The sequence below is a fragment of the Tabrizicola oligotrophica genome (assembly GCF_011008935.1).
Classification (GTDB): domain Bacteria; phylum Pseudomonadota; class Alphaproteobacteria; order Rhodobacterales; family Rhodobacteraceae; genus Tabrizicola_A; species Tabrizicola_A oligotrophica.
This window is the reverse complement of sequence record NZ_JAAIVJ010000013.1, coordinates 1-55465: the sequence shown is the minus strand read 5'-3', so window position 1 is coordinate 55465 and position 55465 is coordinate 1. Positions and strand designations below refer to the sequence as shown.

Sequence of the window (55465 nt, the reverse complement as noted above, 5' to 3'; positions counted from 1 at the left end):
GAACGGCATCTGTCCCGAGGCGACCGAACTGCTGAAGGCTCGACATTGCCCGATCAACAGCTTTCGTGCTTTGCGCAAGATGAAGCCCTTGAGACAGATTCAGGCGGCGGAACTGATGATCGCCGCGAACAATTACACGGTGCCCTATGTCGAGGCGATCCTCGCAGCATCTGACGCCGCTGACCTGGTTGACCCGGCTGCAAAGAAGACACCTGCAGGCGTGACACGCGAACAAGCCGAGCGGATGAAGGCCGAAATGGCCAACCTTCAGAAGAACATCAAGCTGATCGAAGGCACCCTTGGACCCGATCACCTCCGTCTCGTGGTGGCAGGCCGATTTATCGAGCGGCTCCTGCAGAATGACCGCCTCGCCCGCTACCTCTACAAGAACCACGGCGAAATCCTCGGCGAGTTTCGGCAGATCGTCGCGGGCCTGGCGCCGCCTGCACCCACGACGGAAGCGCGAAGCAGCGAGGCCGAATAATTCGCCGACTGCTTTTCTGGCGATGATGGGGACCCGGACCCGAAAGCGCGGGGACCGCGGGAGACGCCGGACGGTGGGTCGGATCAAGCGCGGGGTGGGGATGGCGGCGAACCCGCTCGGAGCCCGCCACGGTCGGCCGACATATTGCCGACCCCACAGGTGTTCGGCGAGGCGGGATACCTGTGATGTTTGGCGGGCGCGCTGACGTTCGGCTGGATGCAGGATGCCAGCCGAAGGGAGCGGCGCGTCCGCGTGTCAGGCCAGGGGCGAATCGCAAATGGGTAACGCGCCGTGCATGGCTGCAAAAGGCTAGGCGGCTGATTGCTTTCACCCACATGACTGCGACCCAAGCCTTCTAACGAGTTGTGGGTGATGGCGATGCGATGCGGCCAGTGGTCGGATGCTATGCTCAGGTCGCCTGGGGTATGAAGTGGCCGGATGTCTCGATCACGGGGTATCTTGAGAATGCGCTGCGCCGTGGGCATTTCCCTGATCCCCCAACCACTTGGCCAGGCGCACGACAGCGCTCCGCGAGAGCGTCCCATCGACGAAAGTTGCAAAATATCCGCGTTGTGAGTGGACTTCCTCTTTGCTGACCCGCACCAGCGCGCCGGTTTGCAAGAAGGCATCGAGAAGGCCGGACCAACACAGCGCAATGCCTTGACCGGCCAGCGCCGCGCTGACCAGCAAGCTGTAATCATCGAAATCAATGGCGTTCAACTTGCGCGGCGCGTCGACCCCCAAGGCGTGAAACCAGGACTGCCAGTCGTATCGCTGCTCCGGCGTGGCTGACAACTGCAAGAGCCGGGACTTGGCCAACTGGTTCAAAGCCAGCGGTCTTTCCTGAGCCTCAAGAAAGAAGGGGCTGCAGACAGCGTAAACCTGCTCGTCGAGAATACGGATCGCTTCGACCCCGGACCATTTGCCATCACCGAACCGCACATGAACGTCCGCCTCGGGCATGGCTCCGGCCTGATCCCCGGTGACGAGCCTCAGATCATAGTCGGGAAAGGTTGCCGCGAGTTCCGACAGGCGCGGGACGAGCCAATAGCTCAGAAAGCCGGGAGCGGCGGCAATGGTCAGGCGCCGTTCGCTGCGCTGCCTGCGGATGTCGATGACCGTGGCTTCGAGACGGCTCAGGCCCGAGCGCAGCACATCGAAAAGACCTTGCCCTTCGACCGTCAGGCGCAGGGGTTTGCTCTCTCGGCTGAAGAGGAGGACGCCAAGATCGGCCTCCAGTGCCGCGACGCGACGGCTGATGGCGGGCTGCGAGACGTTCAGGTCGCGTGCCGCACGGGTGAAGGAGCCATGACGCGCCGCCGCGTCGAAGGCCAACAAATCGCCAAAGGGCGGAAGGATCGCAGTCATCATAACTCCAGCGTATGATTGTATTCCATTTTCGGAGCTGTCGCATGGCAGTATGGCGCTGCTAATCCCTTGCAGCAAGAGACGAATTTCTGGGAGGAACAGATGCTCATGCAGCAGATCAATCGGGAGCCGCAGGATACGTTGCCGCACCGGCTTCAACCGCTTTTGGCCCCGCGCTCGGTGGCGCTTGTCGGGGCCTCGCGCAAGCGCAACAGCGTTGGCAACGACATGATGCGCAACCTGATCCCTTCGGGCTATCCCGGCGCGATCTATCCTGTGAACCCGTCCTACGACCAGCTCTATGGTCACGCCTGCTATCCCAGCCTGTCGGCTCTGCCCGAAGCTGTCGATCTGGCGGTGCTGTCGGTGCCGAACCGCGTGCTGGAGCGGGTGGTGGATGAGGCTCTCGCGGTGGGGGTCAAGGCGCTGGTGATCTTCGCCAGTGCCGAGTTGGAGGGTGATACGGACAGCTTGCTGCGGGATCGCATCGCGGCCAAGGCGCGGGCGGCGGGAATTCCGGTCTGCGGGGCGAACTGCATGGGGTTTTTCAACCCCGAACATCCGTTGCGCGCCTTTTCGGCGTTTCACCCCGACCCTATCGAGCTGGGTGGGCTGACCTATATCGCGCAATCAGGTTCCCTCCTGCAGGCGCTGCTGTTCAACGACGAGCGGTTGAAGTTCAACCTCGCCGTTTCGACCGGGCAGGAACTGGTGACCAGCGCCGCAGATTTCATGGATTACGCGCTGGATCAGCCTTCGACCCGGGTGATTGCGCTGGTGCTGGAGACGATCCGCGATCCGCAAGCCTTTATCGCGGCGCTGGAAAAGGCGCGGGCGCGGGCGGTTCCGGTGATCGTGCTGAAACTTGGTCGCACCGAGGCCGGGGCGCATTTTGCGCTCAGCCATACCGGGGCAATCGCGGGCAATGCCGAGGTCTATGAGGCGCTGTTCCGCCGCCATGGCGTGATTTCTGTCCGCGATCTGAACGAGCTTGCGGCGACGGCGATCCTGCTTGGCACGGCACGGCGGGCGGCCCCCGGCGGGCTGGCCGCGATCCTCGATTCCGGGGGGGAACGTGAGCTTATCGTCGACTGCGCCTCCGATCTTGGTGTGCCCTTTGCCTCGATCAGTGCCGAGACGACCGAGGTGCTGCAAAAGACGCTCGATTCTGGGCTGACGCCGGTGAACCCGGTCGATGCCTGGGGCACGGGGAAGGATTTCGAGATGGTGTTTGAAACCTGCCTCACCGCGCTGATGCAGGATGCCGACACCGCGATCGGCATGTTCGTGGCCGATCTGTCGGAAGAACTGGACCTGCATGCAGGCTATGTCGATGTCTGTCAGGCCGTGGCGCGGGCGACGGACAAGCCCTTGGTCGTGATGACCAACTACAGCGCCTGGAGCCACCGCAAACATGCGGTGCGCCTGGCGCGCTCGGGTGTGGCCGTGCTGGATGGCACGGCGGCCTCGCTGCGCGCGGTGCGTCACGCGCTGGAGTATCGTGATTTCCTCGCCCGCCCGGCGGCCAAAGCGCAACTGGCGGAAAACCCGCGGGCCAGCCATTGGCGCGCTGTGCTGGCCAACCGCATCACCCCGCTGACCGAGGATGAGGGCTATGCGCTTTTGTCCGACTATGGCATCGCCGTGCCGCAACACCGCATCGTCGAGAGCCGCGTGGCGGCGCGAGAGGCGGGGCTGGAACTGGGCTTCCCGCTGGTGGCCAAGACCGCCGCACCGGGCATCCTGCACAAGAGCGATATCGGTGGCGTAAAGCTGGGGCTGAAGGACGAAGCGGCGCTTCTTGCGGCATACGACGATCTGGCCACCCGGCTTGGCCCCCGCGTGCTGCTCAGTGCCATGGCCTCGGGGCAGGTCGAGATGGCCTTCGGGCTGGTGCGTGATCCGCAATTCGGCAGTTTCGTCATGGTGGCCTTTGGCGGCATCTGGATCGAGGTGCTGAAAGACAGCCAATTGGCCATGGTTCCCGTCGACAGCGACGTGGCCGCACGCCGCATCGCCGACTTGAAGATGGCGCGCGTGTTGGACGGTCTGCGCGGCGCAGCGCCCTGCGACCGCGCGGCGCTGATCGACACCTATGTCCGGCTTGGCGCGCTGGCCGCCGATCTGGGCGATCTCATTGCTGAACTCGACATGAATCCGGTTCTGGTCGGTCCGGGTGGCGTTGTCGCCGTTGACAGTTTGATCGTCCCGGTCGCCGCCCATGAAAGGAGCGCCACCCATGACTGATATCCTTTACCGCCGCACCGGGCCCATCGGCGAGATCACGCTGAACCGGCCGGGCAAGCTGAATGCAATCACCGCCGACATGGTGGTCTCCCTGCATGGCGCGCTGGATTTGGCCGAGGCCGATCCCGAGGTTCGGGTGATCCTGCTGCGGGGCGAGGGCAAGGCGTTTTCGTCCGGCTTCGATCTGGGCGAGATGGAGCCGAACCCCGCGCCAGACGTGATGCGCGCCGTGCTTCAGGCCGATTTCGACATCATCATGCGCTTCTGGAACAGCCCCAAGCCGACGATTTCGGCGGTGCAGGGCTATGTTCTGGGCGGTGGTTTCGAACTGGCAATGGCCTGCGACGTGACCCTGGCAGCGGAAACCGCGATCTTTGGCGAACCCGAGCCGAAATTCGGCTCTGGCATCGTGGCGCTGCTTCTGCCGTGGATCACCGGGCCGAAACAGGCCAAGGAGATGCTGCTGTTCGGCAATGACCGCATTCCCGCCGCGCGCGCCCTGGCCATGGGGCTGGTCAACGCGGTGGTGCCCGCGGAGGAGCTTCGGACCGAAGCCCATGATATGGCCCGCCGTGCGGCCCTTCTGGACGGCAACGCCGTGCGCCTGACCAAGCTTGCCATCAACCGCAGCTATGGTGCCATGGGTCTGGAAGGTGCCCTGCGGCAAGCGCTGGATCTGGATGTCGAGATCGAGACGACCGACACCGAGGAATCCCGCACGTTCAAGCGCATCCTGACCGAAGAGGGCGTCAAGCCCGCCATTGCTTGGCGCGAAGCGCGCTTCGCCGCCGAAACCGTCTGAAAAACCGGAGATATCATGAGTTTTCAAGCCCTCGTCGTCCGCAAGGCGGACGACCGCATTACGCAGTCATTCGAGACGCTGGATGACAACCTGCTGCCCCCCGGCGAAGTGACGGTGGATGTCGAATATTCGACCGTGAACTACAAGGACGGGCTTTGCCTGACCGGACAAGGCGGGCTGGTTCGCCAATATCCGCATGTCCCCGGCATTGATCTGGCGGGGCGGGTGGTGGCATCGGAAAGTGCCGCGTTCCAGCCGGGCGACCGGGTGATCCTGACGGGCTGGCGGGTCGGCGAGGTGCGTTGGGGCGGCTATGCCACCCGCACCCGTGCCGATGCAGCCCAACTGGTGCATCTGCCAGCCGCCATGACCACTCGGCAGGCCATGGCGATCGGAACGGCCGGGTTGACGGCGATGCTTGCCATCATGGCGCTGGAGGCGCAGGGTCTTGCGCCGGGGCAGGGCGAGGTTCTGGTGACGGGGGCTTCGGGCGGCGTGGGGTCAGTCGCCGTCGCCCTGCTGGATGCCTTGGGCTATCCGGTGGCCGCCGTTACCGGGCGCCCGGAACATGGCGACTATCTGCGCCGCTTGGGCGCCAAAACCCTGATCGACCGCAGCGAACTGGCCGAAACCGTCAAGCGGCCTTTGGAGGGCGAGCGGTGGGCAGGCTGTGTCGATGCGGTGGGCGGCGCGATGCTTGCGCGTGTGCTGGGGCAGATGAAATACGGTGCCTCGGTCGCTGCCGTTGGTCTGGCTGGTGGGGCGACGCTGCCTGCGACGGTCATTCCCTTCCTCTTGCGGGGGGTCAACCTGCTGGGCATCGACTCGGTTCTGCAACCGCTTGATCGCCGCCGTGCAGCCTGGTCGCGGCTTGCGGAAACCCTACCCATGGCCCTGTTGGAAAGCATGATCGAAGAGGTCGCGCTGGCCGATGTCGTCCCGGTGGGCGAGGCGATCCTGAAGGGCGGCGTCAAGGGCCGGACCGTGGTTCGCGTTGCGGAATGAAAAAAGCCGGGCCCTGAGGCCCGGCAGCCCAATGGGCCCAGGGAGGTTCAGTCCCGCCAGCTCGGATCAGTCAGATCCAGCTGGCGCTTGAGGTATTCAAAATGCTCGAAAGCCATGCCGCGATAGGCCTTCCAGCCCTCGGCGGTCTTTTCGGCAACCTCAGGCGACAGGATGTTCAGGGGCTGGCCACTGGCATAGGCCAGCATCATGGTCTGGGCGGCCTTCTCGAGGAAATAGAGCTTCTCGAAGGCCTCTGGCACGGTTTCGGCACTGACCGAGACGCCATGATTGCCCATCATCAGGCAGGAGTGGTTGCCCAACGCTGCGGCGAGCCTTTCACCTTCCTCGGCCTCATCAGCGATCCCGCCGAAGCCTGCGTCAATGGCAAGGTCGCCATAGAAGCGCGCCGTGTTGTTGTCCAACGGCTTCAGCGACGGATCCTTCAGGGTCGAAAGAGCTGTGGCATAGGGCGTATGGGCATGGATCAGCACCCGCACCTGTGGGCAGCGGCGGTGGATGGTACCATGCACCGTCCATGCCGAGGCGTCAGGAGCGTTGGCGCGGTCCATCACGTCGGGGTCGTCGGCGTCCAGCAAAAGCAGGTCGCTGGCCCGGATTGACCCGAAATGCTTCCATTTCGGGTTCATCAGGAAACGCTTGCCGTCGGAGGAAACCGCCGCGCTGAAGTGATTGCCGACCGATTCATGCCAGTTCATCGCCGCGCAGATCCGGAAGGCAGCGGCGAGGTCAAGGCGCAGGTTCCAAAGCCCCACACCTTCCAGAGTCCTCCCGAGGGGACGTTCCATCATTTGAACCTGCCTTCGCTGACCAAGGCGCGATAGGTCGAGCGCATCTCGGCCCGGTCAGCATAGCAACCGCGCAGATAGCGGCTGCCGCTGGTGGCGGAATAGGCGGCGCGGCCATGCACGATGCGGTGGTTGTCGAAGACGATGCACTCGCTAGCCTGAAGGGTGAAACGCATGATGTATTTGTCGCTTTGCAGCAGTTTACCGAAGCGGCAGAAGGCGGGGTAGTAATCGTCCAGCACCTCTTGGGGCAGGTCGATCAGGTCCAGCATGTGCTGGCTGATCGTCAGGCCCGACACTTCGCCGTGCTGATCCAGCTCGATCACCCGCTGATAGCTGCGCATGTCATAGGTCTCATGCTCGCAGAAGAACGGCACGTCGATGGTGGACAGCAGGCGGAAGCCTTCCGGGTAGATCTGGCGGAAGTCATTGGCCGCCGCCACGCCATCGCCGAACAGGTTGCGCCCACCCTCGACCGTATTGGCGCGCATGTGAAGGAACTGGACGCCGGGGGCATGCTCTTCCGCCGGGGTGTCGGTATGCAGTTCCAGAGCGGCCGAGGTGTAGGCGGTGTTGGTCGGGTTGATATGGGTGCGGACGTCGAAATAATCGCCGAAGAAGGTCGGACGAACCTGACCCATCACATTGACCAGATCGGTGAGCGCCTCGTTCGTGTCCGGCATTCCGGTAACGATGGACACGCCCTCGACGATTATCGCTTCAATCCAGGCCTGTGCCTTGGCCTTGTCCGACAGCAGATCGGCATGCGTGAAGCGCGCCACGCTGTCGTAATGGTCGCCGTACCAGGCCCGGCGGGGCAGGTCGGCGGGATCGGCGCGCCGCTTGCCTTCGGCATAGCTCTCGAGCCAGGCCAGCGGCATGCGGGTGCTGTGCGCTTCATGCGCCCAGTCGATCACCAGCGCATCGCCATCAAGGCGCGCAGATCTGGCAACGGGGGCTTCGGCCAGATGGAAGATGTCGAAGCTGCGCTCGCGTGTTGTGGCGCTGAAAGAACTGGGGCAATTGTCCCGCAGCCAGTAGTAGTTGAAATAACCTGCTTTGCCTGAGGGAAGCTGCAGGCGCAGTCCCTTGTCTTGCAGGATAACTGCTGTATCAACTGCGATGTTCATGGCTCATTTTTCCTTGTTTTGGCGGAATCGCTCACTGTTTCCCCTCCCCCTGAAGCCAGAATAGAAGCTGGAAACTGCAAGCGGAACGCCGTAAAAACTACAGATGACATAACCTGTGGATTATGATGACGCCTGCTCGCCTTCCGCCTTTGCGCCTCTTTTCGGTTTTTGAGGCCGTGCATCGCACCGGCAGTCTCCAGCGGGCGGCTGCGGAGATGAACGTCAGCCAACCGGCGATCAGTCAGGCAATCAAGGCGTTGGAAACCCACATCGGAGCGCAACTTCTGGACCGCAGCACGCGCCCGCCGAGCCTGACCGAGGCTGGGCGCCTTCTGCATCGCGCTGTGACCGAGGGGCTGGGGCGGCTTGGCGATGCCATCGCGCAGATTCAGGCCCTGCAGCGGGTGGCACCGGGTTCGGTCACCGTGGCCTGTTCTGTGGGCACCGCGACCTATTGGTTGATGCCAAGGCTGATCGGCTTTTACGCCGACCACCCAAGCCTGTCGGTCAATGTCAAGACAACGGCGCAGGGGGCACCTGCCCTGACGCCGGGGGTCGACCTGGCGATCCGATATGGCCTCGGCGACTGGGCGGATGGTCTGGTGATAAAGCTTTTCGAGGAAAGCGTCGTGCCGGTTGGTCATCCCACGCTTGCCCGCCGCATTGCAGATGAGGGTCTTGAACTGGCCGATATGCCCCTGCTGCATGTCCATGCAGGCGAGGATAACTGGCTGAGCTGGGGCGAGTACCTGAAGAACGCAAGGCTGACGGCACCGGCGTCCTCCGGTTTGCGTTTCACCAATTATGTACAGGCGACGCAGGCGGCATTGGCGGGACTGGGTGTGATGCTCGGCTGGTCATCGAACACGGCCGATCTCTTGGCAAATGGCAGCCTTGTCGCCCTGCCTTTTCCCCGCCTGCAACCACGCGAAGCCTTCTACATGGTGATCTCGGTGGAGCGCGACCATCACACAGCTGTCCGGCAGTTGGCCGACTGGCTCAGAGCCCCTGCCTGAGTTCCTCTACCACGTCCGGCCCCAAAGTCACCGAGACCTGCGCGAGGATCAAGCCCACGGCCTCATCGCGCGTGATCGGTTCATCCACCGCCTTGCGCAACCACAGGCCATCGATCATCACGCCGATCATGAGGATCAAGGGACGGGCCCGCTCTTGGCTCACCTTGCCACGCAGGGCAGAGGCGACATTCGACGCGAGGCGCCGATTGTAAGTGCGCTGAAGTCGCGCATATTCCGGATTGGCCCCACCAGCCGAACAAACCGAAACCCAGGCGCTTGCCTGCGCTCGGTGATAGGCCCTTTCGGGGAAGTTGCCCTCGATGATCGCAAGCAACCTGTCCCATCCGGTGCGGGCTTGGCGCAAACGGGCAACGATTTCCTCCATCAGGATGCGGTTGTTGTAGCGCACCATTTCGAAGAGCACATGCTCCTTGCCGCGGAAGTAGTAGGCGAGGATGCCGGGTGACATTCCGGCTTCCGCACAGATTCGCGCGGTTGTCAGCCCAGCCATGCCGTGAGCGAGGAAGACACGATGCGCAGCTTGGATCAGTTCCTCGCGGCGAATGTCTTCGATTCTGGTTTTTTTCCGAGGCTTTGTCATGAGGATCACCCTACCCGAACAAAATATTAAATGCTCATATAATTTTTTGTTTGACTCGAAAGTGTCGAATGCGCAAGCTTCATCCCAACGGTCGCCAAGAGGAGAGGGTGCCCGAACATCCTGAAATCGACGGCTGAGGCCGTAACAGTTGAGGAATGCCTTGATGAGCGCAACAATGCTTGCCGCCGTGCTGGTTCAGTATGGAAAACCGCTGGAGATTCAGGAGGTTCCGCGTCCGGTGCCTGGACCGGGCAAGATTCTGATCAAGCTGGAGACCAGCGGTGTATGCCATACCGACGTGCACATCTGGACCGGTGACGTACGCCCGTCGGATGATCCGATCCCCTTTGTTCTCGGGCACGAGGGTGTTGGTCATGTGGTCGAAATCGGGCCTGGCGTGACCGACTGGAAGATCGGCGACCGCGCTGGCGCGGCGTGGATTCACGACAGCTGCGGCACCTGCGCCGAATGCCTCGCGGGTTTCGAGAATTTCTGTCAGGTGCACCGGGCCCACGGCCTGCAAGTGCCGGGGACCTTCGCGGAATATGTCGTTGCGGATGCCCGTTTCGCCGCCCGGGTTCCGGGTGGGGATGCCGCGGCGCTGGCCCCCTTGATGTGTGCCGGGCTGACGGCCTACGGCGCGCTGGACCGGGCCGACCTCCAATCCGGGGAATGCTGCGCCATCTTCGGCTGTGGCGGCCTTGGTCAATATGCCGTCCAACTGGCCGAACGCCGTGGGGCAAAGGTCATCGCCATCGACCGTGATCCGATCAAGCGCGAACAATCTGCCCGCAATGGCGCGGCAATTGTCCTCGATGGCGGGAATGTCGACGCCATCGAAGCCGAGCGCGGCAGTGCCCATGTCTGCGTCAACTTTGCCCCCACCCCAGCGACGTGGGAACCCATGGTGACGATGATCCGCCCGCGGGGGCGGATCATCTCGGCGGCAATGGTTTCCAAACCGGTGCCGCTCAACCAGGAGTGGTTGACGGCCTCGGGCGTGAATATCACCGGCACTTCGGTGGGCACGCGCAAGCAAATGGATGCGCTGATGAAACTGCAGGCCGAAAGGCCGCTGATGGCGACCGTTACCGAAATTCCGCTCTCCGAGGCAACGCGCGCGCTGCGCGAGCTCCACGAAGGAACCGCGCCCGGCCGCTACTGCATCCGCTTCTGAACAATCGGACGCCCGGTCAACGGGCGCCACCAACCTCAAAGGGAGATTCGAATGACACGCTTGACTTCACTTCCGACCACCACCGGCCGCGCGCTGCTGGCGGGCATTGCCGTGCTCTCTGCTTTGCCCTCGCAAGCAGCAGAGCTCGGGGCTGCAGATGAAACGATTCAGATGGCCATGCTGGAATGGACGGGAAACAATATCTCGACCCAGATTGCTGGCCGGATTCTGGAAAAGGCAGGCTACAAGGTTGAATACGTGACTGCGGGCAACTTTCCGCAATTCTCGGGCCTGTCGGACGGCACGCTGGATGCGTCGGTCGAGATCTGGATGATGAACGTTGGAGACGTTTACCCCAAGGCGCTCGAATCCGGCCTGATCGAGAATATCGGCACCCTCGGCCTGCGCTCGCGCGAAGGGTGGATCTACACCAAGGCCACGGCCGAGGCCTGCCCCGGTCTGCCCGACTGGCATGCCCTGATGGAGCCAGCCTGCGTTGCCGCGCTGGCGACGCCGGACACCCTGCCCAATGGGCGGTTCCTTGACTATCCGGCGGATTGGGGCGCGCGTTCGGCCAATATGCTGGCAGACAATGCAATGCCCTACACAGCCATTCCGGCGGGCTCGGAGGGCGCCATGGTGGCTGAACTGCGTGCAGCGGCGGCGGGCAACACGCCACTCCTGATGACATTCTGGGAGCCGCACTTCGTTCTGGCCGATGTTGAAGTTGGTTGGGTCGATATGCCGCCATGCGACCAGGCCAACCTTGAACGGTGCATCGTGCCGCCGCCGGTGGATAAGGTCGTCTGGGCAGGCATGAAGGACAAATGGCCAGCGGCCTACGGCATTCTCACGGATTTCCGCATGGATACCGACCAGCAGCAACAAATGATGTTGGCCGTCTCGGAAAAGGGAGAATCGCTTCAGGCGGTAGCGGACAAATGGATTGCCGAGAACGAGGCTGTCTGGCGTCCATGGGTCGACGCCAACGTGAAGTGACTTTCGATGAAAGCATTGAGGGATGGCTCATGTGCCATCCCTTTTTCAACTTCTGCGGGAAAATGACATGCCTGAAACTGACCAGAACTCGATAGACCGGCACCGCAACGTGAAGCTTCAATGCCGAAACGTCTGGAAAGTCTACGGCCCGCGCCCCGACTACTATTTTGACGCTAAAGGCTACCGGATCGAGCCGGAACTGCTCGCCGCACGGCTGACAGCCGAAGGCCATCTTCCCGCACTGATCGACGCCAGCTTCGATGTGCATGAAGGCGAGATATTCGTGATCATGGGCCTTTCAGGCTCGGGCAAGTCTACACTCGTGCGCTGCCTCTCGCGTCTGATCGACGCAAACCACGGCACGATCCAACTGGATGGGCAAGACTTGCTTGCCGCGACACCGCGCGAGTTGATCGAAATTCGCCGCCACAAGATGGGTATGGTCTTTCAGAGCTTCGGCCTGTTGCCGCATTTGACGGTTCTGGAAAACACCGCATTTCCGCTGAAACTTCAGGGCATGGGCCTTGCCGAGCGGGAAGCCCGCGCAAGAGAGATGATCCGGCTGGTTGGCCTCGACGGTCGTGAGGCGTCCTACCCGAGTCAACTTTCCGGTGGTCAGCAGCAACGTGTGGGCATTGCGCGCAGTCTTGCAGTCGGGCCGGACCTCTGGTTTCTCGACGAACCGTTTTCAGCGTTGGATCCCCTGATCCGCCGTCAGATGCAGGATGAATTCCTGCGCCTTCAGGATCAACTGAAGAAGACCATCGTCTTCATCACGCATGATATCATGGAAGCCTGTCGCCTGGCGGATCGCATTGCACTGATGCGAAATGGCCGGATCATCCAGATTGGCACGCCAGCAGAGATTCTCCTCTCTCCCGCCGACGAATACGTCGCCGAATTCACAGCCGAAGTGGCGTTGGCGCGTGTGATCCGTGCGGGCGATCTTGCGGTTGCCGCCCCCATGAGCGAGGCGACGGCTGAAATCTCGGCAGACCAGCCACTTGAGGCCCTGATGTCAAAGATTGGCGCCGGGCATCGCCATTTCCGCGTTCTCCCGGCCGGACGATACCCCGGTGGCTATGTCGCGGCTGACCGCATTCTCGCCGTCCTGGGGCATGAGGCTGCCACGCTGGCAGAGGTGGGTTGAGATGGCTTCCCCCTTGTTCCGCTGGCTTCTGCTTTTCCTGTTCTGTCTGGCTCTTGTGCTCGCAAGCCCATTCTTGCCCTGGCTTGCAGCCTTTCCGCAGGGCTGGACCCTGCCTTTGGCAGATGTGCTGAACACGTGGGCATTGCCGGTTTTCGATATCCTGCAGGGGCCGGGGCGGGCGCTGGCGGCGGGGTTGGACCTGCCATTGCGGGGTTTGCGTGCTGCGCTGGAATGGCTTCCGTGGCCCGCACTCGCCGGAATCGTTGTGCTTCTGGCCCTCAGGGCCTCTGGCTGGCAACTTGCCGTCGTGGCCATCATCGCGCAGGCAGGAATCGTGGCTGGAGGCTATTGGCCGCAAGCCATGAACACCCTTGCCATCGTGCTGATGTCGCTTCCCCCCGCAGTGCTGATCGGCTTCGCCCTTGGTGCCGCAGCCCATCGCTGGCCGCGGATCGAGCCTGCGACAGTTGCTGCGCTTGATGTCATGCAGACGCTCCCGGCCTTCGCCTATCTGATCCCGCTCCTGATTCTGTTCGGTTTTGGCCCCGCGCCGGGACTGGTTGCAGGTGTGGTCTTTGCCGTCCCACCGATGGTCCGCAATACGATCCTTGGTTTGGCCCGTGTGCCCGCCGAAGTTGTTGAAGCGGCCCAGATGTGCGGGGCGACGAGCGGGCAACTCTTCTGGCTGGCCAAAGTACCGGCAGCGCGCAGTCAGTTGCTGGTGGGCGTGAACCAGACTGTCATGGCATCCCTGAGCATGGTCATTATCGTGGCGGTCATCGGCGGGTTCAACGACATCGGCTGGGAGGTACTTTCAGCCATGCGCGGCGCTGAATTGGGGCGCAGCCTGATGTCGGGTCTGGTGATCGTGGCCATGGCCATCCTGCTCGACCGGATCACGCTCGGCTTTGCCAGCCCGGGCAGAACCACGATCCTGGGGCAGAAGAAGTTCCGGATCGCCTTTGGCGCGTTCGTCATAGCAGGTGTTGTGACAAGGTTGATCCTGCCGGAAGTCACATTCCTGCCCGACGCCTTGGGGCGCAATCTTGCCAGAAGCATCGACGCAACGCTGATGGATTTCGTGGTTGCGACCGGACCGTTCTTTGCGGCCCTGCGGGACGGTCTGAACTATGGGTTGATGCTGCCGCTGCGGATCGGCCTGTTGGGCGCTGCGACACCGACGGTCTGGGGCTTTACCCTGATGCCGTGGATGATTGCAGCCTATGCAATCGTCTTTGCAGGGGGCGCTTTCATCCTGTGGCGGCGAACCCCCACGCTGGCCATTGCGATCCTTTTCGTTGGCCTTGCTCTGGCGACGGGAATCACACGGTTCCCTTGGCCGGGCGTTGTTGCCATGGCCCTGGTCGCCGCATGGGCTTCAGGCGGCCCGCGTCTTTTTGCCATGACTTCGGGTGCGCTGGGATTGATCATCTTCGGGGGGCTTTGGGCCGCCTTCACCCAATCGGCCTATCTGACCGCGCTCGCCGTCGTGCTCTGCGTGCTGATCGGTGGCGCGCTCGGCCTCTTGGCGGCCGAGAATGATCGTGCTTCGGCCATTCTGCGGCCCATCAACGACGCGCTGCAGACCATGCCGCAATTCGTCTTCCTGATCCCGGCGCTGATGCTTTTCCGGGTCGGAGAATTCACCGCGCTCATCGCCATCATGCTTTACGCCATCGTCCCGCCGATGCGCTATGTCGAGCATGGGCTGCGCAATGTCTCGCCCGCTCTGGTCGAGGCGGCGGTGCAGATGGGGGCCACGCGCAGCCAGTTGCTGTGGCAGGTGAAGCTGCCTCTGGCCCGCCCGGTGATCCGGCTTGGCATCAACCAGACCATCATGGCGGCGATCTCGATGCTGGTAATCGCGGCTTTGGTTGGCACCCGAGACCTTGGCCAGCAAGTTTTCATCGCGCTTGGCAAGGCGGATCTGGGGCTGGGGCTGGTCGCAGGCTTTGCCATCGCCCTTCTGGCCCTGATCGCCGACCGCCTGCTTCGGGATTGAACGAGGACACTATGCAACATCTGAACCACTTCTACATCGACGGCCAATGGGTGTCTCCTTCGGCCGATCATGATACGATGCCGGTCGAAAACCCTGCGACGGGGGAGGTGATCGGTCACCTTGCCTTGGGACGTGCAGTGGATGCGGACCGCGCCGTTCGGGCGGCCCGCGGGGCCTTCGCGCGCGGGGCCCTGCCCTTGGCTGACCGGATTGCGCTTCTGGAGGCGGTGATTGCTGAATATGACCGTCGCGCGGATGACATCGCCGCCGCCATCACCCTGGAAATGGGCGCTCCTCCGGCCTTCTCGCGTGAGGCGCAGACCTGGGCTGGCAAGGTGCATCTGGAAAGCACTTTGGCCGCCGCCAAGACCTTCACTTGGGAAGACCGGCAGGGCAGCACGGTCCTGATCCGCGAAGGCATCGGCGTTTGCGCGCTGATCACCCCATGGAACTGGCCGATGAACCAGATCGCCTGCAAGGTTGCGCCTGCCTTGGTTTCGGGCTGCACCATGGTGCTGAAGCCTTCCGAACTCGCGCCCCTCTCGGCGGTGATCTTTGCCGAAATCTGTCATGCGGTAGGTGTGCCGAACGGGGTATTCAACCTGATCCATGGCACCGGCCCCGAAGTTGGGGCCGCCCTTTCCGCCCACCCGCAGGTTGATATGGTCAGCTTTACCGGCTCAACCCGCGCGGGGGTGGCGGTGGCTTTGGCGGCGGCGCCGGGGGTGAAGCGGGTGGCGCAGGAGTTGGGTGGGAAGTCGGCCAATATCATCCTGCCTTCCGCCGATCTGGATGCGGCGGTGTCGGCAGGCGTGGCGGGATGCTTCGGCAACGCCGGGCAAAGCTGCGATGCCCCGACGCGGATGTTCGTCCCGCGCGCTCAGATGCCTCAGGCGTTGGAAATTGCGCGTGTTGCGGCAGTGGCGATCCAACCCGCCGAACTTGGCCCGGTGATCAGCCATGCCCAGTGGCAGCGCATCCAGTCGATGATCGAAAAGGGGGTTTCCGAAGGTGCAACCCTTGTGGCCGGTGGCCCGGGCCTGCCCGATGGCGTTGCGCGCGGCCACTATGTGCGCCCGACCGTTTTTGGCGACGTGACCCCGGATATGACCATCGCGCGGGAAGAGATCTTCGGGCCGGTCCTCGCCATTCTGCCCTATGATACGGTCGACGAAGCGGTCTCGATGGCCAATGACAGCCCCTATGGTCTGGCCGCCTATGTGCAAGGTGCCGCTGACGAAGCGCTGGCCGTGGGCAAACGGCTGCAGGCCGGGCAGGTGCATCTGAACTACCCGGATTGGGACACCTTCGCGCCCTTCGGCGGCTACAAGCAGTCAGGCAACGGGCGTGAATATGGTGCCTATGGCATCCATGATTTCTGTGAGGTCAAGGCGCTGATCGGAACAGCCTAACCTCTTGTGATACAACGAAAGCCCAGATGGCCCGTCGATGTCAGCGGGTCCTGGGCGTGGCGGGCGGCGGGGCGATAGCGGCGGCAATGATCCTCGGCGCAGAGGTAAGAGCCGCCCTTCATCACCCGGGCTGCATTCCGGGCTTCGGGTGAACAACAGCCCCTGCCACCCTTCCAAAGCGTCACCGTCCATTCCCAGACGTTGCCGATCATGTCAAAAAGTCCAAAGCCATTGGGCGGAAACTGCCCGACCGGCGTGGTGCGGACGCGCTCCTCGCCGAAGGGGAAGGCGCCTTGCCAGTGGTTGGCCATCGCGCGGCCCCCGGGGCGCAGTTCGTCACCCCATGCAAAAAAGGCACCCTCAAGCCCGCCGCGCGCGGCATATTCCCATTCGGCCTCGGTCGGCAGGGATTTCCTCGCCCAATCCGCATAGGCCATGGCGTCGGATAGCGCGACATGGACCACCGGATGATCCATACGCCCTTCGATTGAGGAACCCGGGCCTTCGGGGGAATGCCAGAAGGCACCTAGGCGAAATTGCCACCAGGGGAGGGCCGGAGCACCCGGTGGACTGGGGGAAAAGACCGCCGAGCCCGGCAGCAGAAGCGCGGGGTCCGCGTCGGGGAAATCCTCGATCTTCGGGCTGATCTCTGCCTCGGTCATATGGCCGGTCTCGGCGACGAAGGCTGCAAAATCGGCGTTGGTCACTGGAAAGCGGTCGATGGCGAAGGGGCCGACCTCAGCGCTGCGGACCGGGGCCTCCTCGGGGTAGCCGATATCGGACCCCATCAGGAAGGCTCCTCCCGGAAGGCGCACCATGTCACTCATGCCCGCCCCGGAGTGACCGTCAGCCGCAGGAGCCTGCCGCCACTTGCGGGAACAGGCGCCTCGTCATCAATTGCGGGGGCGCCGACGAAGGTTTCGGGATTCATGGGCGAGGGAAATTTGTCGGCAACAGCCCGGGCAACCTCGACCCCGTCGCAGGTCATCACAACCTCCGATGGCCGTGCAGGGCCGAACTTGACGCCGATCCGGTGAATGCCGGGTGCCAGTTTGGCTGTCGCCAGAGTCACGCGGTCTTCGGGCCTTCCCGTGGGGTTCAGCGTGAAGACCGCCGCACCCTTTACCACCATATCGGCCCCGCCAAAGCGGCTGCCGGAATGGAGGATCGGGAAGGTCGCATCTTGGGCGGTGATCTCGACAAGCGCCTCGGCCTGCCAGCCCGGCAACATCTCGGGGAAGGCCGCGTTGCGATAGCGCGTCTCGCCCGGGGGATAGGCGCGCGGGCCCTCTCCGGTCAGGGGGCGGGGGCGGAAGTCATGGTTGAGGCGCGCCACCTGATCATTGGCGATGGGATACAGGCCATAGCGCAGGGCGCATTCCTCAAACCGCGCCCGAAGGGCCGCCAACCGCTCGGGGTGGTCCGGCGCGATGTCGGTCGATTGCGACCAGTCCCGCGTCAGGTCGTACAGCCCCCAGTCATAGGTCAACGGCGTCAGGCCCGAGGTGTCGCCGAAGGGCGGCCGTTCGGGGATGGTCGAAGCCATCCAGCCGCGCTGGTAGAGGCCGCGATTGCCCAGCATCTCGAAATACTGTTCGTCATGGGCCTCGGCGGCGGTGGGATGGGCGAAACTGTAGGCCAGGGAGGTGCCTTCGATCGGCTGCTGGTCATGGCCATCCACGGCCTTGGGCAGATCAAGCCCGATGAGCTCCAGGATCGTCGGCACGATGTCGATGACATGGCCGAACTGGCCCCTCACCTCGCCGCGTGCCGCGATGCCCTTGGGCCAGGACACGACGAGGCCGTTGCGGATGCCGCCCAGATGCGAGGCGATCTGCTTGCTTTCGGCCAAGGGCGTGTTCATCGCCCAGCCCCAACCCGGGTGATAGGTGCCGTGATAGTCCCGTCCACCGACCAGATCGCGTTTCGGGATCATCTGCTCGGGCGTCTCGGTAACGACGCCGTAAAGGTCGTAATTCGTGTTGCCGTGCTGGTATTCCTGACAAGCGCCATTGTCGCCCTGAACGAAGAAGATCAGCGTGTTCTCAAGCCGCCCATCCTCGTCGAGCGCGGCCAGAATACGCCCGAACTGGTGGTCGCAATGTGCCAGCTGGGCGGCCGCGGCCTCCATCTGGCGGGCATGGAAGGCGCGGGCCTCAGGGGAAAGGCTGTCCCAGGCGGGCAGATAGGCCGGGCGCGGGGTCAGGACGGCGTGATCGGGCAGGAGGCCCATGGCCTTTTGCCGTGCAAAGATCTCTTCCCGTGCGGCGTCCCATCCTTGATCAAATGCGCCTTCGAAGCGGGCCAGCCAATCCGGCGGGGCCTGGTGCGGCTCGTGCAGCGTGCCGGGGGCGAGATAGGCGAAGAACGGGTGGTCGGGACGCATGGCGCGCTGAACGCGGCTCCAGTGGATCAGCCGGTCAGCCAGATCGCGGTCAAGGTGATAATCCGGGTAGCGGGCCGGGCGGATCGGGTTCAGGTTCTCGACCAGCGCCGGACTGAACTGGTCGGTCTGCGCCGCGTTGAAGCCGTAGAAATAGTTGAACCCGAGGCCCAGTGGCCAGCGGTCGTAGGGCCCCAGAGGCCCCGCCTCCCACTCCGGCGTGTTGTGGTTCTTGCCGAACATTGCCGTGTCATAGCCCGCATCGCGCAAAAGCCGCGCCACCGAGGCCGCAGATTTCGGCAGGATGGACGTATAGCCTGGGGCATCGACAGAGTAATTGCTGATCGCGCCAAACCCCACGGAGTGATGGTTGCGCCCGGTCAGAAGCGCCGCCCGGGTCGGAGAGCACATGGCCGTCGTATGGAAGGCGTTGTAGCGCAGGCCTCGTGAGGCGGCGGCATCCAGATGCGGCGTCGGGATCAGGCCGCCAAAGGTTGAACAGGCGCCAAAGCCCACATCGTCGGTCAGCACCAGAAGGATATTGGGCGCCCCCTCGGCCGGGCGTGCGCTCGGTGGATAATGCTGCCATTCCTGATCATTCGCCATCGCCATCTCCTGTCGTTGAGCCAGACTAGCGATTTCAGAATTCTCTGGGCAAACGATGATCCAGATGTCAGGTATAATGAATGAGAATACCTAACCTCCGCAATCGCCTGCCGCCACTGGGTACGCTGGCCGCCTTCGAGGCTGCGTGTCATCATGGCAGCTTCACCCGGGCCGCAGCCGAGCTGAACCTGACGCAGGCCGCAGTCAGCCGTCAGATACGCTCTTTGGAGGAGCATCTGGGCCACGCACTTTTTGAGCGGCGGCGCCACGATGTCGTGCTGACCACCGCCGGAAGGCGATTTGCCGAAGAGGTGAATCCCGCGTTGAACCGCATCGGAAAAGCGGCAACCTCACTTCGCAAAGGTCAGGCGATCGTTACGATTGCTGTCGAATTCTGTCTGGCAGCCCATTGGCTGATGCCACGGCTTTCCCGATTTCAGAATGCGCATCCCGACCTGCAACTGCGCATCCTCACCTCGACCAACCCGACCGAAGGAGACGAATTCGATCTTGCAGTCGCCTACGGGCAGGTCGCTGGCACCCGGCTACAGTCGAAAGTCCTTGCAACTGACAGAATTCACGCAGTCTGCAGCCCTTCTTATGCTGCCCGCAAGCCAAGACCTTGGCATGTGGATGACATTTCCGATGCTGAGTTGATCCACTTCGACCAACGTGGTTTCGATTGGATGGACTGGCCCGGATTCCTGGACAAGCATGGTTCAAGTCCACGATACCCAACTCGACTTTCATTTGGGACTTACAATAACGCTGTGGACGCCGCGATGCAGGGAATGGGCCTGGTCCTTGGGTGGAGCTTTGCAGTTCGCCTGCCCATGCTGGATGGTCGTCTGGTTTCGGTTTCCAGACTGTCCGTGGAGTCTCCCGACGCACTTTGTGTGCATGTCCCAACAGACCGAAAACTGCAGGAAGGGGCACGAGCATTCATGGAGTGGCTGAACGTCGAGGCAGTGACATAAGGCCCAATCACTAAAAATGGTTGATCGGCCAGGACCGATTGCTTGCAGCCTTTTGGGGCTGGCGGGCGGCCCGCGTGGCAAGCCATCGAACTTTTGATTGCGCATTCTTAACTCCTTGGCTTGTCAGCGGCCCCGCTTGTCGGCGACGGACCAGACCACCGACCCGATGGTCATGAGCGCCCCGATCACCGGCTCGACGTCGGAGGCCTGGATGTAGCCTTTGGCGACGAGCGCAGTGCCCGCGACGGTCAGGATCTGGCGCAGGAGTGCCAGGATGGCAGGTTTCAGCATGGGGAAGTCTCCTTTTCAGGCTTCATTGGCGGTGGTGAGGTATTCGCCGCGCTTCATTGTCGGCAGGCGCTGGGCGCGCGGAGGAACCGTCGCAGGCCAGCGCGCGCCGAGGAGGCGGGTTTTGGCGATGCGGGCGATGGTGACGGCATCAGACTGATTGCCGCCGAGGACGTAGAAATGCGTATCATCCTGACCAACGGCGAAGCCGACATGGCCACCGGAGCCGCGTTCGAAGACCAGCACGGCGCCGGGGATCGGGGTCACCTCCTGCCCGAACATCAGCCAGTTCCGCGCCCAGTACGGGTTGGCGCCCAGCGCCCCGAGCAGCGGTTCGTCGGGCAGGGCGACGCGGATGCAGGTTTCCACGAAATCGCCGCACCACGGGTTCTTCGAAGGATCGCCGAGGCTGCGGCCATCGCGCTTCAGCCAGTCCATCAGCCAGGAGCGGTCGCGGGCCTCATGGCGACCGAGCGCGGATTTGGCCTCGGTGATCCAGGGCAGGGGACCGGGCGGAACCAGGGAGGCCGCGCGGCCGTTGGCGGCGAGCAGGGATTTCAGGGCGCGGGCGGTGCGCAGGCCCCAGAGCCCGTCGATGGCGCCGGGAGAGTGGCCGAGGGTTTCCAGCGCGCGCTGCATGTCGCGGATCGGTTCGGTGGTGTCGGTGGTCATTGGAAGGCTCCTTTCGCCCCAGGGCGGCGCATGAAAAAACCCGCCAGCGGCGGGTGTGGGTGGATCGGTAGAGGCTGCTGCGTCCGCTACGGTCGCTGGGTCAGGTCCCGGAGCAGATCGTTGGTCTGGCGGGCCTGCTGCTTCAGCTCGTCGATCGAGGCGGAGAGCGCGTCGAACCGCACGTCCTGGCGGGCGGCGCCGGTCTCGAGAACCCGGACGCGCGCCTCGAGCTGGGTGGAACTGGCGCGTTCGGCGAGGATCATCTCGCGGGTCTCCATCAGGGCGGCGGTCAGGCGCTCGGCCGCACCTTGGAGGGAAGCGAGCGTGCCTCCGCCCCACCAGATCAGCCCGGCGACCGAGACCAGCATGGTCCAGGCCAGCGTCCGGTTGATGGTGATGCCGCGGTCGGTGGTGTCGGCCATGGGCGGGTTCCTTTCAAAATCCGATGATGTTCGTCAGGCGGCCCGCAGCCAGATCGCCGTGCCGGGGCCCGCGTTGGTCTCCGAGGCGAGGTAACCCCAGGAGGCCGGGGCGGCGGTGGCATAGGCCAGCGTGCGGCGCAGCACCTTGCGCGCGGTGGTGACCGGCGACCCGCCGTTCAGGTCCGGCGTCGCGGTCGCGGCCCAGGCCGAAAGCGTGGCGGTGGAGGAGTGCCGGATGCCGAGCCAGCAGGTGATGCCGCGGCGCAGGGTGAGGGCCACGGTCGCCGCTTTGACCCCAGCGGTGGAGAAATCGAGATCGACGGTCTCGAGGAGCAGGGTCCCCGGTCGGCCGGTCGCGTCCGAACTGTAGACGACGATCTTGCCCAGCGCCCCGGCAATCAGCGTGGTGACGTTCACGGCGAGGCGGTCGAGGGTGAGGTCGTCGCGCGGGATGAAGGGGAAGATATCCATCCGGTTCGCGGCACCTGCCAATGTGCCGGTGGCGGCCCCACCCGCGCCGGTGGTGCTGAGGGCATAGTCACCGGCGGCCGGGGCGAGCCAGGGTACATCCTGATCGGCGAGGATGCGGGTCATGCCTCCGATCCGGGCGCGCAATTGGTCGGTGCTTGCATTGTGCCAGAGCCAGCCATCGGCGGGCGAGGCCGGATCGGCCGCAAGCCCGGCAAGCGCGACACCTGCGGGGAAACTGATCCGGCCGGTGGCGCGGTCGGCGATCAGCGCGTCGAAATAGCTCGCGCCATCCGGGCTGACCTTCAGCGTGACATCATCGCTGCCGAGCAGCCCGAAGAGGGCCCGTGCCGAAAATCCGGTCTTGAAGGCGAAGGCCGCATCGTTCCCGATAGCTGCCTTGTTGACGGTCGCCTCGATCCCGGCCCCGGCGTTGTTCAAGAGCACGGCGGGCGTGTTCATCGACAGACGGTTGTAGCTGTCGGCGGTTGCGCCACCGAGGCCGAGCAGCTGCGCAGTCAGGTTTGCCTGAGGCATGCCGACCTGCGTCACCGCATTTGCAAAGGTGACAGTCGGCGTGTTCACCACGGTCATCCCGCCCGCGCCAGCGGTGGTAGACCCGATGTTCACCACCGTGGTCGACCCGGACCCCCCGCCAGTGCCGAGGTTCAAGGTCTTGGTGATGCTGGTGGTTGTGGCCCCTGTTCCCATCCCATAGGTCGCCGTCGTCGTCGCCGTGCCGATGGTTGCCGCAGCCGCCGAAACTGTGACGGTGCCCGAGGCGGTGACGGTACCGGAGAAGGTCTTGTTGCCGCTGAAGGTCTGCGTGCCTGCAAGGATCGCCAACTCGCTGGAGGTGTTCGGCAGCGTGAAAGTGCGGGTCGTGCCGGTGGTGATGCCTGATAGTGAGAACAGCGCCTTCTTGGTCGGATCGGCGCCGTTCACCAGGCTGAACACTGCATCCGACACATCCACCGGTTCGCCAACCGGATCCCAGGCGCTGCCGTTCCAGACCACAAAGGCCGCCTCGTCTGCGATCCACGCCAGCCAGCCCGGGCGCGGGACCAGCCGCATCCAGATCCCGTCGACCCAGGAGGCGACGTTCAGATCCCAGCCGACCCACAGTCCGCTCGCGCCCGAGGCCACGATATGCCGGTCGCCGTCGGTCGGGCTGACGGGTGGGGCGGTGCGTGTTCGGTCGAGGACCGACAGCTGGACCATGGCATCCAGCAGCCGTAGCGCCTCGTTGTGGGTGACATGCTTCTGCGCCTGCGATGCCAGGATGTAGGGCAGCAGGAGATGGGTGGTGATGTCGGACATGATCCTGCTTTCAGAAGGTTAGCGTGACAGATCGCCCAGCGCCCCGGCCGATCAGGGCGGAGAGCTGGTAGATGCGGAGGACGAGGGATTGGCCGGGGCCGAAGGGTGCGCCCCAATCGGCAGCCTGCTGGGCGGCGGTGTAGAGGGCAGAGGTCGTCGTGGTGGTCAGTGTGCGTTTGACGGCCCCGCCATCACAGATTTCCACCTCGTAGGCTTCACTGTCCTCGGCCAACGGCACATCGCCCGCGCCCCAGGTGTCGGCGGCAAGGGATCGCGACCGGCGCGTCCAGCGGATCGTCAGATCGCCCGGGCTGCGAGCGATGCGCCACGGCTGTTCGACATGGCCGACCGAAAACGGCCGCAGCCCAGCGCCCTCGGGCGTGAAACTGGTGGCAACAAAGGTCTCGTCGCTGACCGGTTTTGATGCCGGTCCGATGCGCCAGTTCCATGGCAAGCCAAGGTCGGCTTCGGAGACCGGCAAGGGGGCCATGGCCGTATCCAGCACGACCACCCGCGCGCCGGTCGGCACCACGCTGACGATGGCCCCTTCTGTTCCGCGCTGGCCCCGCAGCAATCGAGTCAGCCGGTACCGTCTCGGCGCGATCAGTTCGGCCGTGCCCGCCTGGACAATTTCCCATTGCCCAGCGCCGGTCTCAACGGCCAGCGCGTTGGAACCACCCAGCAGGCTGATATCCGTGACACTTTCCAGCGTGCCGGAATAGAGATCGACCACCAGCGGATTGCCGAGATCGAAACGTGACACTGGCCCAGCAAAGAAATCTGCCGCCAGAACGCCAATGCGCGCCCGTGAGCTGAAGGTCGTCAGCAGGGTAAAGCCGTCTGTCGCTGCGCTACGGTAGACCGCAAGCTCACCCGGCCATGGTTTGGCATGGGCTGCGACAACGGGCCGGTGCGCGGGCTGGTCCTCGCGCAGCTGTGGCAAATCCAGCAGCACGATGTCGGGCGCGCCGAACACTGTGGGCGTCGACAGCGTGGCCGGGCGCGGTTCTCCCGGCGGGAGATCATAGACCGCCCGGTCCTGCCGCACCGCATCAATGCTGCGCAGGTCGGAGTCGGCGATGGACACCAGCCGCATTTCTGTCAGGCGGCCGTCGTGGTCGAGCAGGATCACATCGCAGGGATCCAGCGCCAGACGTGAGGGCGGCAGACGGAACACCGCACTTTCCCGCCCAACCCATGCCTCCATCAGCGCACGACGGCAGCGGCGTTCGGCCTCCTCTGGCGGGATCGCCATCGGGAAGCTTTCCGAGGCGATGCGGGTGGTGTCGACGGTGATGCGGCGCGCCTCGACCTGTGCCGCGTCATAATCCTCGTCGGCGCGTGCGACCTGCCATTTCAGCGCCTGCGGCAGTTCGGTTTCCTGCGCGCGGGTCAGTTCCATCACGTCGCCCTGCGCTGAGGCTGGTGCGACCATGCTGTCGGGCGTAATGGTCAGACCGGCAATGCGGCCGCGCATCAGGAACTTGATCCGCCCCTCGCTCTCGACCGCATCGAAGCCGAAATGCCGGGCCAGTGTGGAAATCGAGGCGCGCGGGGCCTCCAGCGCCGAGATCACATAGCCCTCGACCGCGCCCCAGAGGCCGGAGACGTCGATCAATTCCTCGGGCATTCCGGCACGCAGGCAGAGATGGCGCACCAATGCCGCCAGCGACACCGCGCCCAGCCGCCCGGTCAGCCAATGCCCGAGCCGCCAGTTCGGGCCGTCGGTCCAGACATCGGTCAGTTCGGGGAAGAACGGATAGGGCCGTGCATCCCAGGTCCAGGCGGCGCATTCCGGGACGTGCACCATGCGCGCGCCATTGACCGAGGACACCGGATTGTTCGCCGGGGTGCCCCAAAACAGACAAGTCGCCTCCAGATAGGCGCGCTGGATCGCATCATCGCGCCAGCCGCGCGAGAACCAGGGCGTGAAGCTCTCTGACGATTTTGGGTCGAAGAAGACATTGGGCTGGTTGGTGCCCCGGTCGATGGCCGGGCAGCCGAGTTCGGTGAACCAGATCGGCTTCGACTGCGGCACCCATGCCGTCGGCGTCCCGCTTTCGACTCCGCTGGGTCGGTTGAAATGCGGGTTTTGCCACCAGGCGCGCAAATCCTTGAAGCGGTAGACCCATGGTTTGCCGACACCACCGTCCGTGATCGGCGTGCGGTTTTGCTCGGTACGATCAAGGGCGCTGGCATAGAACCAGTCAAACCCCTCGCCGCCGGTGATGTTGGATTGCAGATAGGCGCGGTCATAGATCGCAGGCGCAAGTGCTGCATCGGCATGATCGAACCCGTCACGCCAATCCGACAGCGGCATGTAGTTATCGATGCCGATGAAGTTGGTGTTGGCGTCCGACCAGAGCGGGTCGAGGTGGAAATACACGTCGCCCGACCCATCGGCAGGGTGGTGACCAAAGTATTCCGACCAGTCGGCGGCATAGCCGATCTTGGGCCCAGCGCCGAGGATCGCGCGCACATCGGCGGCGAGGCTCTTGAAGGCAGCGACGGCAGGATAGGTGCTGGCGCCCGAGCGGATTGTGGTCAGGCCGGGCATTTCCGAGCCGACGAGAAAGGCGTCGACGCCCCCGGCCGCTTTGCAGAGATGCGCATAGTGCAGGATCATTCGGCGCAAGCCCCACTCCCCGACCGGGCCGGTCCAGCCGACAGTGGTGCCCGACACGCTGAAATTCGCCGGTGTCGCCGTGCCAAAGAGCGCCGATACCTGCGTGGCAGCGGTGGCGGTCTTGTCCACCGAACCCGCAAAGCCAGCCGCCGGGGAACAAGTGATCCGGCCGCGCCAGGGGAATGTGGGCTGGCCAGCGGTGGCGGAATTGGCGCTGTAGGGATTGGGCTTGGTATTGCCGGGTGGCACGTCCAGCAGCAGAAAGGGATAGAATGTGACCCGCAGCCCGCGCGCCTTCATTTCGTGGATCGCCTGCACAACCGCGAAATCCGCAGGCGTGCCGCCATAGACCGGGCGGTCTTCTGCGTCGCGGCTCACCAGAAACGCTTCTGCACGTGCGACACCGTTCACGGACCAAGACGATGGCGTCGTGGTCTTGGTGGCCACCTCTACGCCGGGGCGAACCTTGCAGTTCCCGGCGCGCAGGTCATCACCGAACCATGCCACCACGAGGCTCACGCTTTCCACTGCGGGGGCCAGAGATTGCAGCCGGTCCAGCGCCACCACGATGTCGGCGGTGTCGGTGATCGCGTTCAGGTTTTCGGCCACGGTCGCGCCGCCAGAACCGGTGGTCTTCTTGACCGGGGCGGTCGCATAGGTGAATTCGCCCGATGCCGGGATCATCGTCACGGCCTTCACCAGCCCTTCGGCGGTGCCGGGATCGGCCAGCGGGCGGAACACCTCGAAGCTGATCTGCGGCAGGCGGTTGCCGAAGGCGCTGAGGTCGAGTTCCTCGAACACGACATAGGCGGTGCCGCGATAGGCCGGGGTGTTGGCCGCGCCCATCTTGGCGGAAATGAACGGATCGGGCGCCTGCACCTCGTCGCCCGGATACCAGCGCCAGGTGACCCCCGTCAGGTCCATCGCCTTGCCATCGGCCCAGACCCGACCAATGCCAGTGATTTCGCCTTCGCAGAGCGCGACAGCGAAGGACGCGAAGTAGAGATACTCGGTCGTGGTGACCTTCGGTCCGCTGCCTTTGCCACCCCCCTGGCTAGTTGTGTTGACCTCTTCGCGGAAATCCGTGGCCCAGATGATGTTGCCGCCGATGCGCATCCGGCCGAACAGGCGCGGGATCACCGCCCCTTCAGTCGAGGACGTGATGCGCAAGCTGTCCAGCCGCGCGCCCTCGATGCGTTGGGCCGGGGCGAGGGACGACACAATCCAGTTGTCGACCACCGACCCGATTGTGGAGCCGATGAAGCCACCGATTGCCGCACCAGAAAAGCCGAGGATGGCTCCGCCAAATGCACCGCCAATCGCGGAGCCGACGGCGCCGAGAACAAGTGTTGCCATGTGTGGGGTCTCAGTCTTGTGGGAACAGGAAGGCGAAAGCGATCCGCCGCTGCCAAATCGGGGTGAGGACTTCCTCGACGACGCCCAGCCGTTCATAGGCGTGGATGAAACGGTCAGGTGCCGTCAGGATCCCGACATGCTTGGCGATGGCGCGCGGGGCCATGCGAAACAGGATCAGCGTGCCGGGCCGAACCTCGGTGGGCGTGATTTCCGGCATCATCTGGCGCGCGCCTTCCGCCAGCACCTCGCGCGGACCGGTCTCGCCCCAATCCCGGCTGTAAGGGGGAATGGGAAATGGCTCGTCGCCGACAACCTCGCGCCAGACACCACGCGCGAGGCCGAGGCAATCGCAGCCGATCCCGCGCAGGCTCGCCTGATCGTGATAGGGCGTGCCAAGCCAACTGCGGGCAGTAGCAATGACCAGTGCATCATTGGCAGCTGTCACAGCACGTTTCCTTCATGGCCGCCGTCCTGGCTGGCATAGCGCAGCACCGCGTCTTGGCCGGGGATGTGCGGGAAGCCGCGGAAATTCACCGTATTGGCAAACCTCGCGCCGCAGGTCGCGATGCGCTTGTCACAGCCCGCCCACGCGATGAAGCTGTCGCCCTCGGCGATGGCGCGCACTGGCGCTTCCAGCAGGGTCAGGCTGGCGATGCTTCCATCCAGCCCATGCGCCAGCACTTCGGTGATGCGCGCTACGTTCGCGCCGCTGGTCCAGGTCAAGGTGCCAGACGTGAACCAGCCCGCATCAAACCCGGACAGCCCCGAGGCCATGAACGCTCGGTCGCGTAGGAGATCGGTGACGATGCCCGTGCCCTTGTAGATCGCGTTTTCCAGATCGATGCCGCAGCGCACATCGCCAAGTACAGCGTCGCATCCCGCCTGAAACGTCCGCCCGACCGTCTGGCCGAGGAAATGGGCAAGACTGCGCACCTCCGCGACAAACGCCATGCGCCCGCGTCGGATTTGCCCCACCGCACCCCGGCGCAAAAGCACGCGCTGGCTTGTGTCCGCCCAGTTCACCCGCCACAGTTCGACCGCCGCATTGTCCCAGCGGCCGTCGATGATGTCGGTTTCGGTGATGCGATCCGAAGTCAGCGCGCCGGTGGCATCCTGCGCGTCGACGGCGAGATCGGAGCCAGCACGGATTTCCGAGGCGGCAAACCCGCTCTCCGGTTCAAAGTCAGTGCCGTCAAAAGCCAATGCGCGATCATGATCGGTGAAGCCCAGCGCCACGCCATCGGCTCGCGAAATCCGCCAGCACCAGGCGAGCGTGGTGGTGCCCTCGTCGAGATGGGCCTGCAGCGCGGGGGAGAGGGATTTCATCTGCGGATCTCCAGCAGGGGGATTGAGGTGATTGACCCGAGCCGCTCAAAATCGAGGGTCACGTCGAGCGTGTCGCTGTCGAAGCGGACGGGGACGTCGAATTCGAAGCCCGCTGTGATCGCGACGTCCGCGCCCGGGGCCGCGGCGAAGGTGATGCCGCCGGTGGCGAGATCGACACTCCAGCCTGCCATCTGCTCGACCCCGTTCAGGGCGAGACGGACGGTTCCCGCGACCGGCTTGGCGATGGCGCGGGTCCAGCTTTGCGCCCCGGAAGTGTAGCGTTTCAACAGGGCGAAACTAGTGACAGCGCCATTGCCGGTGCCGATGGGCTGATCGGTGGCGGCTACCGCCTGCGACGGCAAGGCAGATTTGTAGTCGGCCCAATCCTTGTAGCGGAAGCCGTGCAATCGCCCGTTCCGCGCCTCGAAGAAGGCCACGACCGCCGCCAGATCGTCTGCACGGCGGATCCCATAGGCGACATCATAGCGGCGGCGCGAATTGGCCCAGCTGGCGTTGCGCTCTTCGTCGCCCGAAGCCAGTTCCACGATCTGCGTGCGCCGTTCTGGTCCACCGCGCGCGCCACGGCTGATGTTGTCAGGGAAACGCACCTCGTGAAACGCCATCAATATTCTCCATTGTTCGTGCTCTGGTCCCCGCAACCGGTTCCCACTTGCGGGGGCGCACTCACATGCCCCTCCGCCCTAGCGACACAGCGCGGGCAATGTCGGCGGCGACCTGCGTGCGGGATTGCCGGAAGCTCTCTGCGTCACGCGCATTGATGGTGACGTTGACGGCAGGCGCAGGGGACTGCCCTTGGCCGTAGCCAGCGGCTTCACGGCGCGACAACACCCGTTCTCCGCGTTGCAGGATCGCGGGCACTTCGTCTGGCTTGATCCCGGCCCAACCACCGGAATGCATGCGCGGGGCACCGGCGAAGGCCAAGGCCGGGACCATGCGGCCCGTGCCCGGCGATCCGACCATCCCACCCGCATGCAGGATATTGGCGAAGATGCCACCCGCGCCGCCAAGCGCACCGGAGAGGGCGTTGGCGATGGGGCCGAGGATGAACCGGCGTGCCGCCAGTTTCGCGAGGTCGGCGATCATCGAGGTGACGAGGTCGCGGAAATCCAGCTTGCCGGTTTTGACGAACTCGCCCACGGCGTTTTCGGCCGAAGTGAAAGCGCTGACCAGCGCATTGCCGATGTCGCCACCAATGTCGCGCGCCTTGGCAGCATAATCGGCGAGCGTGGCCACGGCCGCCTCCCATCCGGTCTTCGCCACTTCGGCACCCGCCGCAGCAGATGCACCGGCCCCACCGGCAGCACGGCCAGCCTCTGTCATCGACTCGCCCAGTTGGTCGGCGGCATCTGCGGCCCCGTCCAGGGCGGCTTCGCCTTCAGTTCCGGCACCGGCAACCGCGTCCTTCAGCGCTTGCCAGCTTTGCATCGGGCGGCCAGCGGCATCGGCCAACATGCCGGAAGCCTCGCGATAGGCCTCTGCCCGGGCGCTCGCCTCTTCGGCCATGCCGGTCAGCCCGAGATCAGGCGCGGTGACATAAGTTTGCGCCATTGCGGCAGAAAAGGCTTCGGCGGCAGCGGTACCGGCAGCGGCGGCTGATCCCGCGAAGGGATTGTCGATCCGGCCCAGCGCCACGGGGTCCAGCGTGCCGATCCGTACACCGCCTTCGCCGACGGCCCAATCGGGAAGCAGGTCCAGCGCGGCGTTCAACCCGTTGATGAAATTGTTGATCCGGGTGACGACGCCGTTCAGCATGGCCTCGACACCGCCGATCAATCCGTTGGCGGCCTGGAATGCGAAATCCCCAATCGCACCGGGCAGCTGGCCCCAGATTGCCTTCACCGCATCATAGGCGCCCTTGAAGATGCCCGCTGCCGAATTGCCAAAGCTGGTCACGGCCTCAACGGACGACTGCATCGCGCCATAGATGGTGGCTTGCAGCCCGGCCCAGCTCGCCTCGATCTTCGACCAGGCGGAAGCAGCGCCCAAACCGATGCGGTCCCAGACTTCCAGCGCCAGATCCTTCAAAAGGCCAATTGCCGCGCCAAACCCGCCCGCGCCTGCGACGAGGCGGGTGAACTGGAACACCAACTCGCCAGCGCCAACGATCAGCGCGCCGATGCCAGTGCGGATCAACGCGCCGCGCAGGATCACCAATCCGGTTGCAAGGCCGCGAACGGACAAGACCGCCGCCGCCAGCCCCGCCACCCAGCGCCCGGCCATCAGCGTGGCAAAGGTGGCAGCGTAGGTGGTCAGGCGACCGATGTTATCGAAAAGGGCGTTGATCGCGATGCCAATCGGCCCGGTGCTGCGCGCCATGTCGGCCAGCGTGTTGGCTACCGATTCCAGCGCCGGGGCAACTGCTGCGGTCAGCTGGTTGGTCAACCCGAGCCAGATCAGGCTCAGCTTGGCGATGGCATCGCCGGTGCGTTCGATCTGGGCTGCATCGCTGGCGCTTACGGCCACCCCGAAATCGCGCACATCCTGAGCCGCTTCGCGCAGGGTGGCCGGATCGATGCGAAGGAATGCCAGCGCCGCCTTGTCGCCAAAGAGGTCGGAAGCGACGGCGGCCCGCTCCGCTTCCGGCACAAAGCGGTTCAGGGCGTCCTGAATGGCGACGATGCGCTGGTCGAGGGGCAGGGCCTGCAACTCGGCTGCGGTCAGGTTCAACCGTTCCAGCGCACCGACGGCCGATCCGGATCCTGCTGCCGCTTCCGACAACCGTGTGGTCAGCTTCTTCGTGGCCTGTTCGACCTCGCCCATGGAAACCCCGGCCAACTCACCCGCCCATGTCAGCACTTGCAGGCTTTCGACCGTGGTCTTCAGTGACGCCGCCATGTCGGCTTGAGCACCGATGGTCTCAAGGCCCGACCGCACCATCGCCACGCCAGCCGCCGCTGCAGCCACCGTGACCGCCGCCAGCGCGATCCCGGCCTTGCGGGCGAAGCTGGCAAGCCGGGTGTTGGCCAGCTCCATTTCGGTCGAGAGGCGGCCAAAGCCCCGCGCTCCCGCATCGCCGATGCCTTCCAACTCGGCTCGCACTTGGCGGCCGCCTTCCGCCACGAGGCGGACGGACACACGCTTTTCGGCCATTCCTGAGTTTCCTTGATTTTGCCGTTACGGCGTCTTACGTTATTCGTATCGATCATGGAGGCGTATGATCATGTCCGAGACCGCTACCCTGTCATCGAAGTTCCAGATCTCGATCCCCAAGGCGATCCGGAGCGCGCAAGCCTGGGAGGCCGGGTTGACCTTTGCCTTCATCCCGAAGGGCACAGGGGTTTTGCTGGTCCCTGTCCCGAAGCGAGAGGCGTTGAAGGGCCTCGCGCGCGACGCATCCACCACGGATTATCGTGACCGAGCGGATCGGTTTTGATGGTCCTCGTCGACACATCGGCATGGATCGAATGGCTGATCGGATCGCCCACCGGAGAGAAAGTGGCCGAACATCTGCCTGAACAGGCCAACTGGCTGGTTCCAACCATGGTGCAGCTTGAACTGGCGAAATGGCTCACACGCGAGGTGGGCGAGGACAAGGCGGATCAGGTGATCGCCTTCACGCAGGTCTGTCAGGTCATGCCGCTGGACACGGAGATTGCCCTTGCCGCCGCCGAGGCGTGCCGGGACCATAAGCTGGCAACAGCGGATGCCATCATGTTCGCCACCGCCCGGACAAAGAGTGCGACGCTGCTGACCTGTGACACGCATTTCGAGGGTCTGCCGGGCGTTATCCTGATCGAGAAGATCAAGAGTTGACGTCAGCACCAGTCGGTTGCGCCATCTGTTCGTTCAGTTTTCGTACCATCACCGCCTCGATCTCGGGCAGCAGTTCGGCGGTGATCAGGGGGTTGATGCCCAGCGCTTGCGCCATGGCGAGGGCAGCGCCCATGTCCCAGCCCAGCACGGCGCCGGGGATCACGCGCAGCTGACCACCAAGACGACCGACCAGATCCCAGACCTGCCAGCCTTCCGGCGTTTGGGGTCGGTTCAGTCTTGCGGGGCAGTCGGGGCAGGAAGCTTGGCAGGCGGCGCAATACCGGTCGCCCCCACCGAAGGACCAGTCGGCGAGGGCGCGGAGACGTTTTTTTCCGCGTCCAGGATCAAGCCCTTGGCGACGTACATGGTCTGGAAGGCCTCGAAGACGGGCCAGATTTCGAGAAGGGCGTCGACGCCCTCTGGGGTGACGGGCAAGGCTTGGCCCGTTTCATCTCCGACACCTTCCCAATCCAGCACGGCGCGCCGGGCCACGGCCTTGGCCATGGCGAGCGCCAACGCTTCCTGGCTGGCACCCTCGGGCAGCGCCTCAATGGTCGGATCAGCGCGCGCGGACACCATCAAGGCAGTGGTCAGGGGGCCGACCAGAAGGCGCAGGCCGGGGGCGAGGTTCAGCCATCCGGGTGTGGCTGTCAGGTTCAGTCGGATCATGATCAGTATCCTGCAATGGTGTTGACGAGAACGGCCGTGCACATACGGGCGGGGCTGGTGGCCTTGGCCGCCTGCCAGTCGAACGTCGCCTGGACGCCCTGCGGTCCGGCGATTTCGATCCGGGGGATCGGCAGATAGACGGCATGCGCGGTGAAGGTGAAACTGGCATTGGCCCCGAGGCTGTAATTGAACTCCAGCTCGCAAGGCGTGCCATCGATGGCTTGCGTCACCAGCGTGCTGTCGGAAAACCGCACCTCGATCCGCCCGGTGAGTGCTGCCATGGTCGGGTCGGCCCCATCAATGCGGCCATCGCCCCGGATGGTCTCAATGCGGTCGAGATTGTTGGAATAGGTGATTTCGGCCGAGACGACGTTGCCCAGCGCAGTGCCATTGCGCTTTACTGTGCCGTTGAAATGGCCGAAACGCTGCAGGCCCAGCGCGGTGGGCGTGCCAGCGGCCGTCGCGGCGGCGATGGCTTCGCCTTGCGCTACAAGACGCGCCGTTGCGGTCAGCAGGCCGGAGCGTTGCATCTGCCAGGACAGCTGATCCAGAACGCAGCCGGAATACATCGCAAAGCGGGGCACTTCCGGCATGGCCGTCTCGATGGACATGCTGGGCAGCGTCCAGTTGCCCGACTGGAAGGTGTGGGTCTTCGGCGTGGTGCCAGCAGTCGTGGGCTGGCCGAAGGCCGCCTTCAGCCAATAGCCGAACGCTTCCACATCGATGGGGATCACCACCTCGCCGTCGGCGGTGACCGCGTCCTTGATCGGGGCCAGCGGATCGCGGCCATAGCCCAGAAGTTCGGACTCCAGCAGCGGCTGCTCAGACCCGAGCGTGGTCCGGGCAAAGGGCATCAAGCGGAACCCACTGACCGGCGGGGTGCCGTAAACCGTCTCATACGCAAGCGCCATCTGCGCCCGCGCGCCTTGCGCACGTGCCATGGGGGTCTCCTTTATGTGTGGGTGATCAGGCCAGCGGGCCGGTGGTGGTGTAGTGCAGCACGACGGTGATGATCGCCGCCTTCAGCGCCGCGGCACCCTCGATGGGCAGATCGACCGAGGCCGGGGCCTCGGGTTCGACCCAGTCGCAAAGGCCGCCCAGCGTCCGGTCGGCCTCCAGTGCGGCGCCGATGGCCGCGATCAACTCGTCAAAGGCGCTGGCGCGGCCGGTGCCCGCCTGGACCACGACTTCCAGTTCGGCGCGGTGCTGAAAGTGATAGAGCAGGGGCGACAGGGTGACCTCCGGCTCGCCCGGCTGGCCGTCGCGCAGGATGATCAGCCCCGCCGCCGGGATCCGCTCGGGCAGAACCTCGTCACGCAAGGTGAGGGCGGCAAGTGGCAGGAGCCGCGCGTGCAGCGCGGTGAGGACGGTTTCGCGGGTGGTGGGCATTTCACGGCCTTTGGTTCAATTGTGACTTCTGCGGCGGCGGTCGATATGCTAAAGGTAATACCCGTGAATACTCGCCCGGAGTCGCCCGTATGAACGCTGCCCGCCCCATTGCCGTGAAGCTGGATCAGGATACCCGCGACCGCCTCAAGCGGTTGGCGGATGCCAAGGACCGATCCACCCACTGGATGCTGCGCGAGGCCGTTGCGCAATTCGTCGAGCGCGAAGAGAAGCGTGAGGCGTTTCGCCAGGCCGGGCTTCAAGCTTGGGAAGAGTTTCAGGCGACAGGCAAACACGTCACGCATGACGAAGCCGATGCCTGGCTTGCCAAGCTGGAAGCAGGCGAAGAGGCGGCTGCTCCTGAATGCCACAACTGATCTGGTCGCCCGCCGCGCTGCGGGATGTCGAACGGCTTTACCGCTTCCTGGCCGACAAGAACCCTGAGGCCGCCCGGCGCGCGGCCAAATCCATCCGTGAAGGCATGAACATCCTGCGTGATCAACCGGGCGCTGGGCGGCCAGTCGAGGACATGGAACCGGAATTCCGCGAGTGGTTCATCATCTTCGGCGACAGTGGCTATGTGTCGCTTTACCGGTTGGACGGCGAAACTGCAGTGGTTCTGGCAGTTCGGCATCAGCGCGAGGCTGGCTATTGACGGGATGGGTGTTCACACCTTCCCCTCCACCCATTTCGCCACGATCCGCCCCGGCACGCCCTCCGCCGCCCGCTCGGCATCCCGCGCCAGATCCAGCCGCTTGCGCAAGCGCACCTGCGGCACCAGCAGGAAGATCGGCACGGACGCCACGCCACGGCAGGTCTTTGACTTCGACGCCACCGCGCGACCTTTCGAATTCAACCGCCCCTCGGCCACTAGGAGGCTCGGCCCTCTGCGGCGATAGATGAAGCGCAGGCGCAGACCGGTGCGGCGTTCCCATTCGCCGGGGGTGATGCGCCCGCCGCGGGTCGATTTCCCTGCGGCAGGGGTGGGGATCGCCAACCAGAAGCCATCCTTGGACCGGATCAGCGGCCCCGTGTCATGGGCGCCGATGATGACCGGCGCGTTGGACCAGACCAGTGCCGCTGCGTTCAGGCTGTCGCTTGACTTCGGATAGGTCGCGAGGCGGATCGAATTGCCGAGCCGGGTTCCCAGCCCGGCGCCGGTGATCTGACTGCGCCATGCGGATTTCAGGGAGGTGCCCGCTTCGCGCATTGCGGCGGAGACGGCCTTTTCCCCGGCGGCGATTTCGGCCTGCATCAGCGCGACGAGGTCAGGGTCGAAGGCGATCTTCAGCTTCATGATGGACGCAGGTCCAGCGACCAGATCAGGCGTTCCCGGTCGCGGGTGGGTTCGCCCTGAATGGTGAAGCTATCCGTGCCGATGACGATCAGATCGCCCGTTCGGGGATCGGGCACATCGGATACGCGCACATCGACCATCATGGTGTCGCTGACAAAGCGGCCCGCCCCGAATTCGGTGATCCGGTCCGGGGCGCGGCGGATCACCCGGATCGGGCGTTCCTCGGAGGTGGCGGCTGAGATCCACACCGCCGCCGCCATCGACGGGTTGCCGAAGATGCGGTCCAGCGCTGCCTCGAACACTGACATGGCCAGGGCCGTCAGTTCGAACTGTGCAGGCGGATTGCAAGACGCGGCCGCTTGTTGACCGGCAGGATCGAGGCCTCGGTCATGAGATCAATCCATCGGCCCTTTTCGTCGAGATGCTGGCGGGCATAGAGCGGCAGACCCATGGTGTTTGCAGCCTCCAGCAGGTTTGCAGGGCCACCATAGGTGGTAAAAGTGTCGAAGGTGCCGATCGGAAAGGCGACCCCTTCGCCCGCAGGCAGGAAGCGTTCGGCCGTGCCGGTCGAGAGCGTGGCGCTGCCGGTATATTCCTCGAAGAGGATGCCCGCGAAGGGAAAGGCGCGGCGGACATCTTCGCGCAGCGGCTGGCCGCCGGTGGCGGAATAGAACTTGTAGGCATCCTCGGTTTTCGGGTGGCTGATCAGCTTGTCGAAGAATTCGGGGCTGACGAGGGCATGCGCCCGGACCATGCTCTCGCCCAGAAGGTTGTCCTCGATGGCGCGCAGCACCTCGCGGACCTTGCCCTGGACATTGGTGCCTGCCGTGCCGAGCACGAAGTCGACAGAGATCTGGGTCAGGCCGAATTCACTGAAGTAGTTGTAGAGCGTTGTGCCAGCCCCGTCCTTCACGATGCCGCGCAGCGCGTTCATCTCCATGTATTCCCGGGTCTGGGCATGCTTGCGGCGCATCAGCTGCAGCTTGCGGTTCATCACCTCCACGAGCGGATCGGCGGCATCGGAGACGCCCAGCGCGGGTTGGCCCTGGATGTCACCGGGCAGGATGACATCGTCATGCGGAATCCAGGGCAGCGCGAAGGACCGCATCGAGCGGCCTTCCCGGGTGCCGACGGTTGCCGGGGCGCCCAGCGGCACCGAGGGCAGCAGGCTGAGGACGCCCTGGAACTGTTCGATCACGATGCTGCGTTGGGTGACGCCTTCAAAGCGGAAGAGGCCGATCTGGCCGAGGCGGGTATAGAGATTGGGCAGGATGTTGATGGCCTGCGTCATTTCGGCCAGCGAGTAGCCACCAGCGTCGAAGGGATTACGGATCAAGGTCATGGGGGGCTCCGGAGATCAGTGGGAGAAGAATGAGGGAGAAGCTGCGACCGCGCAGGCTGCGCGGCGGCAAGGCTCAGACGCCGTCGCGGGCGATAATGCCGACTGCAGCGAGTTGGCCGAGCTTGGTGGTAATCTTGGCACCGTCATCCACGGTCGCGTCATAGGCGAGGGCTGCGCGCGAGATGATCGAGGGGCCGCGCGCGACGACGATGCCCACGGCATCGGCCAGCGTGGCATCAACGGCGTAAAGCAGAACGGCCGTGGCGACCTGCGCCCCATCGGTGCCACCGCTGGTCGCCAGCTTGTATTTACCGCTGGCGGTGATCTTCCCGAGGACCGCGCCGACCGGATAGGGCAAGCCCGCCAGCAGGGTCACGGTTTCGCGGGTGTAGTTCGGGTTGACCTCGTATTTGAGGACATCGCCCGTGCTGGGCGGTTGGGTCAGGACAGGCATGGGTCAATCTCCAGAGTGGGGTTGGGGGCAAGGTGGTCAGCGCTTTGCGTCGGTCGCGACCTTCTTGGCGGCGGCGATGATCGGGCTGTCTTTCGCGGCGGCTGCTGCTGCCGGGGCCGTGGCGATGATGCCCGCCGCATCGCTGCGGGCGGCGAGATCGGCCAGCACGCGGGCACGCAAGGCCTCGGGTTTCAACCCGCGCGTGACAGCATCGGCGGCGTCGATGGTCACGCCGAGTCGGGCGGCTTGCGCGCACACCTGTGCCACCTCGGCCGCTTCTGCGCGGATCGCATCGGCATTGGCGGCGGCCGCCGCTGGTGTCGGGGTCGCTGGCGGAACGGGCGCCGACGATGCCGCAACCGGCGCGGGCGCAGCATCGGGACTGGCGGGTGCTGCGGGCGTCTCGGGCGCGGGGGACACGGGGTCAGCCGATGCGGTCGCTACGGGTGCGGCGGTGGCCGGGTTCGATGTGTCGGGCTGCGCGGTGGTCATCTTTTGACCCTTTCTGCTGGGGGAAGGATTGGTGCCGCGCGGGGCGGCGGCGAAGGCATTGAAAGCAGTGACGGGATCAGCAACTTCATCGGCCAAACCGGCGGCGATGGCGTCGGGCCCGCGGAGCACGGCGGCTTCGGTGGCCAGTGCCGCGGCTTGCGTCAGCCGGTCCCCGCGCCCGGCAGCGACAGTTTCCGCGAAGAGGAAGCGGACCACTTCCAACTCGCGTTGCATCTGGTCGTGCACGGCTTGCGGAAGAGGCTGATACGGGTTCGCGTCGATCTTGTGCGCCCCGGCATGGATCAGGGTGACGGCGATGCCCTTTTGGTCCAGCGCCCCGCTCATGTCGGTGTGCAGCGCCACCACGCCGATGCTGCCCACCGCCCCCGTGCGCGGCAAGATGATGCGGTCGGCCTGGCTGGCAAGAACATAGCCCGCCGACAGCGCGTGTTCGGCGACAAAGGCGCGCACCGGCTTCTGCGCCCGGGCGGCGCGGATTCGATCCGCCAGATCGAAGGCCCCGGCGACCTCACCGCCGAAGCTGTCGATGTCGAGCGCGATCCCACGCACGCCCGGATCGGCCAGCGCCGCGTCGATCTGTGCGGCAATGCCTTCATAGGAGGTCAGGCCGGAGGACTGTCCGATCCAGGCCCCGCGATGCACCAGCGTTCCGGCGATCTCGATCACCGCGATGCCATCCACCACCGCAAAGGGTTGGCTACCGTTCCGCTGGTGGCGCTGGGCAAGGTCATTGCCAAACAGCGAAGCACGTGCAGGAATGGCCGCATGTTCGATACTACTGGCGGGCAGTTCGATACCCGCAAAAGTAATCTCCCGTCCGGTGATGCGCGGCCCCAGCCCCGAGAGGAAGGCCAGTGCCTTGGCGGGATCGACCATCAGGGGCGTGTTGAAGGCGCGCTGGGCGATTTGGGCGTGATGCATCATGGGTTTTCCTTGGGGGCGGTCTCCGGGCCATCGCCCTCCGTCCTGTCCTCTTCGGTGGTGTTGGGCTGGTCGGCTCCCGGACCGCCATCGCTGCCACTGCTGTTGTTCGACGCGCCCGGCCCCTGCGCGGGCGAGCCGGGCCTGCGGAAGTCGAGGCCCAGCGCCCGTTCGCGTTTGCGCTCGGCGGCGATCTCCCGGTCGACCTGTTCGGCGTCGTAGCCGCGCTCCGAGATGGCTTGCGTGCGGGATTTCAGGCCCGCCTCGATCTGCAGGATTTCTGCCGAGGCGTCCTTCATCGGATCGACCCAGTCCCATTTGGTCGGCAGCCAGGCGCAGGCCTGGTATTGCCGCCGCTGGCTCTCGTAGCCCGGCAAGTCCAGCGCACCGGAGAGGACAGCCACATCCATCCAGCGGGCCCAGACCGCGCGGCAGAGCTGGAAGACCATCACCGAATGCTGGAAGGCCGAGATGCGACGGCGGAAATCCACCAGCGCGATCCGGGTGTTGGAGAAGTTGCCCTTCGCGGTATCGCCGGTCATGTAGCCATAGGGCACGCCCAGCGCGGCACCGATCTGCAGGAGCGTGCGGTACTGGAAGGGCTCATAGGTACCGCCCGAGTCTGGCGTCGCAGGGGTGGTGACATCCTCGCCGGGATCGAGGCGGACGACCTGGCCGGGCTCGACTTCGAGATCCTCCTCGGCCGGTTCCAGCGGGGTTTCCGGGGCGGGCGAGGTGATGAACATCGCGAACATCGCCGCGATCTTCTTCCGCTCCAGCTCGGCATCGTCATAGAGATCAAGGGTGAAGAGCTTCACGATCGCCGGGGCGAAACGCGACACGCCGCGCAACTGCCCGGCCTCGACCGGGTCGAGGACATGGATCACCTCCGAGGCCGGAACCCGGACGGTCTCGCCGGAAAGCCCGGGATCGGTCATGTCGCCGGGGTGGCGGCGCAGGAAATGATACGCGGTGCGGCGGCCGATGGGATCGAACTCGATGCCCTGGCGGATCAGCCCGGCGCCGGGAAGGGTGCGGTTCAGATCGAGCGGCAGCATTTCGGCGGGAAGCATCTGCAGTTGCAGCGGCACGGTCAGACCGTCCTCGGCCCGGCGCGGTCGGATGCGGAGGAAGACCTCGCCCGACAGGAACACCTCACGGGCCGCCCGGCGCTGAAGCCCGTAGAAATCGGTCAGCCCCTCGGCATCGGCATCGTCGGTCCAGGCCAGCCATACCGCCTGAAGCTGCTCCTTCAGCGCGGCGTCGGCAATTGACGACGAGGGCTTGATGCCATCGCCGACGACATTGCTGGCAAAAGACTCCACCGCGTTCGCCGCATAACCATTGTTGCGGACCAGCCAGCGGGCGCGGGCAGTGATCGTGTCGCCCGAGGCGGCGATCAGCGTGTTCACATGGGCGCGGGATGCCCGGAACCCGCGCAGGCGGCGATGGGATTGTGCCGCATCGAAGCCGCCAATGATCGAACCGAGTCGTTGACGGAAGGCGTCAAAACCCATTGGTCAAAGCCCCTTCGAGGCTACATTGCCCCAGCGCCGACGACGCGGCGTACCGGTCGTGGCCGTCGCGATCCGGGTTTCCAGATCGCTGATGGCATTCGCCAGTTCCGCGTCCGAACCATAATTGACGGTCTTGCCGTCATAGCTGACCGAGCGGACGCCCGCGTAGCGCGCTTCCTGCAGCGCGGCCAACAGGGCGCGCATCCGTTCCAGATCCATGTCAGTCCCTCATGAAGTTCGGGGTGTAGGCCCGGCGTTTCCGCCGTGGCGTCGTCGTTGTTCCGGCCTTGGCCGGGGTGGGCGTTGCTGGTTCCATTGCGACACCTTCGACAGCAGTCGGGGTGACTGGCGGTCTGGTTTCGACCCCGGCCTGCGCCTCGAGCCGCCGCCAGGTTGCCTCGTCCCAGCGATCAGCGCCCATGATCCACGCCGCCGCACGCGCATAGACGCGGCTGTCCAGCGCCTCGTTACGCTCGCGCATCTTCTGCCATTCGGGATGGGCATAGCCGCGCTTGTTGCGCACGGTGACCAGCTGTTCGGCCACCAGCTGCTTCAGCCATTCGGTGTCGATCCAGTCGGGCAGGTGCACGGTGCCGGGGGCGTCCAGCACGCCAAGCGCCCGGTCTTCATCCGAAGGCCGCTCCAGCCGCAGGAAGCGGTAGGTTTCGGTCTTGAAGGTCGCGGTGGCCACCGACCAGAGCCGCGCGCCCCGGCGCAGACGTCTGCCGCCGATGGTCGCATCCACAAAGGTCGGGCCCGACACCGGCGTGGCGCGGTTGAAGCCTTCGAGCCCCTTGATCGGCGCGACCTGTTCGAAGCCCTGCTTGCGCGCCCAGGCGTAAACCGCCGGGGCTTCATAGCCGGTGTCGATGGCGAGCTTGCCGATCACCATCACCGCGCCATTGGCGCAGGTCCATGTCCGCCCCAGGAGGGCCGTCAACTTGTCCCAGCAGGCCGGATCGTCCGGGCCACCGGCGATCACGATGTGATCGACCAGCCAGGACTCCAGGCCGCGGCCCCAGGCCCAGACATCGACCTCGATCCGGTCCTTCTGCACATCGACGCCAGCCGTCAGGAACAACCCGCCAGCCGGGATTTGTACCCCACCATAGGCTTCACGGCGCTCGGCCAGCCGCTGCCATTCCGGCGCATCGCCGGACTCGACCCATGTCTCACCCAACAAGGTGTTGCGCGCGGCGCGCAGCATCTCCTCTGAGCCTTGGGCCGCCAGCCAGTCCCGTGCGATCTGGGCCCAGCTTTTCCAGCCCAGCGGCGAATAGAGCGCCGAGAGGTGAAAGCCGATGGAATGCGGATCGGCGGGCACCGCCGTCGCGCGCCACTCACCCTTCTCCAGCATTCCGGTCTTGTGGTGCTCGGCGATGGGCTTCTCACAGCCCTCGCAATGGTAGGCGGCGGTGTCAGGCCGCCCCTTCTCCCAGCGGAGGCGTTCAAATTGCAGCCATTGCATCGCCCCGCAATGCGGGCAGGGCACGAAGTACCGGCGCTGGTCCGAGGCCTCAAACTCGCGCTCGATCCGGCTGATGCCCCGGATCGTCGGCGTCGAGACCATGAACACCTTGCGCCGGTGCGAGAAGGTGGTGGTCCGCGCCTCGGCCAGCGTGACCGGGTCACCTTCCTCGTCGGCCGAGGCCGGATAGGCATCGACCTCGTCGAGAAAGATGTAGCGCGCGGGCATTGAGCGCAGGCCGGTCGGCGAGTTGGCCCCGGTCAAGACCAGGATGCCGCCCGGGAACTCCTTCGACAGCATCGAGTTGCCCGCGTCACGCGAGCGGGCTGGATTGACCCGTTCGCGCAGCGCCGGGGACTCAGAAATCAGCGGATCGAGACGGCCCCGTGAGGTGCGCTTTGCCATCTCGACGGTGGGCAGCACGGCCAGCATCGGCCCCGGGGCGTGATGGATGACAAAGCCGATCCAGTTGTTGCCAGCTTCGGTGGCGCCAACCTGCGCGGCCTTCATGAAGGTGATCCGCTGCGCCGGGTGGCGGGGCGACAGCGCATCCATGATCTCGCGCAGGTAGGGCGCACGCGCCGTGCGATACCGCCCCGGTTCCGCCGCAGCGCGTGACGACAGCCAGCGATGCGCGTCCGCCCATTCCGACACCGTCAGGTCAGGATCGGGACGCATGCCGTTGCGCCAGACCCGCAACAGATCCTCGGCCCCGTCGAAATCGAGGTCGAGGCCTTCGGTCAGATCGTCAGCGGCCAGATCGTGATCCGTCTCCCCGTCACCCGAGGGAAACCCGGAGATCGGCGAGGGCGTCGAGTTGCGCTCTGACATGGGTTTCCAGCACCCTCTGCAGGATCGCGGCCTCGATGATCACCGGTCGCTCCGGTCGCACCGGCTGTCCGGATTGCTTTTCCACCTCCGCGGCCACCTCGGCCGCGATCAAGGCCGCCACCCGGGCGGGCCAGGTCACCCAGACATCGCGCTCCTGCCGCGCGAGGCGGAAGACCAGCGCCTCTGCCCGCGCCCGTTCGACCAGCGCGCCCTTCTTCTTCTGGATCGCCAACTGGCGCTCCTGTGCCTGGTAGACCGTCAGCGCGGTTCGGGCCTTAAGATAGGACGAACTGTCTACTGGACCGCTGAACCCGCTGTCACCGCCGGTGCTGCGCCGCTGCTGGTCAGGATCAGTCATGTCGGCGCGACGCACATCGGACGCGGCCGCGTTGATCGACCCATCGCCGTAGACCACCAGCCGCCCGGTCTTGCGGGCCTTCTGGATCGCGCCGCGCGAGAGCCCGGAATGCGCGGAATAGTCCCGCTCGCTCATCCCCTCCATCGTCGCGCCTGTCTGGATTAAAGCAATGATATTGCTTGGTATTCAGTTGATTACACTTCGCGACAGAGCGACTCTGGGTTCAGGAAAAACGATGCAACTCACCCGGAGAGACCGAGCCATGACCGAAGCGACCAAACCCACGCCCGCTGCCCCCGAAGCCCTGATCCTCGAGATCGCCGCGAAGCATTTCTTCATCGAGACGCTGGAGACCCGGAACAGCGACCGGCTGGATTTCCACGATGTGGCGGTCTGGGCGATGCGGGCGGCCCTCGAGGCCGCCTACGAGGCCGGGCGGATCGCCGGTGCCAAGGCCACGCTGGCCGCCGCCACTGCCTGCCGCTGAAAGGAACAAGCCATGACGAACACCACCACTTGCAGCCATGTCGCCACGCTTCCCGGCGTTCAGGCGTGAGGCAGGCAGATGAGCACCCGCGCCCAGATCGCGATCCAGATCGGCCCCGACGAATGGGCCCATGTCTATGTCCACTACGATGGTTATCCCGCCCATATGCTGCCCGCGCTGGCAGGCTGGAAGCCCGAAGACATCATCGCCGCCCGTGAAATCCGGCAGGTCACCCCGGAGGCGCTGGATTGCTTCGACCCGCCGAGCAAACCGCGCATCCTGCCACGTCCCACACGGGAATTTGCCCACCTTTACATGTGGATCGGCTGCCAATGGGTGACGGTCGCGCCACAAGCCAATGCGGAGCAGCCCCCACATGGGCCACGCGGAGTTCAATCAGAAAGCACTGATATTGCTCGGAATTACCTACACTTGGGGGCCCGTCAGAGCGATTGTGATTACACGGAAACGATGCAACTCACCCAAGGATGCCCCGCCATGACCACCCGCCGCGCCGCCGCCACGAACGACAAAGCCCTGAGCGCCTTCCTTGCCGCCAAGGCCGAGATGGACACCATGCTTGCGCGGCTGCAGGCGCTGAGCGCTGACCATTTCGAGACCCATCCCGACGAGGTGAACTGGGGCCATGTCGGCACGCTGACCCATTACGCCAGCCTGCTGCGCGAGATCACCGACAGCGCCTTCAAGGAAGGCGAACACGCCGAGTGAAAAGGCCACGGCCCCGGACCAGCCCCGCGATGGCGGGGCTTGGCCTCGTAGAAGGCGGCGCATCCCGCGCGGCCAGATGAACGGAATACCCGATGTACTATCAGACCTTGCTCAAGGAACTGGCGCCCGACCTGAACCCCGCCGGGGTCGAAGCCTCGATGCGCCTGCACTACGGCACCCTCAACCATCTGCCGCGCGAGACCTTCTTCAAGGAGGCGCGGCTCGCCGCCGATCTGGAACGCCAGTCGCCGGGCATCCTGCGCCGCATCGCCGACAGCATGGGCATGGGCGGCGAATTCGCCAAGTGGGAGGCCTGAGCCATGACCAAGCTGTCGGAAACCCAGAGCCTGATCCTGACCGCCGGAGCCCAGCGCCCGGACAATCTCGCCCTGCCGTTGCCCAAGGGGCTGGCCGGAGCGGCGGCGAAAATGGCCGTCGGCAAGATGATCGACCGGGGCTGGCTGCAGGAGGTCGAGGCCAACCTTCGTCGCGGCGAGCCGCTCTGGCGCGAGACCGGCGATGGTCACGGCACGACGCTGATCGTCACCGACGCAGGGCTTCTTGCAGTCGGGATCGAACCGGCAGTGGTGCAGACCATCGCCGTCATTCGGGAGCGCGCCAAGACGGAGCCCGAGGCCGAAACCAAGGCACCGACCCTGCGCGCCGGAACCAAGCAGGCGCAGTTGATCGCGATGCTGCAGCGGCCCGAAGGCGCGACGATGGACGAGATTACAGCAGCCTTGTCGTGGCTGCCTCATACGGCGAGGGGCGCTATGTCCGGGGCCTTGGGCAAGAAGCTGGGGCTGGTTGTGACCTCCACCAAGGATGACACGCGGGGTAGGATCTACCGCATCAATTCGGCGGTCTGACCCCGCACTGCGGCATCAGTCCGCCAGTCGCTTGGCCTTCAGATCGGCGAAACTCTCTCCGGTCTCGGCCAGTATGGCCGTGGCGCCAGAGAAGTCCTGCCAGCGGGTGATGGCAACATCGACGTAAGCCGGGTTCAGTTCGATCCCGAAGCAGACGCGGCCTGTGGTTTCCGCCGCGATCAGCGTCGTGCCCGATCCCATGAAGGGCTCGAACACCGCCTGACCGGGGCTGGAATTGTTCAGGATCGGGCGGCGCATGCATTCGACCGGCTTCTGCGTGCCGTGCACGGTTGCGGCATCCTGATCCTTGTTGGCGATCTGCCACAGGGTGGTCTGCTTCCGGTCGCCCGCCCAGTGCCCCTTGCCAGTCTTCTTGACGGCATACCAGCAGGGTTCATGCTGCCAGTGATAATCGCCTCGGCTCAGGACGAGGCGGTCCTTGGCCCAGATGATCTGTGACCGCACGGTGAAGCCCGCCGCGACCAGGCTTTCCGCTACGGTCGAAGAGTGCAGCGCGCCATGCCAGACATAGGCGACATCGCCGGGGAACAGTGCCCAGGTCTCGCGCCAGTCGGCCCGGTCATCGTTCAGCACCTTGCCGGTGCGTTTGGTCTTGGCGGCCCCAGCCTGGTTGCGCCAGGACGGATCATATTCCACGCCGTAGGGTGGGTCTGTGACCATGAGCAATGGGCGAACATTGCCCAGCAGGCGCCCAACCACGTCGGCGGACGTGCTGTCACCGCAGATCAGACGGTGCGACCCCAGCTGCCAAAGGTCACCCGTCACTGACACGGGCGTGACCGGCGGCTCTGGCACTTCGTCTTCGCCCTCGATAGCACCAGCCTCGGCCTGATCGGGATCGCGCAGCAGGGCGTCCAAATCCTCGTCGGTGATGCCGAGCAGGGACAGGTCGAAATCTTCGGCCAACAGCCCCGCGATCTCGTCGCGCAGCATGGCCTCGTCCCACTCGCCCAACTCGGTCAGTTTGTTGTCGGCGATCCGATAAGCCCGGCGCTCCGCTTCATCCAGATGGCCAAGCCGTATCACTGGCACATCCTTCAGGCCCAACATCGTGGCGGCCAGCACCCGACCATGACCGGCAATCAACTCGCCGTCGTCCGCCACCATGCAGGGCACTGTCCAGCCGAACTTCGCCATGCTGGCCGCGATCTTCGCCACCTGGTTGGTGCCGTGGATCTTGGCGTTCCTGGCATAGGGGCGCAGCCGTTCGATCGGCCAAGTCTCGATCTGGCTCGGGGTGAACACCAGGTCCATTGGGGCTCTCGTTCATGGCAGGGCGGACAACGCGATGCGCGCCGCTTGTGAGAGTGGCGGCGGGGCAGGGTCCGCGAAGGGCGAAATGAAAAGCGCCCGCGAGGGGGTCCCTCCGGGCGCTGCTTTCGGTGGTTTGGTCGCGGAATGCTAGACGGCCAGGGTGCTCGGGTCATTCCCTGCGTCTACGTGATCGATGAACCACTGTGGTCTGCGACCACGGCCCGACCAGGTGATCGAGAAGTTCTCTGGATGGTGGTATTTCGCAGTGGCGGGCGCCCGGATGGACTTGGGTCGTTCCGCACCGATCAGGTCCGTCAGCACAAAGCCCAGCTCCTTGGCCAGTGCCTCGACCTTTGCCAGCGCTTCGGCCTTCTGGCGGCCTTTAAAAGTCGAAATGGACTTGGCGATGGACTTTTCCAGAGACTGCAGCTCCTTCAGGGTCATCGCTTCAATGTTCAGGCGATCCAATTCGATTCTCCCGGTTTTGCGCAGCTGTCAGGCATTATCTCTACGGTTTCTTCGCAGCAAGGTCTTCCCGAGCGGGCTGCACGGTGAGTCGAGCGCGGCTGCCCCTCAATCGTCCGATCCCGCCAGCGCTCTTCTGCCGCGACTTTGACCGCCTCGTGCATGTGCCCAGAAAACAAGAGCGCCCGCGAGGGGTATCCTCCGGGCGCAATTCTTCGATGATTGAGGGGTAGGTCAAGAGGGGCAGGTTTGTCAATCGGAATCTGTGAGTGGATTCAATCTGTTGTCGGCGCGAAAGATCGGTAGCGAGGCCATTAACGGCATGACCTTCAACCGAGTTCGACCGCGCGGGCGGAATTTGCTAAGATGAGGTCTTTGGGGGAATAAATCATGGGTATGCTTGATCGTCTGCTTTCGTCGCCAGAACCGTTCATCAGCGACGGGGGTATGGAAACGGATCTGATCTTTCACCACGGCGCCGACATGCCGCTGTTCGCCTCCTTCGTCCTTCTCGACAGCCCGGAGGGTCGCGAGATGCTGCGTCGCTACGCGGTATCCTATTTCGACCTGGCACAGTCAGCTGGGCGAGGCTTTGTGCTCGGCACTCCAACCTGGCGCGCCAACGGTGGCTGGGGACCGAAGCTCGGATTGGACGACGCGGGGATCCGCGATGTCAACCGGCGTGCCATGGCCTTCGCCCGCGAGCTGCGCGATGCCCATCCTTGGCGCGACCACATCCTGATCGAAGGGGCACTCGGACCGGCCGGCGATGGATATGCGCCCGAACAACTGCTGACTCCGGACGAAGCTTACCGCCTGCACAACGCCCAACTGGAGACTTTTGCCGAAGAGGGCGTGGACATCGCCTCGGCCTTCACCATCACCCACCCGGGCGAGGCCATCGGCATGATCAACCGGGCGCGCGACCTTGGCTTGCCTTTCGCGTTGTCGTTCACGGTCGAGATCGACGGGCGATTGCCGACCGGGCAGGACCTCGCCTCCGCGCTCGACCAGGTCGAAACGGCGACCGACGGCTATGTTCGTTACTATGGGATCAACTGCGCCCATCCCGAGCACTTCGGCGAACAGCTGCCGTCGGGCTGGGTGAACCGCATCGGCATGATCCGACCCAATGCATCGCGCCGCAGCCATGCCGAACTGGATGAGGCAACAGAACTGGATGACGGTGACCCGGATGAATTCGGCGCGCTTTACGCCGAAATGGCGGGACGCCTGCCGGAACTCCGCGTCGTCGGCGGCTGCTGCGGTTCGGACATGCGGCACATCAAGGCGCTGATCGCCGCGGGCGTCTGAGGCAGGGCTTGTCCAGACGCCCCCCGCATCAGGGCCAATTTAGCGGAATTGGCTGATTGTCTTTGAGCCAAGCCCTCAACCTTAAGGGGTCGCCGATGTGTTCCCATTCATCCAGCTAGACGGAGGAAAGCATGACTTTGAGCAAGGCAACTGCATCTATGAGAAGCGGCGGCGACATGACACGCGACCAGATGATCGCACACATCCGCGCCGCCAACGAAGTCGCCATCGATGCGGCCCGGCATGGCCATCATCCCTTTGGCGCGGTGCTGGTGGGTCCTGACGACCGCATTCTCATGCGTCAGGGCAATATCGGCACCGTCCGGCATGCCGAGACCGAACTTGCGCGGCGCGCGGCGGAGGCCTACCCATCGGAATTCCTCTGGACCTGCACTCTCGTTTCGACCGGCGAGTCCTGTGCGATGTGCGCCGGCACGCTCTACTGGGCGAACATCGGTCGGTTCGTTTACGGCTATGAGGAAAGCCAGCTCCTGGCGCTCACCGGTGACCACCCAGAGAACCCGACAATGAGCCTTCCTGTGCGCACGGTGCTTGGTTCAGGTCAGAAGGACATCAAGGTGTACGGGCCGTTTCCCGAACTCGACGACGAGTTGCTCGCCCCGCATAGAGACTTTTGGAAGCAGATGCCCAAGGGCTGAGAAGCGCTGCTGTGCGATGCGATTGTCGATCCCACTGACTCAAGTGACCGTCAGAACCGTTTCCCGGAGACATCGATGCCCAGCATCACTTGTCCTCCGACCACGAAATTGTGCGGTGCCATGGCAACATGCTTCACAGCGGCCTGAACATCTCTGACACAACGTTCGAGCCGCCCGCCTTCGGAAATTGCGGCCGCGCCGGCCGCGGATGCGACGATTTCCACCGCTCGAAGCGAGCACTCAGCCGAATGGGCCAGCGCCACGCGGAAAAAGGCCCTGGCTTCGGTGAGGCTCTGACCACCAACATCGAGGGCATCTTCCAAATCCTGCAAGGCCGAAAGGATAAGCGCCTTGCCCGAGCGACGCAGTGCTTCGGCGTGGGCGAGGTCAATCTGGATCATCTCGCGCTCCCTGAGGGGCTGCGAGCTTCCCGAGATCGTCCGGCCCGACAGCGCGATGAATGCGTCGATGGCGGCCTTGGCGATGCCCAACGGCACGATCGAGACGCTCAAGGTCAGCATCGGAATGATGGGAAAGCGATAGAGCGCACCCGAATGTCGGGGCAGGGCATCGACAAACCCATGGGTGTGTTCGCCCGGCACAAAGACGTCGTCCGCCACGAAGTCCTGGCTGCCGGTGCCGCGCAGACCGGAGACGAACCAGGAATCAATGGTCTGGATGGTGCTGGTCGGCAAATGGCAAAACAGCATCGCCGGGGCGTTGGCCGTTCCTTCGCCCTCGATCTGGCAAAGACCGACGACGCGCCGCGCGGTGGGAAGGCCGCTGGTGAATGGCCAACGGCCCGAGACCCTGAAACCACCCTCGACGCGTCGTGCCACACCCAGGGAAGCAGTTGATCCTGCCATCTGGCAATCAGGCCCGGCAACCCAGTCTCTCGCGACCTCGGGGCCGAGATAGGCCACCATTCGGCCCATCGTGTTGGCATTCGTCAGGCACCAGCCGAAACTGCCGTCAATGGCGGCAGCTGCCTCCACCACCTCGATAAGATCCCGGGGGCTGATCTCTGCACCGCCAAGGGCACGCGGCGTCCATAGCCGGAAAAGGTCGGCCTCGACCATGGCTTGAGTTACCGCGTCAGGCAATCTGCGTAGGATGTCAAATTCGGACCGATGCAGTTCCACCAGCGGGGCAAGCCCGCGTACCCGGTCCATGAGTTCGGGAAGTTGGTATGCCATCGAGCCATCCATGACCTGTCCTCCGACCGGGCTTCGCTATCCGACAGCATTGCACCGGACATGTCGACGTTGCAAAACCGCAGTTTTCATGTGAGAGTGAATTCAGTTCATCCAGAAGCGACAGACGTGATGCGCAGCCTTCCACCCCTGGCGTCGCTCCGGGCTTTTGAGGCTGCCGGGCGTTTGCTCAGCTTTCAGGATGCCGCCCGGGAGCTCGGCCTGACTCCGACGGCGATCAGTCACCAGGTTAGGCTCCTTGAACAGTCCTGTGGCAAGCCGCTGTTTCAACGCCGTCCACGCCCACTAAGTCTGACGCCGGCTGGTGCAACCCTCCTTTCCCGTGTCAGCAAGGGACTCGATCTCTTTGCGGAAGGCTTTGAAGCCATTTCAGATCGACAGCAGCAGCGGCTGAAGGTCACCGCAACCAACGCCTTCGCGGCCCGCTGGCTCATGCCTCGTGTTCCCTCCTGGCGGGCATTGCGTCCCGACATCGGGCTGGACATCATGGGCAGCGACACCGTGCTCGATCTGGTCGGAGGTGAGGTCGACGTCGCCATCCGCTATGCACGGCAGGCGCCGAAGGGTCTGGTTTGCTCTGAGATTGGCCGAGACAACTATCTCGTTGTCGCCAGCCCGTCCCTGGTCGGCCGGGGCCCGCTCGACTTTACCCCGCAGGACCTGTCCCGCTATCCCCTGATCGATGGCCAGTGGACCGATGACTTCCTCAATCCGCCAATGTGGTTTGAGTGGGTCCGGCTGGCGCGTGAGCGATGGTCAGATGTCCCGGACCTTGCAGGGCACGCCTCCCTCAGCTTTCGCGAGGATCTTCACGGTATCGAAGCTGCCATAGCCGGATACGGTATCGCGATCTGCAGCGACATCTTGGTGGCTCCGGAACTGGCGAGTGGCGCTTTGGTCAGGGTTTCCTCACTCGCCCTCGAAGGCTACGCTTTCATCGCGGCGCATCGGCCAAATCATCCGCGCCAACAGACGATCAAAGCCTTCGAGGCCTGGATCGCTGAATGTTTTCGCGCGATGATGTCGACCGACCACCAGAGAAGCTGATCTCGGAGCACCTCCGCCGCAGCAAGACGCGTTGTCCGAAGGCACATGGACAGGCGTTCGTCGGAAGCCTCGGAGCCGAACCCGCTCGATGTGCCGCAGAGCCGCGGCAAAAGGGGTCGGAGAAAGACTCTGGTTTTGATCGGCTCGCGGGTCAGATACTTTTCTTCGAGACGGAGTGCTGTCGCTAGTCCAATCCCATCTGCGCGCGAAACTCCTTGGCCGAATTCTTGTGGGGGAACGCGGCTTTGGGGACTGGGACCTCCAGCGCGGCACACAGTGGCTCCCACCCGTCGTCGGGCTTCCATTCCAGCAAACGGCCAGGCGCGACGCCTTCGCGGACAGATGCGTTGTGGCGCTCGTAGGCCGCCAGCGCACTTTTCCGGTCGTTCCAGTCCGGCGTGAAACGCCACGACATCATCTCTTCGATCATCCCCGACGATACCGCCAGCGGATCGTTGGCCGAAACTGGCTGGCGATTCTTCTCAAGGATCGTTGCGTTGGCGCTTTTCCACCAGGCTTCGGCTGTCTCACGGACAGTCAGGACCACCAGCGCTTTGGGATACAATGAACTCAGTTCCCGCCAGAAAGCGCCTGCCGGCCAGTCAACGGTTGCAGCGTAGCCTTCCATGATGGCACCCAGGCCCGCTGTATCGCCTCGAAGCGCCGATCGCCAAACTTCCACATGCTCGGGATGAGCGTACACCTCGTCCATGTGGTAACATGGCGCCTTCAGAAGAAACTCAAGTGCCGACTTCAGGGATGTCGTTCCGGTCCGCCCCAGTCCAGCGCCAACCACCCGCAAGGTCATTTATCCCTACTCCGAACTGCGCGCCCGACGACCGGCACTTGGCCCGGGCCCTGTTCCGTCATCCACCAAATTAGAGGCTCTCCTGAGCAAGAGTGACGCTAGGGGTGGGCATTGGCAAGTCAAACCTCGCCCTGAGCGGGCAGGTCGGCCGAACAGTCCACGCGCGGGGCGGGTCGTCTATGCTACCCAAGTGACGGGCCGAGCTATCCGCGACTTGGCAACACGCACCGACTTGGTTCCGGCATGGTCGCAGGAAGGGCGGCGTCCATACTGGCTACTGAAATCACGACTTGGCCGTGCTGGATTCCGCAAAAGAATCCAGCATGGCGAGATCGTGATTTAGTAAGATTCTGATATTACGTGATTAAAAATCACGACCTTCACGATCTGGATTCCCAGTGGATTCCCCGGTGAAAAGGCCAGTCGCTAGCGAAGTGCTGCGCTGCGCCCCCCCGCATACGTCAGGGGCCGGGGAGGAACCAGAGGGGGGGCCATCCGGCCTCGTCGATTACCTTCCCTTGAGGAACTCGTCGACGAACTCGGGTAGGGGCGGGGCGCATACAGCGCGATCTCACCAGACAGCTTGCCCCGCCCGCAGGGGGATGCCCCTGTTCATGCGGATATAGTCATGAGTGGCAGGATTTCCTCGAGCAGCACAATCTAGTTCCCAGCATGAGCCGCTGCGGCAACTGCTGGGACAATGCGGTCGTATAGAGCTTCTTTAACCTGCTCAAACGCGAACGCATCAGGCGCAAGAAAGTTGATGAACAATCGGCATCCCCCCGATCAGTGTGTCCATATTCCCTCTGGGCTTGTCGCAAGGGGCTCGACCAGTCCCGGTTACGACAGAAAACCTCCAAAGGTCTGACAGCCGCCCACTCAGAAGTCGCGTGATATGACCTCTACTCCCGGCAAATGCCGCGCCACGAGCCGCCGGGCGAGATCGAGTGCGATCTCGTGGGTGACTGAGCGGTCGCCCAGTCCCAGCCGCACCCAAAGCCCGTCGATCAGCGCCGAAAGCGTCAAGGCGAGCGCCTCCGCTTCGTCCCGCGGCAAAAGGGGCGTCAGCGCCGACATCATGTTGGAGTGCATCCGGCTGTGGAACACGCGCTGCAGTCGCGCCAGGCGCGGCGCCCGGGGGGCCTCGGCGCAAAGCGACAGCCAGGCATGGCCATGCGGCGGACGAAAGACCTCGGCGCCGAGGTTCTCTTCGACGATGGCCCACAGTCGTTGAGGCGGCGTCTCGGCCAACCGAAGTCGCCGCACGACGCGGTCGCGCAGATCGGCATTGGCCTCGCGCATCGCCTGTTCGAAGAGGTCCTGCTTGTCGCGGAAATAGTGAAGGACGATGCCTTTTGAGGCTCCGGCTTCGGTGGCGACCTTCTCCAGCGTCGTCGCGGCCGCCCCCTCGCGCTGCATGACCGTCACGGCGGCCCGGCGCAGTTCTTGCCGCCTGATGTCCGAGAGTTTCGTGAGTTTCATGGCACCTCCGCCGCGACTGTCGACGAAATTAACGGCGGGATCAAGCATTGACCGACGGGTCAACGATGATTACCGTCGGACAGTATTGATTCCACTCGGCCACAACTCCAGGAGATCCGAATGCCCCTCCGTACGTCCCTTACCAGCCTCTTCCTGCTGGCGGCTCTTCCCGCCCAGGCCTTCGACCTGCCCAAGGTCGAGGGGCCGATCCCGGTGACTGAGACCTCCCATATCTTCAACGGCGCCGCCTGGCAGGTCGAGCCTATCGACCTTGCGGCCCTTGGGTTTCAGGAGGACGAATACCTGATCAGCGGCACATCGCAGGTCCATAACTGGATGCCAAATGGCAACTATGAGACCACGGTCACCGGTGAGGGCGCCTATGTGACACGCATGACGATCCGCCGCCCCTCGGACATGTCGAAATTCAGCGGCCGCGTGGTGGTCGAGATCATCAACCCCTCGGCGATGTATGACTGGACCGCGATGTGGTCGGCGCTGTGGGGGCGGGTGGTGGCCAATGGTGACGTCTATGTCGGCATCACCAGCAAACCCGCCGTCTTTCCGGGGCTGATCAAGTTCGATGCAGACCGCTATGGTCGGCTGAAGTTCCAAAATCCGATCCCCGTCGATCAGCAGGCCTGCGGGCAACTTCCGGGTGAAGAGGGCTATTCGCCGAACCTCTCAAAGCTGGAGGAAAACGGCTTGGCCTGGGACATCTTCACCCAAGTTGGCGCGATGCTGAAAAGCGATGATAGCCCCTTGGGCGTGCAAGCCAAGACCGTCTACCTGACCGGAGAATCCCAAAGCGGCAATTACATCGTCACATACTACAAATACTTCCAGCCCAAGGCGCGCCTCGACCGGGGCGGCAAATCCGAGCCGATCTTCGACGGTTTCCTTCTTGAGGCCGCGACTTCGCCCGAGGGCAGCCCGATCCAGCAATGCGCCACGCCTCTGGCCGCCGACGACCCGCAGCAAGTGATCCCCGGGCGGCCCGAGCCCTTGATGCTGATCAATTCGCAATGGGATTTCTTTCCCTATCGCCAGCGCGCGCCCAAGCCCGACAGCGCGACCGCGACTGACCGGTCGCGCACCTGGGAGCTGGCGGGGTCAAACCACGGCTGGCTCTGGCAGTATCTGTATGGCGATGCCGACCACAAGGATCTCGCCAAGGGCGATCTGTTGGGCGGCAGCGAGTGGACGGCCTGGCGTTGCCCGCCCGAGCGCCCGGAAGTGCCGCTCTACATGGCCGAAAAGGCGATGTACCAGCACCTGATCGCCTGGACCGAACAGGGGATTGCCCCGCCCCAAGCCGAACCCATAGCCCTGAAGCCCGGCAGTTTCGACATCGACTATGACGCGAATGGCACGGCCAAGGGCGGGTTGCGTCTGCCGATGGTGGCGGTGCCGATCAACGCCTATGGCGAGGGTCGCGCGACGCTGTCGGACGGCTGCCCTGAGCTGGTGCCCTTCGACGCCGCCACGTTGGGCAAGCTGTATGGCTCGCCCGACGGCTATGTGAAGGCCTTCACGGCGGCGACCGATGATCTGGTGCAGAAGGGGTTCCTGCTGGAAGAGGACAAGGCCAAGCTGATCGCGGGTGCCCAGGCGGTGAAGTTCTGACAACTTGCAGAATTTGGAAGGTGTGAACAGGATAGTTCACACCTTCCGCAACTAGCGGTCTGCCCATGCGGCTGCAACCGAACCCACATGGTGCGCCATTGAACCGAGCGGATGGTTCAGAACTGTACCCGCACCCACGGGAAACCGGGTCGCAAGCAAAGGCTTGTGTCGGGCATTGGACCGCTCTCTATGAATCGCCCCTAGATTTGTAGACGCCTTGCTTGGTAATTTTGGAAGCAAGGAGGACAAGATGTCCGGAGCTAAATTCACAGACGAGTTCAAGCGCGATGCCGTGGCCCAGATCGAGGATCGGGGTT

The 55465-nt window shown here is 64.3% G+C and carries 56 protein-coding genes (1 of these 56 cut by a window edge); 23 read left to right on the top strand and 33 right to left on the bottom strand.

What is annotated here, in order from left to right; all coding sequences use genetic code 11:
• Window positions 1–484, top strand: partial view of a plasmid partitioning protein RepB C-terminal domain-containing protein gene (locus G4Z14_RS16080; protein WP_164627562.1) — the 3' portion only. It extends 452 nt beyond the left edge of the window; the window shows 484 of its 936 coding nt (coding positions 453–936); the start codon falls outside the window, past its left edge; the stop codon is at window positions 482–484.
• Between the two features lie 447 nt (window positions 485–931).
• Here G4Z14_RS16080 and G4Z14_RS16075 read toward each other — a convergent pair whose 3' ends face one another.
• Window positions 932–1852, bottom strand: a complete 921-nt coding sequence (locus G4Z14_RS16075; protein WP_164627560.1) for a LysR substrate-binding domain-containing protein — start codon at window positions 1850–1852, stop codon at window positions 932–934.
• A 108-nt stretch (window positions 1853–1960) separates the two neighbouring features.
• Here G4Z14_RS16075 and G4Z14_RS16070 point away from each other — a divergent pair, with 108 nt between their 5' ends.
• From G4Z14_RS16070 to G4Z14_RS16060, 3 genes are read left to right on the top strand one after another with little or no spacing between them, the layout of a single operon-like run.
• On the top strand, window positions 1961–4099 hold the full coding sequence (locus G4Z14_RS16070) for an acetate--CoA ligase family protein (RefSeq protein WP_164627559.1): 2139 nt from the start codon (window positions 1961–1963) through the stop codon (window positions 4097–4099).
• Complete coding sequence (locus G4Z14_RS16065) at window positions 4092–4901, top strand: enoyl-CoA hydratase/isomerase family protein (protein ID WP_164627557.1); 810 nt, start codon at window positions 4092–4094, stop codon at window positions 4899–4901. The genes G4Z14_RS16070 and G4Z14_RS16065 overlap by 8 nt, the downstream gene beginning before the upstream one ends.
• A gap of 15 nt (window positions 4902–4916) precedes the next feature.
• Window positions 4917–5906: an MDR family oxidoreductase gene (locus G4Z14_RS16060; protein ID WP_164627555.1), complete on the top strand. Its 990-nt coding sequence runs from the start codon at window positions 4917–4919 to the stop codon at window positions 5904–5906.
• 47 nt (window positions 5907–5953) lie between these two features.
• Here G4Z14_RS16060 and G4Z14_RS16055 read toward each other — a convergent pair whose 3' ends face one another.
• Window positions 5954–6715, bottom strand: a complete 762-nt coding sequence (locus tag G4Z14_RS16055; RefSeq protein WP_164627553.1) for a class II aldolase/adducin family protein — start codon at window positions 6713–6715, stop codon at window positions 5954–5956.
• The gene (locus tag G4Z14_RS16050) at window positions 6712–7842 is read right to left on the bottom strand and encodes a TauD/TfdA family dioxygenase (protein WP_164627551.1); all 1131 of its coding nucleotides are present in this window, start codon (window positions 7840–7842) and stop codon (window positions 6712–6714) included. The genes G4Z14_RS16055 and G4Z14_RS16050 overlap by 4 nt, the downstream gene beginning before the upstream one ends.
• 122 nt (window positions 7843–7964) lie before the next feature.
• Here G4Z14_RS16050 and G4Z14_RS16045 point away from each other — a divergent pair, with 122 nt between their 5' ends.
• On the top strand, window positions 7965–8858 hold the full coding sequence (locus G4Z14_RS16045) for a LysR substrate-binding domain-containing protein (RefSeq protein WP_321573062.1): 894 nt from the start codon (window positions 7965–7967) through the stop codon (window positions 8856–8858).
• On the opposite strand, the gene betI (G4Z14_RS16040) is transcribed toward G4Z14_RS16045, so the two are convergent.
• A complete protein-coding gene (gene betI / locus G4Z14_RS16040; RefSeq protein ID WP_164627547.1) occupies window positions 8842–9459 on the bottom strand; it encodes a transcriptional regulator BetI in 618 nt (205 codons plus the stop codon). The two genes, G4Z14_RS16045 and betI (G4Z14_RS16040), sit on opposite strands and share 17 nt — an antisense overlap.
• Window positions 9460–9634: 175 nt before the next feature.
• Between betI (G4Z14_RS16040) and G4Z14_RS16035 the strand changes: the two genes are divergently transcribed.
• The 5 genes from G4Z14_RS16035 (at window position 9635) to G4Z14_RS16015 (ending at window position 16199) form a co-directional block, all read left to right on the top strand.
• Entirely contained in the window at window positions 9635–10636 is a 1002-nt protein-coding gene (locus tag G4Z14_RS16035; protein WP_227751800.1) for an alcohol dehydrogenase catalytic domain-containing protein, read from the top strand.
• Window positions 10637–10687: 51 nt separating this feature from the next.
• On the top strand, window positions 10688–11635 hold the full coding sequence (locus G4Z14_RS16030) for an ABC transporter substrate-binding protein (RefSeq protein WP_164627545.1): 948 nt from the start codon (window positions 10688–10690) through the stop codon (window positions 11633–11635).
• 67 nt (window positions 11636–11702) lie between these two features.
• A complete protein-coding gene (locus G4Z14_RS16025; protein WP_164627544.1) occupies window positions 11703–12785 on the top strand; it encodes a quaternary amine ABC transporter ATP-binding protein in 1083 nt (360 codons plus the stop codon).
• A gap of 73 nt (window positions 12786–12858) precedes the next feature.
• Window positions 12859–14787: an ABC transporter permease gene (locus G4Z14_RS16020; RefSeq protein WP_164627542.1), complete on the top strand. Its 1929-nt coding sequence runs from the start codon at window positions 12859–12861 to the stop codon at window positions 14785–14787.
• Window positions 14788–14798: 11 nt separating this feature from the next.
• On the top strand, window positions 14799–16199 hold the full coding sequence (locus tag G4Z14_RS16015) for an aldehyde dehydrogenase family protein (protein WP_164627540.1): 1401 nt from the start codon (window positions 14799–14801) through the stop codon (window positions 16197–16199).
• Here G4Z14_RS16015 and G4Z14_RS16010 read toward each other — a convergent pair.
• Together G4Z14_RS16010 and G4Z14_RS16005 are read right to left on the bottom strand one after the other, a co-directional pair.
• Window positions 16196–17026, bottom strand: a complete 831-nt coding sequence (locus tag G4Z14_RS16010; RefSeq protein WP_164627538.1) for a formylglycine-generating enzyme family protein — start codon at window positions 17024–17026, stop codon at window positions 16196–16198. The two genes, G4Z14_RS16015 and G4Z14_RS16010, sit on opposite strands and share 4 nt — an antisense overlap.
• A complete protein-coding gene (locus G4Z14_RS16005) occupies window positions 17023–19188 on the bottom strand; it encodes an arylsulfatase (protein WP_164627535.1) in 2166 nt (721 codons plus the stop codon). Before G4Z14_RS16005 ends, G4Z14_RS16010 begins: the two co-directional genes overlap by 4 nt.
• 80 nt (window positions 19189–19268) lie before the next feature.
• On the opposite strand from G4Z14_RS16005, the gene G4Z14_RS16000 reads away from it, so the two are divergent.
• Window positions 19269–20165 (top strand): LysR substrate-binding domain-containing protein, encoded by an 897-nt coding sequence (locus G4Z14_RS16000; protein WP_164627533.1) that lies wholly within the window; start codon window positions 19269–19271, stop codon window positions 20163–20165.
• Between the two features lie 123 nt (window positions 20166–20288).
• Here the strand turns inward: G4Z14_RS16000 and G4Z14_RS15995 are convergent, their stop codons facing one another.
• From G4Z14_RS15995 to G4Z14_RS15955, 9 genes are all read right to left on the bottom strand, one after another.
• Window positions 20289–20456 (bottom strand): Pam3-gp28 family putative phage holin, encoded by a 168-nt coding sequence (locus G4Z14_RS15995; protein ID WP_164627530.1) that lies wholly within the window; start codon window positions 20454–20456, stop codon window positions 20289–20291.
• Between the two features lie 15 nt (window positions 20457–20471).
• On the bottom strand, window positions 20472–21125 hold the full coding sequence (locus G4Z14_RS15990; RefSeq protein WP_164627528.1) for a TIGR02594 family protein: 654 nt from the start codon (window positions 21123–21125) through the stop codon (window positions 20472–20474).
• Window positions 21126–21211: 86 nt separating this feature from the next.
• Entirely contained in the window at window positions 21212–21547 is a 336-nt protein-coding gene (locus G4Z14_RS15985; protein WP_164627526.1) for a hypothetical protein, read from the bottom strand.
• A gap of 33 nt (window positions 21548–21580) precedes the next feature.
• Window positions 21581–23335, bottom strand: coding sequence for a DUF2793 domain-containing protein (locus tag G4Z14_RS18965; RefSeq protein WP_227751799.1), 1755 nt, complete (start codon window positions 23333–23335; stop codon window positions 21581–21583).
• Window positions 23336–23345: 10 nt separating this feature from the next.
• Window positions 23346–27317 carry a baseplate multidomain protein megatron gene (locus G4Z14_RS15975; protein WP_164627524.1) on the bottom strand — a complete coding sequence of 1324 codons (3972 nt, stop codon included), beginning with the start codon at window positions 27315–27317 and terminating at the stop codon, window positions 23346–23348.
• Between the two features lie 10 nt (window positions 27318–27327).
• Entirely contained in the window at window positions 27328–27762 is a 435-nt protein-coding gene (locus G4Z14_RS15970) for an NlpC/P60 family protein (RefSeq protein WP_164627522.1), read from the bottom strand.
• Entirely contained in the window at window positions 27759–28643 is an 885-nt protein-coding gene (locus tag G4Z14_RS15965) for a DUF2163 domain-containing protein (RefSeq protein ID WP_164627521.1), read from the bottom strand. Before G4Z14_RS15965 ends, G4Z14_RS15970 begins: the two co-directional genes overlap by 4 nt.
• Window positions 28640–29266, bottom strand: a complete 627-nt coding sequence (locus tag G4Z14_RS15960; protein WP_164627519.1) for a DUF2460 domain-containing protein — start codon at window positions 29264–29266, stop codon at window positions 28640–28642. The genes G4Z14_RS15965 and G4Z14_RS15960 overlap by 4 nt, the downstream gene beginning before the upstream one ends.
• A gap of 61 nt (window positions 29267–29327) precedes the next feature.
• The gene (locus G4Z14_RS15955) at window positions 29328–31754 is read right to left on the bottom strand and encodes a phage tail tape measure C-terminal domain-containing protein (RefSeq protein ID WP_164627517.1); all 2427 of its coding nucleotides are present in this window, start codon (window positions 31752–31754) and stop codon (window positions 29328–29330) included.
• A 70-nt stretch (window positions 31755–31824) separates the two neighbouring features.
• Between G4Z14_RS15955 and G4Z14_RS15950 the strand changes: the two genes are divergently transcribed.
• Complete coding sequence (locus G4Z14_RS15950; RefSeq protein WP_164627515.1) at window positions 31825–32037, top strand: AbrB/MazE/SpoVT family DNA-binding domain-containing protein; 213 nt, start codon at window positions 31825–31827, stop codon at window positions 32035–32037.
• Window positions 32037–32417, top strand: coding sequence for a type II toxin-antitoxin system VapC family toxin (locus G4Z14_RS15945; protein WP_164627513.1), 381 nt, complete (start codon window positions 32037–32039; stop codon window positions 32415–32417). Before G4Z14_RS15950 ends, G4Z14_RS15945 begins: the two co-directional genes overlap by 1 nt.
• Here the strand turns inward: G4Z14_RS15945 and G4Z14_RS15940 are convergent.
• The 4 genes from G4Z14_RS15940 to G4Z14_RS15925 form a co-directional block, all read right to left on the bottom strand.
• A complete protein-coding gene (locus G4Z14_RS15940) occupies window positions 32407–32580 on the bottom strand; it encodes a DUF7697 family protein (RefSeq protein ID WP_164627511.1) in 174 nt (57 codons plus the stop codon). The genes G4Z14_RS15945 and G4Z14_RS15940 overlap by 11 nt on opposite strands.
• Window positions 32581–32648: 68 nt before the next feature.
• Window positions 32649–33086 (bottom strand): hypothetical protein, encoded by a 438-nt coding sequence (locus tag G4Z14_RS15935; protein WP_164627509.1) that lies wholly within the window; start codon window positions 33084–33086, stop codon window positions 32649–32651.
• A 2-nt stretch (window positions 33087–33088) separates the two neighbouring features.
• Window positions 33089–34027: a phage tail tube protein gene (locus G4Z14_RS15930; protein WP_164627507.1), complete on the bottom strand. Its 939-nt coding sequence runs from the start codon at window positions 34025–34027 to the stop codon at window positions 33089–33091.
• 25 nt (window positions 34028–34052) lie between these two features.
• A complete protein-coding gene (locus G4Z14_RS15925) occupies window positions 34053–34475 on the bottom strand; it encodes an acyl-CoA transferase (RefSeq protein WP_164627505.1) in 423 nt (140 codons plus the stop codon).
• A gap of 89 nt (window positions 34476–34564) precedes the next feature.
• Here G4Z14_RS15925 and G4Z14_RS15920 point away from each other — a divergent pair, with 89 nt between their 5' ends.
• Together G4Z14_RS15920 and G4Z14_RS15915 are read left to right on the top strand one after the other, a co-directional pair.
• Entirely contained in the window at window positions 34565–34849 is a 285-nt protein-coding gene (locus tag G4Z14_RS15920; RefSeq protein WP_164627503.1) for a CopG family ribbon-helix-helix protein, read from the top strand.
• Window positions 34837–35127 (top strand): type II toxin-antitoxin system RelE/ParE family toxin, encoded by a 291-nt coding sequence (locus tag G4Z14_RS15915; protein ID WP_164627501.1) that lies wholly within the window; start codon window positions 34837–34839, stop codon window positions 35125–35127. Before G4Z14_RS15920 ends, G4Z14_RS15915 begins: the two co-directional genes overlap by 13 nt.
• Before the next feature lie 12 nt (window positions 35128–35139).
• On the opposite strand, the gene G4Z14_RS15910 is transcribed toward G4Z14_RS15915, so the two are convergent.
• The 9 genes from G4Z14_RS15910 to G4Z14_RS15870 form a co-directional block, all read right to left on the bottom strand.
• Window positions 35140–35769: a DUF6441 family protein gene (locus G4Z14_RS15910; protein WP_164627499.1), complete on the bottom strand. Its 630-nt coding sequence runs from the start codon at window positions 35767–35769 to the stop codon at window positions 35140–35142.
• Entirely contained in the window at window positions 35766–36077 is a 312-nt protein-coding gene (locus G4Z14_RS15905) for a head-tail joining protein (RefSeq protein ID WP_164627497.1), read from the bottom strand. The genes G4Z14_RS15910 and G4Z14_RS15905 overlap by 4 nt, the downstream gene beginning before the upstream one ends.
• 11 nt (window positions 36078–36088) lie before the next feature.
• The gene (locus G4Z14_RS15900) at window positions 36089–37111 is read right to left on the bottom strand and encodes a major capsid protein (RefSeq protein WP_164627495.1); all 1023 of its coding nucleotides are present in this window, start codon (window positions 37109–37111) and stop codon (window positions 36089–36091) included.
• A gap of 73 nt (window positions 37112–37184) precedes the next feature.
• On the bottom strand, window positions 37185–37565 hold the full coding sequence (locus tag G4Z14_RS15895; RefSeq protein WP_164627493.1) for a head decoration protein: 381 nt from the start codon (window positions 37563–37565) through the stop codon (window positions 37185–37187).
• 36 nt (window positions 37566–37601) lie between these two features.
• Window positions 37602–38999, bottom strand: a complete 1398-nt coding sequence (locus tag G4Z14_RS15890) for a S49 family peptidase (protein WP_164627491.1) — start codon at window positions 38997–38999, stop codon at window positions 37602–37604.
• The gene (locus G4Z14_RS15885) at window positions 38999–40516 is read right to left on the bottom strand and encodes a phage portal protein (protein ID WP_227751798.1); all 1518 of its coding nucleotides are present in this window, start codon (window positions 40514–40516) and stop codon (window positions 38999–39001) included. Before G4Z14_RS15885 ends, G4Z14_RS15890 begins: the two co-directional genes overlap by 1 nt.
• A 3-nt stretch (window positions 40517–40519) precedes the next feature.
• Window positions 40520–40735: a phage head-tail joining protein gene (locus G4Z14_RS15880; protein ID WP_164627489.1), complete on the bottom strand. Its 216-nt coding sequence runs from the start codon at window positions 40733–40735 to the stop codon at window positions 40520–40522.
• 1 nt (window position 40736) lies between these two features.
• Entirely contained in the window at window positions 40737–42815 is a 2079-nt protein-coding gene (locus G4Z14_RS15875; protein ID WP_227751797.1) for a phage terminase large subunit family protein, read from the bottom strand.
• A complete protein-coding gene (locus G4Z14_RS15870; protein WP_164627487.1) occupies window positions 42763–43317 on the bottom strand; it encodes a hypothetical protein in 555 nt (184 codons plus the stop codon). Before G4Z14_RS15870 ends, G4Z14_RS15875 begins: the two co-directional genes overlap by 53 nt.
• A gap of 118 nt (window positions 43318–43435) precedes the next feature.
• On the opposite strand from G4Z14_RS15870, the gene G4Z14_RS15865 reads away from it, so the two are divergent.
• From G4Z14_RS15865 to G4Z14_RS15845, 4 genes are all read left to right on the top strand, one after another.
• Window positions 43436–43660, top strand: a complete 225-nt coding sequence (locus G4Z14_RS15865) for a DUF6900 domain-containing protein (protein ID WP_164627485.1) — start codon at window positions 43436–43438, stop codon at window positions 43658–43660.
• A gap of 498 nt (window positions 43661–44158) precedes the next feature.
• Complete coding sequence (locus tag G4Z14_RS15855) at window positions 44159–44389, top strand: hypothetical protein (RefSeq protein ID WP_164627567.1); 231 nt, start codon at window positions 44159–44161, stop codon at window positions 44387–44389.
• A 92-nt stretch (window positions 44390–44481) separates the two neighbouring features.
• Window positions 44482–44706, top strand: a complete 225-nt coding sequence (locus G4Z14_RS15850) for a hypothetical protein (protein WP_164627483.1) — start codon at window positions 44482–44484, stop codon at window positions 44704–44706.
• A 3-nt stretch (window positions 44707–44709) separates the two neighbouring features.
• Window positions 44710–45258, top strand: coding sequence for a DUF3489 domain-containing protein (locus G4Z14_RS15845; RefSeq protein ID WP_164627481.1), 549 nt, complete (start codon window positions 44710–44712; stop codon window positions 45256–45258).
• A 15-nt stretch (window positions 45259–45273) separates the two neighbouring features.
• Here G4Z14_RS15845 and G4Z14_RS15840 read toward each other — a convergent pair whose 3' ends face one another.
• The gene (locus G4Z14_RS15840) at window positions 45274–46533 is read right to left on the bottom strand and encodes a site-specific DNA-methyltransferase (RefSeq protein WP_164627479.1); all 1260 of its coding nucleotides are present in this window, start codon (window positions 46531–46533) and stop codon (window positions 45274–45276) included.
• A 147-nt stretch (window positions 46534–46680) separates the two neighbouring features.
• Window positions 46681–47001: an H-NS histone family protein gene (locus tag G4Z14_RS15835; protein ID WP_164627477.1), complete on the bottom strand. Its 321-nt coding sequence runs from the start codon at window positions 46999–47001 to the stop codon at window positions 46681–46683.
• 387 nt (window positions 47002–47388) lie between these two features.
• Between G4Z14_RS15835 and G4Z14_RS15830 the strand changes: the two genes are divergently transcribed.
• Together G4Z14_RS15830 and G4Z14_RS15825 are read left to right on the top strand one after the other, a co-directional pair.
• Window positions 47389–48312 carry a homocysteine S-methyltransferase family protein gene (locus G4Z14_RS15830; protein WP_164627475.1) on the top strand — a complete coding sequence of 308 codons (924 nt, stop codon included), beginning with the start codon at window positions 47389–47391 and terminating at the stop codon, window positions 48310–48312.
• A gap of 176 nt (window positions 48313–48488) precedes the next feature.
• On the top strand, window positions 48489–48971 hold the full coding sequence (locus G4Z14_RS15825) for a nucleoside deaminase (protein ID WP_164627473.1): 483 nt from the start codon (window positions 48489–48491) through the stop codon (window positions 48969–48971).
• 50 nt (window positions 48972–49021) lie between these two features.
• Here the strand turns inward: G4Z14_RS15825 and G4Z14_RS15820 are convergent, their stop codons facing one another.
• Window positions 49022–50167 (bottom strand): acyl-CoA dehydrogenase family protein, encoded by a 1146-nt coding sequence (locus G4Z14_RS15820; RefSeq protein ID WP_164627471.1) that lies wholly within the window; start codon window positions 50165–50167, stop codon window positions 49022–49024.
• A gap of 60 nt (window positions 50168–50227) precedes the next feature.
• Between G4Z14_RS15820 and G4Z14_RS15815 the strand changes: the two genes are divergently transcribed.
• Window positions 50228–51232: a LysR substrate-binding domain-containing protein gene (locus tag G4Z14_RS15815; protein WP_227751796.1), complete on the top strand. Its 1005-nt coding sequence runs from the start codon at window positions 50228–50230 to the stop codon at window positions 51230–51232.
• Window positions 51233–51416: 184 nt separating this feature from the next.
• On the opposite strand, the gene G4Z14_RS15810 is transcribed toward G4Z14_RS15815, so the two are convergent.
• Together G4Z14_RS15810 and betI (G4Z14_RS15800) are read right to left on the bottom strand one after the other, a co-directional pair.
• A complete protein-coding gene (locus G4Z14_RS15810) occupies window positions 51417–52040 on the bottom strand; it encodes a sulfotransferase family protein (protein ID WP_164627469.1) in 624 nt (207 codons plus the stop codon).
• Window positions 52041–52919: 879 nt separating this feature from the next.
• Window positions 52920–53522, bottom strand: coding sequence for a choline-binding transcriptional repressor BetI (gene betI / locus G4Z14_RS15800; RefSeq protein ID WP_164627467.1), 603 nt, complete (start codon window positions 53520–53522; stop codon window positions 52920–52922).
• Between the two features lie 120 nt (window positions 53523–53642).
• On the opposite strand from betI (G4Z14_RS15800), the gene G4Z14_RS15795 reads away from it, so the two are divergent.
• Window positions 53643–55148, top strand: a complete 1506-nt coding sequence (locus G4Z14_RS15795; protein ID WP_164627465.1) for an alpha/beta hydrolase domain-containing protein — start codon at window positions 53643–53645, stop codon at window positions 55146–55148.
• Window positions 55149–55465: the final 317 nt, after the last annotated feature.

Coding starts and splice junctions, on each gene's coding strand:
- G4Z14_RS15855 (WP_164627567.1), top strand. CDS start 44,159: ATGACCACCCGCCGCGCCGCCGCCACGAACGACAAAGCCCTGAGCGCC.
- G4Z14_RS15890 (WP_164627491.1), bottom strand. CDS start 38,999: ATGCATCACGCCCAAATCGCCCAGCGCGCCTTCAACACGCCCCTGATG.
- G4Z14_RS15975 (WP_164627524.1), bottom strand. CDS start 27,317: ATGGCAACACTTGTTCTCGGCGCCGTCGGCTCCGCGATTGGCGGTGCA.
- G4Z14_RS16025 (WP_164627544.1), top strand. CDS start 11,703: ATGCCTGAAACTGACCAGAACTCGATAGACCGGCACCGCAACGTGAAG.
- G4Z14_RS15910 (WP_164627499.1), bottom strand. CDS start 35,769: ATGAAGCTGAAGATCGCCTTCGACCCTGACCTCGTCGCGCTGATGCAG.
- G4Z14_RS16015 (WP_164627540.1), top strand. CDS start 14,799: ATGCAACATCTGAACCACTTCTACATCGACGGCCAATGGGTGTCTCCT.
- G4Z14_RS15950 (WP_164627515.1), top strand. CDS start 31,825: ATGTCCGAGACCGCTACCCTGTCATCGAAGTTCCAGATCTCGATCCCC.
- G4Z14_RS15840 (WP_164627479.1), bottom strand. CDS start 46,533: ATGGACCTGGTGTTCACCCCGAGCCAGATCGAGACTTGGCCGATCGAA.
- G4Z14_RS15960 (WP_164627519.1), bottom strand. CDS start 29,266: ATGGCGTTTCACGAGGTGCGTTTCCCTGACAACATCAGCCGTGGCGCG.
- G4Z14_RS16065 (WP_164627557.1), top strand. CDS start 4,092: ATGACTGATATCCTTTACCGCCGCACCGGGCCCATCGGCGAGATCACG.
- betI (WP_164627467.1), bottom strand. CDS start 53,522: ATGAAACTCACGAAACTCTCGGACATCAGGCGGCAAGAACTGCGCCGG.
- G4Z14_RS15820 (WP_164627471.1), bottom strand. CDS start 50,167: ATGGCATACCAACTTCCCGAACTCATGGACCGGGTACGCGGGCTTGCC.
- G4Z14_RS16050 (WP_164627551.1), bottom strand. CDS start 7,842: ATGAACATCGCAGTTGATACAGCAGTTATCCTGCAAGACAAGGGACTG.
- G4Z14_RS15815 (WP_227751796.1), top strand. CDS start 50,228: ATGTCGACGTTGCAAAACCGCAGTTTTCATGTGAGAGTGAATTCAGTT.
- G4Z14_RS15930 (WP_164627507.1), bottom strand. CDS start 34,027: ATGGCACGTGCGCAAGGCGCGCGGGCGCAGATGGCGCTTGCGTATGAG.
- G4Z14_RS15990 (WP_164627528.1), bottom strand. CDS start 21,125: ATGACCACCGACACCACCGAACCGATCCGCGACATGCAGCGCGCGCTG.
- G4Z14_RS16070 (WP_164627559.1), top strand. CDS start 1,961: ATGCAGCAGATCAATCGGGAGCCGCAGGATACGTTGCCGCACCGGCTT.
- G4Z14_RS16005 (WP_164627535.1), bottom strand. CDS start 19,188: ATGGCGAATGATCAGGAATGGCAGCATTATCCACCGAGCGCACGCCCG.
- G4Z14_RS15955 (WP_164627517.1), bottom strand. CDS start 31,754: ATGGCCGAAAAGCGTGTGTCCGTCCGCCTCGTGGCGGAAGGCGGCCGC.
- G4Z14_RS15900 (WP_164627495.1), bottom strand. CDS start 37,111: ATGACCTTGATCCGTAATCCCTTCGACGCTGGTGGCTACTCGCTGGCC.
- G4Z14_RS15875 (WP_227751797.1), bottom strand. CDS start 42,815: ATGTCAGAGCGCAACTCGACGCCCTCGCCGATCTCCGGGTTTCCCTCG.
- G4Z14_RS15810 (WP_164627469.1), bottom strand. CDS start 52,040: ATGACCTTGCGGGTGGTTGGCGCTGGACTGGGGCGGACCGGAACGACA.
- G4Z14_RS15915 (WP_164627501.1), top strand. CDS start 34,837: ATGCCACAACTGATCTGGTCGCCCGCCGCGCTGCGGGATGTCGAACGG.
- G4Z14_RS15870 (WP_164627487.1), bottom strand. CDS start 43,317: ATGGAGGGGATGAGCGAGCGGGACTATTCCGCGCATTCCGGGCTCTCG.
- G4Z14_RS16000 (WP_164627533.1), top strand. CDS start 19,269: ATGAGAATACCTAACCTCCGCAATCGCCTGCCGCCACTGGGTACGCTG.
- G4Z14_RS15850 (WP_164627483.1), top strand. CDS start 44,482: ATGTACTATCAGACCTTGCTCAAGGAACTGGCGCCCGACCTGAACCCC.
- G4Z14_RS16030 (WP_164627545.1), top strand. CDS start 10,688: ATGACACGCTTGACTTCACTTCCGACCACCACCGGCCGCGCGCTGCTG.
- G4Z14_RS15880 (WP_164627489.1), bottom strand. CDS start 40,735: ATGGATCTGGAACGGATGCGCGCCCTGTTGGCCGCGCTGCAGGAAGCG.
- G4Z14_RS15905 (WP_164627497.1), bottom strand. CDS start 36,077: ATGTCAGTGTTCGAGGCAGCGCTGGACCGCATCTTCGGCAACCCGTCG.
- G4Z14_RS15865 (WP_164627485.1), top strand. CDS start 43,436: ATGACCGAAGCGACCAAACCCACGCCCGCTGCCCCCGAAGCCCTGATC.
- G4Z14_RS15995 (WP_164627530.1), bottom strand. CDS start 20,456: ATGCTGAAACCTGCCATCCTGGCACTCCTGCGCCAGATCCTGACCGTC.
- G4Z14_RS16035 (WP_227751800.1), top strand. CDS start 9,635: ATGCTTGCCGCCGTGCTGGTTCAGTATGGAAAACCGCTGGAGATTCAG.
- G4Z14_RS16060 (WP_164627555.1), top strand. CDS start 4,917: ATGAGTTTTCAAGCCCTCGTCGTCCGCAAGGCGGACGACCGCATTACG.
- G4Z14_RS15885 (WP_227751798.1), bottom strand. CDS start 40,516: ATGGGTTTTGACGCCTTCCGTCAACGACTCGGTTCGATCATTGGCGGC.
- G4Z14_RS15825 (WP_164627473.1), top strand. CDS start 48,489: ATGACACGCGACCAGATGATCGCACACATCCGCGCCGCCAACGAAGTC.
- G4Z14_RS15945 (WP_164627513.1), top strand. CDS start 32,037: ATGGTCCTCGTCGACACATCGGCATGGATCGAATGGCTGATCGGATCG.
- G4Z14_RS16055 (WP_164627553.1), bottom strand. CDS start 6,715: ATGATGGAACGTCCCCTCGGGAGGACTCTGGAAGGTGTGGGGCTTTGG.
- betI (WP_164627547.1), bottom strand. CDS start 9,459: ATGACAAAGCCTCGGAAAAAAACCAGAATCGAAGACATTCGCCGCGAG.
- G4Z14_RS16075 (WP_164627560.1), bottom strand. CDS start 1,852: ATGACTGCGATCCTTCCGCCCTTTGGCGATTTGTTGGCCTTCGACGCG.
- G4Z14_RS16010 (WP_164627538.1), bottom strand. CDS start 17,026: ATGAGTGACATGGTGCGCCTTCCGGGAGGAGCCTTCCTGATGGGGTCC.
- G4Z14_RS18965 (WP_227751799.1), bottom strand. CDS start 23,335: ATGTCCGACATCACCACCCATCTCCTGCTGCCCTACATCCTGGCATCG.
- G4Z14_RS15935 (WP_164627509.1), bottom strand. CDS start 33,086: ATGATCCGACTGAACCTGACAGCCACACCCGGATGGCTGAACCTCGCC.
- G4Z14_RS15795 (WP_164627465.1), top strand. CDS start 53,643: ATGCCCCTCCGTACGTCCCTTACCAGCCTCTTCCTGCTGGCGGCTCTT.
- G4Z14_RS15920 (WP_164627503.1), top strand. CDS start 34,565: ATGAACGCTGCCCGCCCCATTGCCGTGAAGCTGGATCAGGATACCCGC.
- G4Z14_RS15895 (WP_164627493.1), bottom strand. CDS start 37,565: ATGCCTGTCCTGACCCAACCGCCCAGCACGGGCGATGTCCTCAAATAC.
- G4Z14_RS15925 (WP_164627505.1), bottom strand. CDS start 34,475: ATGCCCACCACCCGCGAAACCGTCCTCACCGCGCTGCACGCGCGGCTC.
- G4Z14_RS16045 (WP_321573062.1), top strand. CDS start 7,965: ATGATGACGCCTGCTCGCCTTCCGCCTTTGCGCCTCTTTTCGGTTTTT.
- G4Z14_RS15845 (WP_164627481.1), top strand. CDS start 44,710: ATGACCAAGCTGTCGGAAACCCAGAGCCTGATCCTGACCGCCGGAGCC.
- G4Z14_RS15985 (WP_164627526.1), bottom strand. CDS start 21,547: ATGGCCGACACCACCGACCGCGGCATCACCATCAACCGGACGCTGGCC.
- G4Z14_RS15965 (WP_164627521.1), bottom strand. CDS start 28,643: ATGAAATCCCTCTCCCCCGCGCTGCAGGCCCATCTCGACGAGGGCACC.
- G4Z14_RS15830 (WP_164627475.1), top strand. CDS start 47,389: ATGGGTATGCTTGATCGTCTGCTTTCGTCGCCAGAACCGTTCATCAGC.